The sequence below is a fragment of the Hyalangium sp. genome, from assembly GCF_045802625.1.
Lineage (GTDB): Bacteria > Myxococcota > Myxococcia > Myxococcales > Myxococcaceae > Hyalangium.
In genome coordinates, this window is the sequence record NZ_JBJMQP010000118.1 from 111,113 (window position 1) to 168,055 (window position 56,943).

The window sequence follows — 56,943 nt, forward strand, 5'->3', positions numbered from 1 at the left end:
GCTCCAAGAACGTGGCGGATGACGTGCACATCTCGCTGCTGGAGCAGCTGGGCGCCACGGACCTCAACGGCACCACCAGCTTTGATCGCACCAACTACTTCGAGACCGTGCCCAGCAACCACCTGGAGACCGCGCTCTGGCTGGAGAGCGACCGGATGGGCTTCCTGCTGGACACCCTCACCCCGGAGAAGCTCGAGACGCAGCGCGAGGTGGTGAAGAACGAGCGCCGCCAGGGCACCGAGGCGGCTCCCTACGGCCTGGCCCAGGAGAAGTTCTGGCAGGCCCTGTTCCCGCTGCCTCACCCGTACCACGGGGAGGTCATCGGCTCGATGGAGGACCTGAACGCGGCCAACGTGGCCGACGTGAAGGACTTCTTCCGCAAGTGGTACGCGCCCTCCAACGCCACGCTCGCGGTCGTCGGAGACTTCGACGTGGCGAAGACCAAGGCCCTGATCGAGAAGTACTTCGGCTCCCTGCCCAGCGGCCCCAAGCCGGAGAAGCCCCAGGTGGCGCCGGTGAAGCTCACGGGCGAGAAGGTGATCCGCCATGACGAGAAGGTGGCCACGCTGCCCATGCTCAGCCTGGGCTGGCTCAGCCCGCCCTACCTGACGGAGGGGGATGCCACCGCGGACGTGCTGGCCACGGTGCTGGCCACCGGCAAGGCCAGCCGCCTCTACAAGCGCCTGGTGCTGGACAAGCAGATCGCCCAGAGCGTGGAGGCCAGCCAGCAGAGCCTGGGCGCCCAGTCCGCCTTCACCATCGAGGTGGTGGCCCGGCCCGGCGTCTCCACCGAGGCGCTGCAAAAAGAGGTGGATGCCGTGCTGGAGGACATCCGCAAGAACGGCATCACCCAGGAGGAGCTCAACCGCGCTCGCACCCGCTATGACACGCGGATGCTCTCCGGGCTGGAGTCGGTGGGCGGCTTCAGCGGCAAGGCGGACGTGCTCCAGAACTACAACCAGTTCGTCGGCGAGCCGAGCTACCTGGCGCAGGATCTCGCGCGCTACCAGGCGGTGTCCGTGGAGGACGTGAAGCGCTACGCCAACGAGAACCTGCGTCCGGACGGGCGCGTGGTGCTGCACGCCGTGCCGGCGCCGCAGGCCGCCCCCGCCTCCCCGAAGGAGAACAAGTGATGCGCCGCCTCTTCCTCGCTGTCTCCCTGCTGGCGCTGGCCTCGTGCGCCACCACCTCTCAGCCTGAGACGAAGCCCGAATCTGCTCCCGCTCCCCAAGCCGAGGCGCCCAAGGCCGAGGCACCCAAGGCCGAAGCGCCCAAGGCCGAGGACGCCGAGGCCTTCCGCGCGAAGATGCCGGCGCCGGGCAAGGCGCCCGAGCTGGTGCTGCCCGTCTTCGAGCAGGTGAAGCTGGACAACGGCTTGACCGTGCTGGTGAACGCGCGCCACGAGCTGCCGCTCGTCTTCCTGGGCGTGGCCTTCGCCGAAGGCGGCTCGCAAGACCCCGCGAGCCAGGGCGGCCTGGCGGACCTCACCTACAAGATGCTGCTCGAGGGCGCGGGTGGAAAGGACACCATCGCCCTGGACAACGCCTTCGCGGATCTGGGCGTGTCGCCCTCCGTGACGGTGAGCCCGGACGGGGCCGTGGTGGGCGTGCGCGTGCTGACGCGCAACGCGGACAAGGCCCTGGCGCTGCTGTCGGACGTGGCGCGCAGGCCCACCTTCGCGCAGAAGGACTTCGACCGGCGCAAGAAGCAGCAGCTGGCGGACCTGGTGCGGCGGCTGGGCACTCCCAGCTTCCTGGCGAACCAGGCGTACCTCCAGGCCGTCTTTGGCGCGAGCCACCCGTACGGACACCCGGTGTCGGGCACGCCTGCCACCGTGGACAAGATCACGCTGCAGGACGCGAAGCGCTTCTACCAGAAGAACGTGGGCCCCAAGACCGCGGCGCTCGTGGTGGTGGGGGATGTCACCAAGGAGCAGGCCGTGGCGTGGGCGAAGAAGTACTTCGGGGACTGGAAGGGCGAGGCGATGCCGGCACCGCCGCCCCCCGCGCCCCCCGCGCCGCCGAGGGACTCGCTGTTCGTGGTGTACAAGCCCGGCCTGGAGCAGTCGTACATCATGGTGGGCCGGCCCGGCATCTCCGCGAACCACCCGGATCAAGAGGCGCTGGAGCTGGCCACCACGGTGTTCGGCGGCTTCTTCGGCAGCCGGTTGAACATGAACCTGCGCGAGGCCAAGGGCTACACCTATGGCGCCGGGGCCAGCTCGGATCCGCGCCTGGGCGTGGGACCGCTCACCGCCTACTCGCAGGTGCGCGCGGACGTGACGGGCCCCGCGCTGGGCGAGTTCATCCACGAGCTGAACGACATCAAGACCCGGCCCATCACCTCGAAGGAGCTGGAGGCGGCTCGCGAGGGCCTCATCCGCTCGTACCCCGGCATCTTCGAGACGGTGGAGTGGGTGGGCGCCAACGCCGCCACGCTCTTCTTCAAGCGGCTGCCGATGGATGAGTTCGCCCACCAGATCGCCGGGCTGGAGAAGGCCACCCCCGCCGAGGTGCAGCGCGTGGCCGAGGCGTACTTCAACCCCAGCTCGATGCAGATCATCGTCGTGGGGGATCCGGACATCCTCCAGAAGCAGGTGGGCACGCTGAACCTGGGCAAGCTCATCGCCGTGGATGTGGCCGGAGCGGGGACGCCCGCTCCAAGCAAGGCCGAGAAGAAGTAGGCCCGCGCACCGAGGTGGTTCCAGGCGCCGGAGCTCCCCACGGGGCTCCGGCGCTCTGCGTTCATGGCTGCTCGCTGTGCGGGCGGCTAGCTCTTCTCTTCCTCGGCCTCCTCGCGGCCACGCTGCTCGCGCTCCAGCTCGTCCGCCTCGTCGATGGGGCTGCGGATGTCCGGCACGTCACCTCCCACCGGGCCATCGCTGTCGAGGGCGAACTTCTGCTCGCGGGTGTCATGCTTGGACTGGTCCGCGTAGAGGGGCTTGGTGTCATCGGCCTCGAGTCCGCGCTCGACACGGTCCTTGGCGAACGGGGGCTTGTGGGAGGCCTCCTTGCCACCCTTGAGAGGGTCATACTTCCGGCTGCTCATGGTCGGTCTCCTCGTTCCGGGCGCGGAGGGCCCGCGCCTCCCGAGGTTCAATCTCGGGGCGATGGCATCGCGCACCAAGCTGCCTCGAAGGAAGCGTGCCCCTGCTCGCCCGGATGGGAGGTAGCCACCGGACAAGCTTCCGCTCCGTCACACGGCGCGCTGCTCTTCAACCGCCAGGAGCGTAAGCCGCTCCGCCGAGCCTCACGCCTCGATGGCGTCGAAGCTGCGCGGCCGCAGCAGGCGCAGCGAGAGCATCAGCGCCAGGAAGAACACCGCGGCCGAGACGGTGATGAAGCGCACTCCCACGCGGTCCGCCAGCGCGCCCTGCATCCACACGCCCAGCGCGTACCCCGCGTTGAGCACCATGCCGTAGAGGCTGCTCATCCGCGCTCGCAGCTCCCGAGGCGCCCGCGACTGGCAGATGGTGTGGATGCCCGTCAGGCAGATCATGTAGCTGGCACCCAGAAAGAAGATGCCCCCCGCGGCCGTCACCAGCGTGGGCGACAGCCAGTACAGCGCGGCGATAGGGCCAAGGGCGAGCATCACGCCCTCCTGCACGCGCTTGCGCCCGAAGGCGTCGATCAGCATGCCCACGCCCACCGCGGCCACCACCGCCCCCGCACCCTGCGAAGTCACCAGCAGCGACGCGGCCGAGGCCCCCTGCCCGAACACGCGGATGGCGAACACCGGCACCAGGCCGATGAAGGGCGCCACCAGCACCGCGACCACCAGCGTGCTCGACAGCATCAGCCGGATGCCCGCGTCCTGGCGTGCCACCTCCACGCCTCGGGCGATGTCCGCCCACAGCGCCTTCCACAAGCCCTTGAGCTCGAACGCACGCGAGTCCTTGGCGGTGCGCAGCCTCGACAGCGCGGCCAGCACCGCCACGAAGGACAGCGTGTTGATGAGCAGCGCCCACGCAATTCCACCCACGGCCAGCACCAGCGTGGCGAGCAGCGGTCCGATGACGCGCCCCAGGTTGAACTGGGCGGAGCTCAAGCTCAGCGCGCTGTGGAGATCCTCCGGGGGCACGAGCTCGGCGAGCAGCGCGGAGAAGGCCGGGCCGCTGAGCATGTTGAAGCAGCCGTTGAGGAACGCGGTGACGGCCACCAGCGGCACGCTCAGGTGGTGGGTGAAGGCGAGCACCGTGAGCATCGTCGCCAGCAGCATCTGCCCCAGCGTGGCCACCGCCACATAGGTCCGCCGATCAAAGCGGTCCGCCAGCGCTCCGCCCAGCGGCGAGAGCACCAACCCCGGCAGGTACGAGAGCGCCGCCACACCGCCCGTCCACTCGGCCTTGCCCGTCACCTCGGTGACGTAGACGCCGAGCGCCACCGTCTCCATCCAGGTGCCGATGTTGGACACCAGCGAGCCGGTCCAGACCGGGAGGTAGCCGGGATGTCCAAAGGCCCGGAGCGAGGAGATGCGCGAGAGGCGAAGTGCGGGCACGGCCATTCCTTGTAACGCAAGCCTCGGACACGCGCTCGGTGGGCCGAGTTCCCACTCTTGGAGCTCCAATGAACTGAAGCCCCAGGTTGGATCAGCCAGCCTTCAGCATTCTGTTCTCAACAGTGTGTCGTGTGCCGAGCCGCGCGCTACGGCGAGCCCTGCTGTGAGGAGACGGGCGCCCGGCCGCGCGGTGAAATGGCGCCGTCCTCGGAGATCTGCGCACCCGTCTGCGGGAAGTCCTCGGCCGTGAGCTTGCGCACCAGGGAGATGACGCCGTTCTTTGGATCCGGCTCCGGCAGGCCCTGGCCCAGCTGCCGCGTGGGGAGGATGCGGCCGGAGAGGAACTGGCCGGCGCGATCCAGCTCCACCTCGAGCACCATGCCCAACCCTTGAGCGCCCGTCAGGGTGAAGCGCCCGTAGGTGGCGAAGTTGCCCATGGAGTAGGCGATCAGCCGGCCCTTGTAGAACTCCATGGCCCGCGCCACGTGCGGACCGTGGCCGAGGACCAGGTTCGCTCCCGCGTCGATGACGGCGTGGGTGAAGGCGCGCAGGTCTCCGCGGTTCTCGCCGATGAACATCTCCTTGCCGGGGGGTACGTGCACGGCCTTGGCGCCCTCGGCGCCGCCGTGGAACGAGACGATGACCAAGTCATGCTTGGCCGCCACCGAGCGCACCAGCTCCTTGGCCGTGGGGATGTCGTTGACGTAGTTGCACGAGGCGGAGGTGTGGAACGCGATCAGGCCGATGCGCAGCCCGTTGCGCTCCAGCGTGGCCACGGTGCCCGCGGGTCCGCTCCAGGCGATACCGAGCTTGTCCAGGGTGGACTCGGTCTGCCGCCGGCACTCCTCGCCGAAGTCGCCCGAGTGGTTGTTGGCGGTGGAGACCACGTCCACGCCCGCGTCCTTGAGCGCCTGGCCGAAGGCGGTGGGCGAGCGGAACGCGTAGCAGTTCTTGGGCGAGCGGCACTTCGTCGTCTCGCCACCGTCGCACAGCGGGCCCTCGAGGTTCACGAAGGTCATGTCCGCGTCCTCCAGCAACGGGCGCACGGCGGAGATGACCCCGTCGGGGCCGTTGGGAGGCAGGTGTCCCTCGGGAACGGTGGTGCCGAGCATCACGTCTCCGGTGGCGCGGATGCGAAGCTTCGTGCTCTCGGGAGGCGCCGCGCGCTGCGAGGGCTCGGGAGCTACGGCGGGCGCGGCCTGGGCAGCGGACGTGGGAGGCACAGCGGCAGGCGCAGCAGGGGGCGCGGCGGGAGAAGCAGCCTGCGGTATAGCGGCGAGCATCAACAGCAGGAGAACGGACGAAGGCATGGCGCGCGCATATTACGGTTCTCGTGCTGCTCCGAAGAGAAACCGCTGGTTCGAGCCGAGCGCTCGCTCACTGCCCAAGCAGGTTCAAGCGCCTCCTCCCTGACTGGAGCCCTGAGGAGCCTGGGGCTCAAGCTCGCTCGGAGCGGGGAGGATCCATCAGCGCTGCCACTTCCGGCGCGTATCCCCCCGGGCCCTCGCCATGGACGATGAGCGGCGCGAGCACCTTCAGCCCGCGATCGCTGTCCCTCAGCGCATGCACGAGGAAGCGCGTGGCGGGCGAACCCGCCCTCGCGTGGATCAGGCGCAGCGCCCGAGGGAACAAGCGAGCCGAGGTGAGCAGCCCGAGCACCTCCGTCAGCCGAGAGGCCGGGTACACCAGGCTCACGCCGCCGCCGGGTGCCAGCGCGTGCCGGGCCGCGGAGACCACCGCGGGCGCATCACACGCCAGCTCCTGCTTGGACAGGGCGCGCTCCGGGTCCGGGCTGATCACTCCGGCGCTCCGAGGACGGAAGGGGGGATTCGAGACGACGAGGGCATAGCCCCCGGCCGGGAGCAGCGTCCGGGCCTCGCGGAGATCTCCAAGCAAGGGCCTGATCCGGCCTTGCAGCCCGTTGAGCGCCACGCCTCGCACCAGCCGCGCGTGCACCGTGGGTTGGAGCTCCAGCGCATCAATGGGGCCTCGGCCGAACTGGCGCGCGAGCAGGAAGGACACCACGCCGCTGCCCGCGCCGAGCTCCAGCACGGCTCCCTCCGAGGCTCCCTCCGAAGCAGCGAACGCCGCCAGCAGCACGGCATCCAGGTTGAAGCGGTAGCCGCCTCGGCGCTGCAGCACGCGCACGCCCGACGTCCCGATGGAGTCGAGCGTCTCCTCCGGTGGAGAGAGGCTCACCGCTTCGCCGCCAGGCGCTCCGCCATCTGGATGACGTGTGTCTCCACGCAGGTCTGATCCAGCACGTTGATCTCCGCCAGACCCGTGGGGCTCGTCACGTTCACCTCGGTGAGGTAGTCGCCGAGCACGTCGATGCCCACCACCAGCAGCCCCCGCTCGAGCAGCTTGGGCTTCAAGCGCGCGCAGATCTGCTTCTCCCGCTCCGTCAGCGTTGTCTTCACCGGCTTGCCGCCGGCGGCCATGTTGCCCCGGTGATCATCATCCGAGGGCACTCGCAGCACCGCGCCCCGGGGCTCGCCGTCCACCAGGATGATGCGCTTGTCCCCCTGGCGGCTCTGCGGCACGTACGCCTGGGCCATGATGGCCTGGCGGCCCAGGTTCGTGAGCATCTCCAGCATGGAGCGCATGTTCCGGTCTCCCTGGGCGCAGAAGACGATGCCCTGGCCCCCGAACCCGTCGATGGGCTTGAGGATCGTCCCGGCCGGGTGCCTTCGGATGAAGTCCATTAGGACGGACTTCTCCCCGGAGACACACGTCTCCGGCATCAGCTCCGGGAAGTTCAACGTGTAGAGCTTCTCGTTGGCGTCCCGGATGCCCTGCGGGCTGTTGATGTAGACCGGAGGCCGGCCCGAACACAGCTCCACCAGCTGGGTGGCGTGCAGAAACTCCGCGTCCACCGGCGGATCCTTCCGCATGAAGAGCACGTCCAGGCTGGAGATGCTCCGCACCGACTCGTCGAGCACCTCGAAGTGGCGCCCGGCCTCCCGCCGCACGGTGACGGTGCGCATGCGGGCCTCGGTGGCCGTCCCGGAGAAGCGCAGCCAGCTCTGCTCGAAGTAGCGCACGGTGTGCCCGCGCTTCTGCGCCTCCAGCATCATCTGGAACGTGGAGTCATGGTCCACCCGCACGTGCTCGAGCGGGTCCATCAAGAAGCCGAAGGTGAGCGGAGCCATCTCAGTGGGCCTCGGGGATGTCGTTGAGCGAGAAGCGGTGCAGCGCAGTCTTACCCGCTTCGATGGGCACGGACAGCACTCGCTGCTTCTTGTCAGGGCCCACGATGCGCAGCAGGTTGGTCCCCACCGGCATCGGCGTATTGAACAGCGGAGTCTTTCCCAGCAAGCGCTTGCCCAGGAACACCTGGGCCTCCGGGTTGATGACGAGCGTCATCTTCCCCTGCGCGGTGCGGCTCCCCTTCGAGGGCTTCTCTGCTCCCTCCTTGGTGCTCGGGCTCTCCTTGGCTCCGGGCTGGGCGGCCTTGCCGTCCTGCGCTCCCGGGGCCTCCGCCACACCCGGGGCCGCGGGGCCCGCGTCCGAGGCGTCGCTGGTGGGTTTGACGGGCTGGCCCGGCTCGGGGAACACCTTGAGCCGCGGGTCCGCGTACGTCTTCACGACGGGCTCCGGCTGCACCTCGTCGTTCAGCCGCTTCGTCAGCGTCAACGCCAGGTAGCCGCCGCCCAGCACGATGCTCGTCAACACCCCGATCCACAGCACCGTGTTCAGCGTCTTGCCGCCGCCGGGGCTCGAGTCTCGCATCGTCTGGGGTGCCACCCGGGTGGCGGGGACGCGGACGTCCTCTTCCGTGAGCGACGGATCCAGCTTCACGTTGGAGGTCTCATCCTCCTCCAAGGTGGGTGACCTCCGCGGCGGGGCCTTGGGCGCGGGGGCCTTGGGTACCTTCTCCTCGTAGGGCTCGGTTCTGTGTCTCTTCGGGTGGAGCGAGGCGAAGATGTCCTCGGCCGCCGCGTTGGCCGAGGCGTCAGCGCTCTCCAGCAGCGTGCGCGTGGCCGTCATCTTCTTCTCGAAGAGCTGGCGCATCACCGCCGCGCGGCGATCCGCGTCCCACAGCTCCCGGCCCGCGGTCTGCTCCAGCGCTCGCGACAGATCCTTGGCGGTCTGGAACCGCCGCTCAGGATCTCTCTCGAGCGCCCGGAGGATGACCGCCGCCAGCCCCTCGAACATGCCCATCGACGGGTGCCGCGGCGCGGGAATGGGCGCCTCGAGGATGTTCACCATCTCGTCGCGCTCGGTCTTCCCCGCGAAGAGCCGCTCCCCGGTGGCCAGCTCCCAGAGCACCACCCCCACCGAGAACACATCGCTGCGGCCGTCGAGCTTCTCGCCTCGCACCTGCTCCGGAGACATGTACCCGGAGGTGCCCTTCACCGTCCCCGCACGCGTGCGCTCCAGGCTGTTGCGCGCCTTGGCGATGCCGAAGTCCAGCAGCTTCACCACTCCGTCGTACGTCACCATGATGTTCTTCTGGGCGACGTCGCGGTGGATGATGGGGCTGGGCCGGCCCGAGGGGTCCGTGAACGTGTGCGCGTAGTGCAGCGCCTGGCAGACGTCGCGCACCGCCGACACGCTGTACTCCAGGGGGATGGGCTCCTGGCGGCGCCGGTACGCGGCGGTGAGCTGATCCAGGTTCTGCCCGGCGATGAACTCCATGGCCAGGAACAGGCCGTCGTCCTCCTCGCCCAGCTCGAACACCTGCGCGATGTTCGGGTGGTTGAAGGCGGCGGTGATGCGCGCCTCGTCCAGGAACATGCGCACGAACTGCTCGTTGCCGCGCACGTCCGGGAGGATGCGCTTGAGGGCCACGTACTTGCGGAAGCCTCCCGGCCCCGCGGTGAAGCCGAGGAACAGCTCGGCCATGCCTCCCACGGAGAGCTGGGTGATGATCTGGTACTTGCCGATCTGCTCGCTCTGGGGGTCATCCGACCCGACCGGCGCCCATTTTCCCGATGCGGCCATGGGCTCGAAGGATAGCCCGGACCCGCTGCGCGACAGGCACTTCCGTGCACCGCGGGGGCCCGCTGCGGCACCGCCTGCCTGCCCCAGCTCCGGGAGCCCTCACCCCCAGTGGAGTCGTGTAGGCCGCCCCACCCTGTGGGAGTCCTGTGGACGACAGACAGACCCCTGTGGAGAAACCGTCACGGGCAGGGGCCCCTGTGGGCCGCTGGGGAAAAACGCCAACTTGTCCACATGACGCAATCCAGAGATTCTCTTGGGATTGCAGGGGCTTACTGACTTTTCCCCAAGTCTGCGCGACCGGCTGTCACTACTGCTAGATCTCCTCTCTCTATAACCTATGGAAGAAGAAGCAGGGCCTGGGGACGGAAGGTGTGCACGGGCCGGGATTTCGGCAAGGGGGGCCGGAATTCTGATCCGCGAATGGAGCTTCCGGGCCCGGTCCGGGGGTAGAGTGCGCGCCCCGTGCATACCCCGCTGCTGCTCCTGCTCTGTCTCGGTGCCGCTTCGCCCTCGGGCGAGGAGCGCTCGCTCGCGCGGGCCGAGCGCCTCTTCGACGCGCTGGAGTTCGATGCGGCCGCCACGGCCTTCGACGCCGCGCTGCGGGAGCCGGCCACGCGGGAGGAGCGCCTCCGGGAGTGGAAGGGACTGGCGCTGTCCAAGGCCTTCATGGGCCAGGGCAAGCAGGCCCAGGCGTACTTCGAGGAGCTGCTGGCCATTGATCCGGACGCCGACGTGAGCCGCTCGATGGGGCCGAAGATCCGCAAGCCCTTCGATGCCGCGCGCCGGAAGATGCAGGGCACGCCGCGAGCGGTGCTGAAGGTGACGCGGCGCGAGGATGGGCAGGTGGAGGCGGAGCTGGAGCATGCGCTGGCGCGGGTGACGAAGGTGGCCGTCTACGTGCGGCAGCCGGGAGACGCCTCGTTCCAGGTGACGCAGGGCGAGGCGCCCGGGCCGGTGGTGGCGAAGGCCCCCGCGGAGCGAGCGGTGGAGGCGTACGCGGAGGCGCTCGACGAGGCCCAGGGTGTGCTCGTCCTGCAAGGCAGCGCCACGGCTCCGCAGCGCTTCGAGGCCACGAAGGAGCCTCCCCCGGCGGTGAAGGCGGCCAAGGAGCCGGTGCGCGAGGAGGTGGCTGTCGAGGAGCGCCACCGGCCGGTGTGGCCCTTCGTGGTGGGCGGAGCCGGGCTGGTGGTGGCCGCTGGCGTGGTGGCGGGCATCGTCCTCTCCCAGCCGCCGGAGCTGAAGCTGCCGCCCGCGGACCGCACGGGGCGGCTGCCATGAGCCCCGCCCGGTTCGCGGTGGTGCTGCTGGGGGTGCTCGTGTGGGCCGCGTGCGAGAAGACCGAGCCCCTGGTGCCGCCGGACCTGTGCGCCACCGTGGCGTGCTCCACCGGGCAGACGTGCGTGGAGGGCCGGTGCCTGGCCACCACGTGCCGAGGCATTGCCTGTGGCCTGGGCCAGGTCTGCGAGCGCGAGGCCTGCGTGGAGGCAGCGTGCCTGGGCGTCACCTGCGCGGACGGCCAGCGCTGCCGGGGAGGGACGTGCACCCGGGTGAGCTGCTCGCAGGGCTCGTCGTGCTACCCCACGGAGCGGTGCACGGACTCGGCCTGCGTGTTCGACACCTGCATTGGCATCAAGTGCCCTCAAGGCACGGTCTGCCGGGCGGATGGGGCGTGCCGCAGCGTGGCGTGCACGGGCGACTACAACTGCGAGCAGACCGAGCGCTGTGGCCCGGACGGGCGCTGTGTGCCCACCTCGGGCTGCGCGGCGGTGCGCTGTCCGGCCCAGCAGGTGTGCCGGGAGGGAGCGTGCCAGGCCCTGGCGTGCTCCGCGGACAAGGACTGCATGGCGGGCGAGCTCTGCCGCTTCGGCACGTGCCTGGCCTCCACGGATCCGTGCGCGGCGGTGAGCTCGTGCCCCTCGGGACAGGTGTGCCGGGAGGGAGCGTGCGTGCAGCAGGCGTGCGGAGCGGGCAAGCCGTGTCAGGGGCTCGAGGGTTGCCGCGCGGGCGTGTGCGAAGGGCCGTTGCGAGCCGAGGCCCAGGGCCTGGCGCCTGCGGCGGGCCAGCTCGGCACCAAGGGACCTGGGAGCATCGGCGGAGGCGTGGGCGGAGCGCCGCTCCAAGGCCCCACGCACACGCTCCAGCCTGGAGCGTTCTGACCCGATACCTCTCCTCGACGGGAGCCAACCTCGTCGCCGCGCAGTGGGCCCCGGAGCGGGCCTCAGTGCGGCGGGCGCAGGTGCTGCAGCAGTTTCGGTAGCTCTTGCAGCAGTTTCGCGTCGAGCTGCTCCAGCGCGTGACGGATGGCCTCCAGGTGCTCGTTGGAGCCGCCCTTGCGGGCCAGCCGGTGCAGCACGCGCAGTTGCTGGTTGCGCACCACGAGCCGCGCCAGCACTTCCTCCAACTGCTCGCCTAACTGGGGAGGCGGTGGAGGTTCAGTGCCGAGCCGCTCGCGGAGCTGCTCGATCAAGGTCGTGAGCTGCCGGGACTCGTTGTAACCCGCCGCGCGCTGCATGGTGAATCCACCACCTCCAGAGGGTCACCGCTCAGGCGTCCTGCCGCTTCCAGTTCAGCCCGGTGAGCATCAGCCGCGAGTGCGGATCATCCATCTCCACGCTCACCGTGCAGCCCGCTACCTCCAGACACATAGCATAGGTGTAGCCGTGGGTCTGGCCCGCGCGCTCCTGCCCCGTGAGAGCGGCCACGCGGAACAGCTCGGCCAGCACCTGCTGCCGCACGTACGCGGGCAGCGTGTTCATGGTTGGCTGCAAGGCCCGCGGAATGAGCACCGTGAAGGCTCGGGGCTGTGTGTCCGCTTCCGTGAAATCCGTGGCATTGACGTGGTCCATGACCCATGGCGATGCCAGAACCGTACCCAGTCAAGGCCTAGCGATTCCGAGCACTTGGCTGCCCGCCTGGCAAGGGCCAGGGCCTGAAGCTGTAGAAAGGACAGTCCGAAGCGCCAGCCGAGGGAGTCAGATCAGGGGATGCGGCAGCAGATGGCGTAGGCGGTGGGCGCCACGGCGGTGTGCGTGCGGCAGACATAGCCGGGCACGCTGCCAGCAGGGGTGGACCCATCGACGGCGGTGACGCCCGTGGGCCCGAAGGTGGTGCCCGCGCCCACGGCACTGGCTTCCAAATCCGTGCAGCCGCCCCCGGTGAGGATCTCGTTGGTGGCACACCAGGCCGTGGAGACCGACGCGGAGGTGTTGCCGGTGGCGGTCTTATAGGTGCACGTCAGCGTGTGGGTGTGGTTGGAGCGCGCGGCGGTGTTGGCGCTGCCGGTTCCGGCGAAGTTCACCGAGAGATCTTTGGCAGCATTGAGGGTGAGGCCGTTGCCGTAGGTGTTCGGCGCGTTGTTCAGCTTCGTCTTGTCGGCGGCGGCCATGAAGCCATCCACGGTGGGAGTGGCCACGGGGTGGGTATGGGAGGCGTCCGCGAAGGTGGAGGCGGCGCGGCCCTGGAGCTTGTTGCTGTCATCCGCCAGCGGAACCAGGCTGTGCGTGTGGTTGACGTCCGCGAAGGTGGAGGCGGCGCGGCCCTCGAGGCGGTTGCTGTCATCGGCGCGCAGGGCGTACGGCACGGAGACGACGGGCAGGCGCGGGGTGAGCTCGGACTGGCCCACGATGGAGACACCCAGGTAGAGCGCCTGGCCGTTGAGGACGCCCGCGGGCAGGGGAGCCGAGGCGCCGAGCACCACCGCGTAGTACCCGTTGGTCACCGGGGTGCCCAGGTGGCTCTCCTCCCAGAGCGGGGCGCCGCCGGTGGCCGTGGCATAGAGATCGAAGCGCAGATCCTGGGCCGCCGTCTCCGGCGAGCCATCCGCGCGCACCAGGCGTCCCTGGAAGGTCATCTGCCGGGGCAGGTCCACCGCCCGAGCGGAGGGCGCGAGCAGGACGGCACTGGCCACGGCGAGCACGAGGAGCAGGCGGGGCAGAGGCATGGTGATTCCAGAGCAGGAGAGGTGATCCATGTTGAATCCTCGGGCCACGAGGAGTGGCTGGCCAACAGGCGTGCGAGGGGAGCGTACGGAAGGGGCCTCGCGTGCGGCGGCGCCGAGGACTATACGCCTCCGGGCGAGGTTCACCGATGGGATGCGCGAAAACAGCGGCTGGGGCAGTGTGGGTCCCTCTCGTGGTGGGCCTGGCGGTGGCGGTGCTCGGGGCGGGCTGCCACAACGAACAGACGCTGGTGGACACTCAGGGCCGGCTGCGCCTGTCGGCCGAGCAGGTGACGTTCCCCAGCACCTACGTGGGGACAACTCGCGAGCAGACGGTGCGAGTCCTCAATGCGGGCCGCTCGGCGCTGCGGATCAGCTGGACACCCGTGGACGCGCCCTTCACGGTGGAGGGGCTGCCGGATCGGCTCGGCACGGACGAGGCGGAGCTGCGGGTGCGCTTTGCTCCCATGGCGCCGGGCTCGTACTCGGCCACGTTGACGGGCACGGCCTCGGGGGGCGGCACGGTGACGCTGACGCTGACGGGCGAGGGGCTCGCCATCCCCGCCTGCCCCACGCCGACGGCCTGCCACAGCTTCACCTTTGATGTGGCGACGGAGCAGTGCGTGGAGGCGCAGCTGCCGGACGGCATGGCGTGCGACCCGGGCAACGAGTGCGTGGTGGGCGCCACGTGCCAGGCGGGCCGGTGCAAGGGCCAGGAGCGGGTGTGCGACGACGGCAATGCCTGCACCACGGACGTGTGCAACCCGCTGGACGGGTGCCAGGCCGTGCCGGCGCCGCCGTGCCCGGGAGACGGGGTGTGCCAGGTGGGCGTGTGCGATCCAGTGAAGGGCTGCGGGCTGGCGAAGGCCCCGGACGGCACCTTCTGCGGCCCTCGGCGCGGGTGCGATGTGGCGGACGTGTGCGTGGACGCGAAGTGCGTCGCGAGGGATCTGCCGGACGGCTTCCAGTGCGAGCCCGCCACGCCGTGCCAGGGCGAGGGCCGCTGCGATGGCTCGGTCTGCGCGCGCCCGCCGCCCACGGTGCTGGCGCCCAACTGGACGCTGGACGCGCAGAAACAGTCGGTGGACCTGCACGACATGATGGTGTGGCCGGATGGGAACGTGACGCTCTCGGGCTTCTTCGCGAGCCCGGTGCTGGACGCGACGAGCGACACGCCGCGGGTGTCTCAGGGCACGGCCCGGCGCTGCATGCTGTGGAACGCGCGCCTGCTGTGCATGGACTCTCCGCAGCAGGGGCAGGTGTCGCTGGTGGAGCGGACCACGGGCGTGGCCCGGTGGAGCTTCACGCTGGCGGCGGCCCGGCCGGATCTGGCGGCGATGACGAACCAGACGCTCTTCATGGCGCGGCTGGCGGTGATGGCCTCGGACCGGCTGGCGGCGCTCTTCGAGGCGTACCCCGTGAACGAGCCGAGCAACACGCTGTGCCGGGTGTACTTCCTGGTGGTGCTGGACGCGAAGGGAGGGCTGGTGTCGGCGGGGCAGCTCACGGATCCGCTGCTGGCGCAGTGCAACCACCCGCACCCGTTCGGGCTGGTGTCGGATGTGGCGGGAGATCTGTACCTGACCTTCTCGCCGACGGTGAACGCGGGGGCGCCGCTGCAGGCGGGCTCGCCCACGCTGGTGATGGCGTACTCGTCGGATGGGGTGGAGCGGTGGCGGAAGACGCTGCCCATGCATGGCGGTGAGCTGGGGACGGTGCGAGGGCTGCTGTTGCCCGAGCGCGCCAGCCAGGCGCTGCGGACGCAGGACGGGGCGGAGGTGGGCGCGCTGCCGGTGCTGGGGCGGGTGGTGGCGACGCGGGAGGTGATGGTGCCGAGCCCCGCGGGCACCACGGTGAACCCGGATGCGACCGTGGTCAGCTCTCCCGAGCTGAAAGGGTACACGGTGCCAGAGCTCACGCCGGCGTGGACCTACCGGCTGGGGGAGGGACAGAGCTTCGTGTCGAAGGAGCTGCGGCTGGCGGAGACGCGGCCCGGAGCGGACGCCGAGGGCATCGAGACGCTGGTGCTGGGCTTCGTGGCGGACAACTTCACGCCGACGCTGGTGGGGGTGCGAGCGAAGGATGGCTCGGAGGCGTTCCGGTGTGCGCTCTCCTACTCGCCGCGCACGATGCCGCAGCTCTTCGAGCTGGGCCCGGAGAGCCTGGTGCTGATGGACGGGGCGAGCACCTGCGGCGAGTGTGATTTGCCCTTCGCCAACAGCCGTGCGCGCTTCCAGCGCTTCCCGCTGCCGGGGCTACAGCCCGCGGAGCAACCCTGGCCGGGGACGTTCGGAGGCCCGGGCCACGGCCACCACGAGCTCCCGGTGCGCAGCTCGCCGTGATGGCCAGAGATTCCAAATCGAGCAGTGCGCTAAGGAGATAGCGCTCAACGAGTCTCTGACCATCGTGGGTTCTGGGTACGACGAGACTGCCGAGGAATGCGAGAACCAATGCTTCATCCATGTTCCGGCAGCATCCGAGCAGGCGCCGCTCCAGACAACGTTGCGGGGCCTGTCCATCCTGCCCTACTCTACGGGTCATGCTGCCCGTTCGACGGCACGTCCGCTATCCCGTGACTCCACTCCCCAGGCCCGCGCACAGCCGGGGCTCGTGGCGCCCTCCCAGGCAGGTCGATCCCTTGTGGGTCCAGTTCGTGCGCGCCTTCTTGTTCTACATGCTGTTTCTGATCAACGACTCGGGCCACCAGCGCGCACCCGCCATCAAGCTCGCCCCGACCACCGTCGAGAAGCAGAAGAAGCCAGAGCGCACCGAGCGGCTGGTGACCGCGGGGGTGCTGCGGGACTCGCCCAAGGACACGCGCCTGCTCTCGTTGGCGGGCAAGGTGGATGTGAGCAATCGCTACCTGTCCTCCGTGCTCGTGACGGTGGACTCCGAGGATGAGCAGGACGGAGGCGTGTGCAGCGGCGCCATCATCGGCCCCCGGCTCGTGCTGACCGCGGGCCACTGCGTGTGTCCGCGGCGGCGAGTGCCCTTCGAGACGAGCGGAACCCCGTTCATCATCGATCGCGTTGCCTGCGCGAAGAAGGCTCGGGTGACGACCTCCTTCTACGAGCCGCGCTCGGTGCTGGGAGAGGACACGTACTCGCTCCGCAACTCCCACGAGGGCACGGTGCTCCCCCATCCGGCGCTGCAAGTCCTCATCGACGCGCAGGAGCAGGTGGTCTCCAGCAGCGCGGACCTGGCGCTCATCATCCTGAAGGAGCCCCTCGAGAAGAAGTTCAAGCCGGTGCCCCTGGCGGACCGGCAGCTTCGGCCCAACGAGTCCATCGTCATCCTGGGCTCGGGCTACGACGAGCTGACCCGCGTGTATGACGGAGAGCGGCGCTCCAGCCGCAACCAGGTGAAGGAGCCGCTGCCCGAGGGCGGTGGCAGGCTGCGCATCGAGCAGCCCGGAGGCCACCACTACCGGGGCGACAGCGGAGGGCCGTGCCTGCGCGAGAGCGTCGAGGGAACCGAGCTGGTGGGCATCTCCAGCCGGAACCTGGGAGAGGGCGCCTCCATCACGAGCACCTACGCGTACCGGGACTGGCTGCGCGCGGAGCTCAAGCGCGTGGACGCCCCGCCACTGCCCGAGCGTCTGGAGTAGCCCGAAGTAACCTCCCGGCGGGCCCGTGCGTATCCCAGGCATGGACCGACGACGAAAGTGGTGGTGGGCAGGCTTGATAGTGGTTCCCCTGGTCGCGCTCGCCGCGGGCACGGGAGACAAGCCCGCGAGCGCTCCCAAGCCGGCACAGGGCTCCGAGAAGACCTCGGAGGCCTCGGCGCCGCAGAAGGCTCCGAGCCCCTCGGAGAAGGTGGTGAAGACGGACGAGGAGTGGCGCCAGCAGCTCACGCCCGAGCAGTTCCACATCCTGCGGGAGCAGGGCACCGAGCGCGCCTTCACCGGCAAGTACTGGAACAACCACGAGAAGGGCGTCTACCGCTGCGCCGCGTGCGGCCAGGTGCTCTTCTCCTCGGACACCAAGTTCGAGTCCGGCACGGGCTGGCCCAGCTTCTGGCAGCCCGTGTCCCCCGCCGCCGTGGAGCTGCACGAGGACAACAGCTTCTTCATGACGCGCACGGAGGTGCTGTGCAGCCGCTGCGGCGGGCACCTGGGCCACGTCTTCCCGGACGGCCCGGAGCCCACGGGTCTGCGCTACTGCATGAACTCGGGGGCGCTCACCTTCGAGAAGAAGCCGTAGGCGCCTCGCGGCTCAGGTGGCCAGGCCGCGATCTCTCGCCGCTCGAATCAGCGGCGTCGCGTCCCGGTTGAGCCGCTTGGACAAGTCACTCTTCGTCCCCTCCACGGTCTTATGCACCGACAGGTAGTTGTCGTAGGTGCGAGACACGATGAGCATGCCGGAGATGATGACGCGCTGGAGGCTGTTCTGCAGGTCCGAGCCCTCGATGATGACGTGGGCCACCTCGCAGTAGTTGCGCGCGGCCTTGAGCAAATGGGTGAGGTTGTTGCGCTCCTCGGCGTTGGGCACCTTCACCTTGGAGTCGATGGAGCCCACATAGAGCAACATCGCGCCGTTGAGGCGCTTGTGGGCCGAGGCCAGGGTGTCCTCCATGGCCTCGATGTCTTCCTTGGTGGGTGGACGCAACCACCGGGAGAAGATGACCCGGTCAATGATGTCCACCTTGAATGCTGTATTCACGCCATTCACGCCGTTCACGACGCCTCACTCCTCCGGGAAGGTTAGGAGCCCGGCTCCACCCGCCGAGCCTCGGCGGGCGGCTGCTACATGACATGTTTCATCCTGCACGAGCGCTCAAGCCCGAGGAAGCGCTCTGGCCCCCGAGGGCTCAACTCTGGACGAAGCTCGCGGTTGGATCGTTGAGCTTCAAGCACTTGAGCTCAGCGACACCCGCGCCGGTGTCTCCTCGGCACGCTCGGGCTTGGGTGGGTGGATGAAGGGGCGGATCTGCTCGCGCAGCTTCTCGATGGCCGCGCCGCGCGAGGCGCCGTACACGTAGCGATCCGGCCGCAGCAGCACGGTGTCGGCCTGGTACTGGGTGAACCAGGCGCTCAGCTTGCCCTCCACGTCCACCACGGCTCCAGGCCCCGCCTCGCTGGCCCGGCCGGCGGGCAGCACGCGCAGCACCCCGCCCCCCAGCTCCCGGGCGAGCGCCTCGGCCGACTGCCGCACGGGCTCGGACACGTCCGCCGCGCAGAGCGCCACGAAGCGGTTGCCCAGCACGTCATCCAGCGGCAGCGTGCCCCGGTCCGCCACGGCCACCCGCGGCTGAGGGAAGTACGTGCCCTCGGCGGCGCTGCCCTTGCGCCGGCCGTTGGAGATGAAGCCCTGGGAGATGAGCAGCTTGGGCTTGGCCTTGAACTCGCGGATGAAGCTGCGGGCGCCGGCGAGGTGGCGGTAGCTGAAGCGCAGCAGCGCGTTGCGCACCGCCGCCACGAGCTTCGAGCGCGACAGGAACACCCGGCCCATCATCAGCGTGGCCTTGATCATGCTCACCACGTGCGGCTGGCGCTCGCGCTCGTAGGTGTCCAGCAGCTCCTCTCCCGCGGCGCCGCGCCGCACCTGGGCCAGCTTCCAGGTGAGGTTGGCGGCGTCGCGCACGCCGGAGCACAGGCCCTGGCCCATAAAGGGCGGCATCAGGTGGGCCGCGTCCCCCAGCAGGAAGACGCGCCCATCCCTCCAGCGCGCCGCCACCTTGCTGTGGAAGGTGAAGACCGCGGCGCGGGTCACCTTCACCTTCGCCGGATCAATGAAGCGGCTCAGCAGCTGATCGACGAACTCCTTCGTGTCGACGACGTCCGAGCGCTCGTGCTCCTGCACGAGGAAGTCCATGCGGAGCTCATTGAGCGGGCCGCGGGTGGCGAAGCCGGGCCGCTCCGGGTCGCACACGTAGTAGCTGAAGTCCGGCTCGGGGGTGGGCGTGGTGCCGGCCAGGGTGATCCACGGCTCGCCGTAGGAGATGCCCTCCATCTCCACGCCCATCAGCTGACGCACCGAGCTGTGCCCGCCATCGCACCCCAGCAGGTAGCGGGTGCGCACGGAGAGGCTGCGGCCGGTGCGGCGATCCTTCACCTGGAGGGTGAGGCCCTCGGCGTCCTGGAGGTAGGAGACCACCTCGTGGCCCATCTTCAGCTCCACGTGCGGGAAGCGCCGCAGGCCCTGGCGCAGCACGGACTCCAGCTGGGGCTGGTGGAAGAAGGACAGGGCCGGGTGCCCGGTGCCGAGGTTGACATCCTTGAAGGCCGCCGTGCCCAGCACCTGCTTCTTGCCGTCCACGTAGTCCATGCTCTGGCAGGGCCAGAGCGCCACGGCCAGCTCTCCCACCAGGCCGGCGGCCTGGAAGTTGCGCTGGGTCTCGTCGTCACACGAGAAGGCTCGCGGTTGGTGGTGCTCGTGCAGCTCGCGCTCGAGCACGAGCGTCCGCAGCCCATACAGCCCCAGGAAGTTGGCGGCCATGCCACCCACCGGGCCACATCCCACGACGACGGCGTCGACAATCTCAGAGGACATCATGGTTCTCGTGGGACAGTGCCCACCTCATCGGCTGGGGAACACTTGGGAGTCTAGCGGAACCCATCCGAGACGAAATCTCTTGTCCTGTTCGAGCCGCCAGCCCCCGGAGGGAGGAGGGGAGCCTCGGCGGGTGAAGAGGCTCGCACGGCGGGAGAGCAGGCGCCGCCGCGGGCGCGCTAGGTGACCAGGCCGCGATCTCTCGCCGCGCGGATCACCGGCAGCGCGTCCTTGTGGAGCCGCCGGGTCAGATCCGCCGCGGCGCTCTCGATGTTCTTATGCACCGACAGGTAGTTGTCGTAGGTGCGGGTGATGATGAGCATGCCGGAGATGACCACCCGCTGAAGGCTGTTCTGCAGCTCCGAGCCTTCGATGATGACGTGGGCCACCTCGCAGTGGTTGCGCGCGGCCTTGAGCAGCTGGGTGAGGTTGTTGCGCTCCTCGGCGTTGGGCACCTTCACGTGCGAGCCGATGGAGCCCACGTAGATGAGCAGCTGGCCATTGAGGCTCTTGTGGGCCGTGGCCATGACTTCCTCCATGGCCTCGATATCCGACTTGGCGGGCGGGCGCATCCACCGGGAGAAGAGGATCCGGTCGATGAGCTCCACCTTGAATGCCGTGTTCACGACGCCCTCAGTCCTCGAGGAAGGGAGGAGCCCGGTGCCGCCTACTCGGATGAGGCGGCGGGCCCTGCTTGACGCGCCGTATCATGCACGAACGGGCTGGGCGCTGAACAGGTCCACATCGCCCACGTAGCTGTCCCACTGGCGCAGGGTGGCGTCCACACACACCCGGAGCATGGAGAGGAAGCGGCGCAGCTCCAGCTCATGCTTCAGGTGCTGGGCGAGCAGCTCCAGGTTACCCTGCCAGTGGCCGTCATCCCCGCTGTCGAACTCGATGTGCGAGCCCAGGAAGTGGGTGGCCTTCTGCGGCTCCTTCACACCCCACGAGGCCACGCACGCGTTGAGCTTGTCCATGAAGAGCTGGCCCAGGTGGCCGCTGACGCCCTCGGCGGTGAGCGGCGCGGCCAGCAGCAGGATGGGGTCCTCGTAGAAGGCGATGGCGCTCTCCTGGGTGCACATGAACTCGCGCGTGGGCAGGTTGGGCTGGGCCAGCTCCTTCACGTACGGCACGTCCTCGCCCAGGTGCGCCAGGTCCTTCTCGATGATGATCTCGTGGTTGATCTCCCCCTTGAGGTGGGAGATGAAGTGCGTGCGCAGCTCGGTGGTGGGCGAGTGGCCCACGCACCGGCCCAGCAGGCGCGTGGTGTAGCGGACGAACAGGTGCATCTGCGTGAGCGCGTACACGTACTGCTCGCGGGTGAGCGTGCCGGAGTCCACGGCCTGGAAGAAGCTCGTCTGGCCCACCTTGTCCAGGAACAGGTGGTGGATGGTGTCGAGCACCTCCGTCACCAGGAAGGACGGCAGCAGGGGCTGGCCCGCCTCGCGAGCCTCCTCGGAGGCGCGGTGCAGCAGCAAGTCGAGGCGCTGGGACTTGGCGCGGTAGGCGTGCGCGCCGCTCACGTCGAGCCGAGGCACCCCCGCCAGCGGGACGAGCTGGTACTGGCGCGCCAGCGGCGTGTCGTCATCCACCATCAGGAAGGCGCCCAGGGTCCGGCCCCAGCTCCGGGCTTGGCGCAGGGCGGCGTACAGGAGCACGGCCAGGGTGCCCTTGGGCGCGTCCGGCGCCACGTGCACGCGGGTGAGGAAGGCCGCCTTCTCCAGCGCGGAGGGCGCCAGGCGCGTGCGGCTCTGGAAGTCACTGCCCTCGGCGTGCAGCACGGTGGCGAAGGCCACGGAGCGGTTCGAGCCGTGCTCCACCAGCGCCACGTCATAGCCCTGGGCGCCGGTGAGGCTCTCGGAGCCCAGGAACTCGGAGACGCGAGCGGCCAGGGTGGAGGACAGCGGCGCCAGGTGCGTGGGCTGGGCCTGCGGCACCCGATCAATCACCACGCTCAGCGAGGAGGTGATCTTCTGGGTGGTCACCTGGACTCGCGGCTTGTGCTGCCAGAGGGAGGCGGTCTTGGAGGCAAGGGCGGTCATGGGAGACGCTCCGGGGGAAGGGCTGGATACGGTGGAGGAGGTGCTGCGCGGCGGCAGGCCGAGAGCTGCATCAGCTCCTGCACATCTGTAAGCAGGGTGGATCCGGGAAGCTCATTATCGACAGGATCCGCGTAGGGTTTTCAACGGAGACGGGCTTTTCTACGCTCCGTGGGCCCCCGCGCTGCACAATGGACGCCGCATAAGTCCCACCTGAGCCGTGCACGTAGGAAGGTGTCACCCCGCGGGTGGGGAGGAGGCGAAGCTCATGGCGCTCGTTTTTCCCGTGAAGCCGGTGACGGTAGGGCCCATCGTCGGGCACACCACGGACACGACGGTGCGGCTGTGGGGCCGGGGCGAGGCTGCTCCGCCGCCGGGCGGGCAGCGGTGCTACGGCGTGGCGCAGCTGCTGGAGGCGGGCTCCACCACGCCCGCGCAGGCGAGCTACTTCAAGCTGCTGCCCGAGGATGACTACACCGGCAGCGTGGACTTCTCCGGTCTCGAGCCGGGCAAGCCCTACGCGTACCGGATGGGCTACTTCTACGCGGACGTGGAGCCGAACCTGCTGCTGCCGCCGGTGGGGCTGGAGCTGCAAGGCGCCAGCGCCAGTGTGTTCCGCACCGCGAGCCCGCCGGGCAGCGCGGAGCTGTCCTTCGTGTTTGGCTCGTGTCGGCACCCCGTGCCGGGCCTCGAGAGGCTGGTCAACGTGGGGCTGCCGGAGCGAGGCGATCGCGTCTTCCGCACCATCCTGGATCAAGTGGAGGGCGGCAGGCCCACGGACCTGCTGCTGATGGTGGGAGATCAGATCTACTCGGACATCCCCACCCAGAATCGGACGTTCACGGAGTACTGCGCCAACTACCGGAGCTCCTTCGCCCAGCCGAACCTGCGCGGCCTCATGTCCCGGCTGCCCACGTACATGGTGCTGGACGACCATGAGATCGCCAACAACTGGTCCATGGATCAGGTCTATGATCCGGCGCTACCGATTGATCAGCGCGCGGCCAACCGGAGCCTCTTCGAGGCAGCCCTGAGCGCGTACCGCTGCTACCAGGTGGTGCACGGGCCGGCGCTGGAGCGCACGGACGAGCCGGGGCGCACCAACGCCATCACCCGCTACTGGTACACCTTCCAGAAAGGCCCGGCGCGCTTCTTCGTGATGGACCTGCGCACCGAGCGCTTCCACCGGGCCCGGCCCCCCGAGATGATCAGCGGCGTGCAGCTGGAGGCGCTCCACGAGTGGCTGAAGGCGGACCTGGGCGGGCTGAAGTTCGTGGTGTCCTCGGTGCCCCTCTTCCCGGACATGAAGCTGGCGAACTGGGCGGCCTTCGAGCGCGATGACAAGTGGGCGGGCTTCCAGCTCCAGCGGCAGAAGCTGCTGGACTTCATGCGGGACGCGGGCGTGCGCCGCACGGTGTTCCTCTCGGGGGACGTGCACTGCTCGCTGTGGTCGGAGCTGAAGAGCACCTCGCGGCCGGACTTCCGGCTGTACTCCATCATCTCCTCGGCCTTCAGCGCCCCGGCCTTCTCTCCGCCGGGGTTCTTCTTCGAGACGAAGGGCATTCTCGACGGGCAGACGGACTACGTGCTCACCCGCCATGATGGCTACACGGCGGTGAGCAACTTCATCCGGCTGAGCTGGAGCGAGCCCACGCTCCAGGTGGAGATCTTCGATCGCAAGGGCCAGCGCCTGCACGAGGTGTCGCTGAACCTGGACGGGTGAGGCGAGTGGGGCGGGCTACTTCTTGCTGAAGACGACCTGCGCGCCGCCCGAGGTGGACACGTCGCGCTGGTTGGGGGCGCTGTCCACGTGGACGGTGCTACCGCCGGACAGCTCCGCCTCGATGCGCTCGGAGGGGTTGGCCTCCACCCCGGCGCCGCCGCTGGCATCCACGTCGAGCGACTTGAGGCTCAGCTCCTTGCCGTGCACCTGGGAGCCGCCGCTGGCATCCACGTTGAGCGTGTCCGCGCGGCCCTTGAGCGTCACCTCGCCGCCGCCGCTGATCTCCACCTTCACCTTCTTCGCATCCAGGTTGCGCACGGAGACGTCACTGCCGCCACTGGAGTCCACGGAGAAGGTGTCCGCGGCCGTGGCCTCGGCGTCCACATCGGCGCCGCCGCTGGCCCCTACGCTGGTGAGCTTGGGGGTGGAGATGGTGAGGTGGAGCCCCTTGCTGGAGGAGCCCCACCAGGAGCCCTTCTCCACTCGGAAGACCAGCTTGCCGTCCACCACCTCGGTACGAACCTGGCTCACCTGCTTCTCGTCACCGGAGATGCGCACGGACTTGGGGCCGATGGTCACCTTGGCCTTCATGCCGTGGCTCACCTCCACGCCGTTGAAGTCAGGCACGTCCCGGGTCTCCTCGCGGGTGGCGCCCTCGGCGAAGGCGCACAGGGACAAGAGGAGCGTGGGGACGACGAGGGCGGTTCGCAGGGTCTGCATGGCAGGGCTCTCCCGGGAAGGGTGGAGGCTGGGGCCTCGGAACATTCGGCTCTACGCACGAGCCCGAGAGCCATTGCAGGCCCGAGGAGGCGCGCAGGCTAGCCCGGGTCGAGCTGGTCCAGCGCGAGCTTCAGGGCCGTCGTCTCGCCGGGTTTGATCTCCACCGGCACGTGCAGGTTCCGGCCATCCGCGCTGACCAGCTTCAGCGAGTGCTTGCCCGACGGGAGGCTGATCTTGAAGAGGGGCGTGTCTCCCAGGTAGCGCCGGCCCAGGTACACCTTGGCGTATGGATTGGTGACCAGCGTGAGCGCTCCAGCGCCGGCTGGCGCCGAGGCGGGCTCGTCATCGCTCGAGCCATCCTCTCCCTCGCCGCCGGCCGAGGTCTTCGAGTCCCGGCGCGTGCGCTTGGTGGGGGAGTGGGGCTTCTTCTCCGGCGCGGAGGGCTCCTCCTCCGGCTCGCTCGGGGCGACGGCCTGGGGCTTGTCGGTGGGAGCGCTCCCGGTCACCGCTGGCGGGGTAGCAATGGGGTCCGGCGCGGTGGTGGCCAAAGGAGGGGTAGGCGCGGCCATCGCGGCGGGGGCTGGAGGCGCGGGAGACGGGGCCGGCGCCGTGCCTCCGGACGGTGTGGGCCCCGTGGAAGCAACGGCCGCCGTTCCGGGCTTGGAGGCGGGAGCCTGCGCCGGGGCGGGGGACGCGGGCTGGGCGCGCTTGGCCGGCTGTTTCAGCGGCTCCAGGCGGCTCAGATCCGTTGAAGGAGGCGGGGTGTTCAGCCCGAGCAGCCCGCTGAAGCGGCCCCCATCCAACCCGAGCGCCACCGCCGCGCCGAGCAGGCCCAGCAGCAGCATCGCCACGGCCAGCACCACCAGCAGCCCGCCCGATCTTCTCTTGGAGGGGATAGTGAGGGTCGGAGCGGTGAGGATCGTGAGGGGATCCTCCTCGTCGGGGAGGACAGTCTCGTTGGTGTCTTCCCGGGGCTCCTCAGGGACCGCGACACGGATCGGATTGGTCTGCAGGTCGATCTGAGAGTCTTCCTCCTCCTGCAGCCCTTCCTCCTCCTGCAGCTCTTCCTCCTCGGGAGGAGGCGTTGTCGGAGTGCGCCGCCGGGCAGGGCGCGCGTTGGGGTTGCCGGAGATGGAGGGGAGGCGCTCGCTCGAGAGCGTCGGGCGGTTGCGCGGCGAGGAGGTCCTCACCGCGGGCCGGGACTCTTCCTGAGGGGCTTCCTCGTCGGGCTTCGCCACGAAGCCGTGGCCGTCGAGGTGGGGAATCGTCCCCATGGTGTGGAGATCCATCCGCGGTGGGCGTGACGGAGGAGGCAGGCGCTCCAGGGTGGTGCGCACCGCGGGCTGGGACTCGTCGTCCCCGTCAGCTCCATCGGCGGACGGCTCCTCGAGAGGCGCGGCGCGGGTGCTGTTCTCGTCCGTCCAGGCGGGAGGAGGCGGGGGCACCGGCACATCGCCGGGCAGCGCACGCGAGCTCGTCTCCTGCGGGGGAGGCGGGGGCACCGGCAGATCGCTTGAAGTCGTGGTGCTCAGGCGCTTCTGGGGGATCGGCTCGAACACCGGGCGGCGGATGGAGGACGGCTCGGGCGGAGCGGCGGTCGAGCCCCCGGAGGTCATGCCCCGCCGCGAGGGAGAGCCCCGGGGCGGCGTCGGAGGTTTCGTCTGCAGCGGCTCCTGCGCGGGAGGCGGGGGCGGCGCGGGAGTCTTCACCGGGAGCCCCGCCGGCGAGGGCGCGGGGGACCGGGCGGGGCTGAGCGGCGCGGCGGTGATCTGCGGCAGGTCCCCATCGGTCACTGGCTCTTCGGCCAGCTGCGCGGGGGGCGCCAGGATGGCCGCGACGTTGATCTGGCCGGTGGACTCGCCGCTCAGGGCGCGCCCGGCCACCAGCAGCTGCCGGTTCTGCTCGCGGCGCTCGGAGAACAGGCGGCTGATCAGCTCTCCACTCTGCTCGGGGTGCCAGATGAGCGGACCCACGGCGCGCTCCAGGGCCCGAGCGAACTCCAGCGTGGTCGAGTACCGGTCCTCCCGCTTGCGCCCCAGCGCCTTGAGCACGATGGCGTCCAGCTCCGGGGGGATGGCCTTGTTGGCGCGCGAGGGGGGCGGCACCTGGCCTTGCAGCACCGCGCTCGCGCCGGCCTCGGGCGTCTTGGCGTGGAACAGGCGCAGGCCGGTGAGGCACTCGTGCAGCACCACGCCCAGGCTGAACAAGTCGCTGCGAGCATCCAGCGGCTCGCCCAGGATCTGCTCCGGGGACATGTAGCCGCTGGTGCCCTTCACCATGCCCACCTGGGTGCGGCTCTTGCGCGCCAGGTTCTTGGCGATGCCGAAGTCCAGCAGCTTGGTGACGCCCTCGTACGTCACCATGATGTTCTTTTCGGCCACGTCCCGGTGGATGACGGACGCGGGCCGGCCGAGCGGGTCCGTGAAGGTGTGCGCGTAGTGCAGCGCCAGCGCCGTGTCGCGCACGGCCTCCAGGCTGAAGCCCATGGGGATGGGCTCGTTGACGGCGCGGCAGGACTTGGCCACCTCCACCAGCGTGGCGCCGGGGACGAACTCCATGGCCAGGAACAGCTCGCCGTCGGCCACGTCCAAGTCGAATACCTGGGCGATGTGCGGGTGGTTGAAGGCGGCCGTCACCCGGGCCTCGTCCAGGAACATCTGGACGAACTCCTCCTCGCCGGCGATGTCCGGGAGGATCTGCTTGAGCACCACCAGCTTGCGGAAGCCCGCCAGGCCACGCTGCGACGCGAGGAAGATCTCCGCCATCCCGCCCGTGGACAGGCGGCAGAGCACCTCGTATTTGCCCAGCTTCCGGCCGCTGAAGGCGTCCGGGGCGAGCGGCAGCGTGGACCCACCCATTTGAGAAAAACGAGTCTACACCGCGAAACCCCAATGATCGAAAGGGCGGCGCGGGAATTTTACAAGGTGGGAGATCCTGGCTTGTGTTGCGAAGGGGTGTCGCAGGGGCCGTGGCTCAGAAGGGGATTTCGCCCACGAGCCGCCGGATGTCCGTACTCCGTGGCGCATCCTTCCAGGTGCAGGGTTGCGCATCGGAGCATGGAGGCCCCATGCACACGCACGCCCCCTTGCTGGCCATGGCGCTGGCCTGCCTCGCCATCGCTTGTAGTGAAAACGCAGCCCTCCCACCGCGGGAGGCCCATGCCCCTCCGTTCGAGTTCAAGCTCTATCTGGACCAAGGCGGCCAGGTGATACCCGGCACGGATGTCCTGATCGTGCGCCGCCCCGAGCACTTGGAGCACGTCTACGAGCTCTCGCTCAAGGAGAACAAGGAGAAGCCAGGACATGCGCAGGCCTGGACGATCTTCAGCAACCTGGAGGGGCAATTCCGGGGAGCGGGGTCCTACGTCGCCCAACAGGTCTACTCCCTGCGGTGCACGGCGGTGGAGCTGCCAGATTGCGTGCCCAAGTGGAGCTTCATCGAAGAATTGCTCGGCCCTGTTGAGGGGCCGGGGTCCCGGAGGTTGAGGCAAGCGCTGGCCGACTCCTTCAAGGAGACCGCGCGTCGCGAGGGGATGAAGAGCACCCTGGTGATGGCGGTCGTCAACGTGCTGCTGACCGAGGGGATGATGACGTCGACCCTGGGCAAGGCGGCCACGGCCGAGTCGAGCGCAGCGGCGGCGGAGCACCGGGCGGTGGTGGAGGCACCCGCCGTCCAGGCACAGCGGTGGGCCGCTGGGGAGGGGCGCGCAGCGGCGGTGGGGGCCGAGCAACTGGCCGTGCAGTCAGGAAGCCTGGGGCTGGCTGTGGAGGTCTCCGCCATGGAGGCGCGGCTGGTGGAGGCCGAGGCGCAGGAGATAGGTGCACGGCAGACGGGGGGAGTGGAGAAGCTGGCAGGGCAGAGGCCCTCCCTGGAGAATCCGCTCCCAGGCGGTGAGGCGGACGAGGCGCTGTGGCGCGACTACGTGTCCTACTGGGATCAGCGCTACGCGGAGCTGAACAACCCGGCCGGGCCGGCGGAGGGCGTGAAGCCGCCGCTGACATGGCCTGGGTACCAGGCGTTTCGCACTCGCTTCAAGAAGGCGATGGAGTTCCAGGTCAAGGTGTCCGCCCTGTTGCGAGGCGAGGTGAAGCTGCCACAGGGAGAGCGGAAGGTGCTGCGCGGGATGAAGCAGCCTCGCACCGACGCGAACGTCGGGTTGAATCACGAGGGCAGCACCTCGGTGACCTACGCCGACGATCTCGCCGTGGACGAGGCCACGCTGAAGAGCAGTGAGCCACGCGTGGAGTCCGTCAGCACCAAGCAGCGGGACTTCATGAAGATGAGCGAGGATGATGCTCGGCGACAAGTGACGACCGATGCAGAGGAAGCCCTGGCGAAGTACGGAGGCGAGGTGGAGGTGCGTCGGCGAGGGCATCCGCTCTTCGAGCGCCGCGTGACCGTCTCTCGCGTGCACCTCGTATATGATGAGGCACTCGTTCCCAAAGGCTCAGCCTTCAGAGAACGAATGCTCAACGCCGCGAAGAGGAAGGGGGTTGAACTCCATTTCCATCATGCACCCTGACGAGTGGAGCAAGGAGGATAGCCTCATGTTCGATATCCTCTTCCCTGGCAGTGCCTTGGACCGGGGCTTCGAAGGATTGGAGGAGATGCTCGAGATCATCGAGTCCACAGGGGAAGAGTTCCGGCCCAAGCGGATGTCCCTCACCCGGCGGAAGCTGAAGTACTCGCGCCAGAAACTGCGCGAGCGCCTCCATGAGGCCACGTCCGGTAAGAGCACCTCGATTCATCTTCTGTGTGATCGGTTCTCGTTGACTTATTACGCGGTGGACTTCTTCGAAGGCCATGAGAATGTCCGCTCCTCCGTTAGTCTCAGCGTCTATCCATTCTCCGTCTTCAGCGAGCCGGGCAAGGGAGAGGAACGAGCCCGTCACCTCGTGAACCTCGCCCGCGCCTTCGCCTCCCGCTTCCCTGTCACCTACGGCTTCGCCCACAGTGGCACGGATGCCCTGATGGACAGGGATGACGAGCAGAAGCGCGAGTTCGTCCCCAAGAGCATCGAGAGAGTCCACTGGCTCAACCTCTACGGGCCTCGCCTGGTGGAGCAGATCGGCCGCCAGCGCATGCTCTCCACCCCCGCCTTCCTCCTGGAAGAACTGCCCGGCGGCGCCGTGCTCTGGCTCACCCGCCCCACTCCCGCGGACTTCGCCTCCGAGGAGGCCCGCCTCGCCCAGGCCCGCGCCCTCGTCCACCTGCGCCCCGACCTGAAGCTGGAAGACACCCTGGCCACCCTGCGCCACCGCAGCCTCGCCTTCGTCCCCGTCGAGCCTCACTTCGATCCCGACATCGCCGACCTGCTCACCCTCACCCTTCAGCGCTCCGGTCTGCACAAGAAGCATTGGGACATCGAGCGGCTCAATCAGTACCGCCCCCCGCCTCCCTCCGAGTGGCTCTCCGCTCACCAGGCGCCGCCTCCCGATGTCCCCCATGTCTCCGAGGCCATCCGCCTCTACGAGCACCAGTACGCCGAGCAGCTCGCCGCGCTGCTGCATACGGAGGTGCCTTCCGTGATGGATGGCTCCCCCGAGTCCCTCCCCGAGATTGACTACTTCCTGTGGTGGCGGGGCTGGGGTCCGCAGCTGCCCGAAGCCGAGCGGGAGCTGCTCATTACTTCCCTGGGCGCCTACCTGGGCATGGTCCTGGTGCACAAAGCAGGGGGGCGCTGGGTGCCGCGGCGCCACCTGGAAGAGGCGGCCGTCATTGTCGGCGACAGGGCGTGGTTGCCTTTCCTGCGCGCCCGCCACCATGTCCAGAGCCGCCAGGCCGCGCTCGACTTCTCCCTGACCCAGCTCTACCGCCAAGCCCGCCACCTCTCGGCTGGAGCGAGCCGTAGCCTGTAGACTCCCCCCGTGAGCACTCCCCCCCGACTGTCGCGCCTGCTCCCGCTGTTCCTCTTCTGGCCGCTGCTCGCCTGTGAGTCCACACCCGGCGGCGTGCATGTAGTGGTGGAGGGGGCGCTGGCGCCGGGCCCGGACTTCGATCGGCTCTCCGTCGTCGCCTTCCAGGGCGGCACCACCACCCCGCTGGCCGTCGCCACGCTGGAGGGCCCGGAGCTGCACCTGCCCGCCACCTTCAACTTCGAGTCTGGCCCGGCCACCCCCGCCGGCACGCTCGTGTCCGTGCGCGCCACCGCCGAGCTCTCGGGCGTGGTGCGCTCCACCGCCTCGGGCGAGGCCACCCTCACCGAGAAGGGCGGCGCCAACCTGACGCTGACGCTGCCTCCCCTCCCCCCGCCGCCGGATGCCGGCACCGCCGTGGAGGCCTGTGACAACGGCCTGGACGACGACGGCGACGGGCTGAGCGACTGCGCGGACCCCGAGTGCGACGCCAAGAGCTGCCAGCCCGGCGGGCTCACCTGTGGCGGCGGCGTGTGCGGCTGCGCCGGGCGGACGGTGGGCTCGCCCGTGGTGCGCTCCGGCTTCTCGCGCCGCTCCCAGCCCACGGCGCTGGTGCCCGGCACAGGCCCCCTGGCTGGCACGCTCGTGGTGGCCGGCGGCCGTGACGCTCAGGGACGCCCGAGCGCAGCGCTGGATCTCTTCTTCACGGAGACGGGGAGGCTCTCCTCCCAGGCCCTCACCGTGCCCCGCGCGGAGGCCAGCGGCGTGACGCTCGAGGACGGCGGCGTGGTGGTGCTGGGCGGAGTGACCACCGGCGACGTGCCCGAGCCCAGCCTCGAGTGGATCGCCCAGGACGGGGGCATGGCTCGTACGTCCTTCTCTCCCATGCTCACCGCCCGAGGCGCCGCGGCCGGCCCGCTGGCCGGGGACGCGGTGCTGGCCGGCGGAAGAATGGCCCCCGCCCAGGACGGAGGCGTCGAGCAGCGCAACTTCGCGGTGCGTGTCCAGGCCGCCACCGGCAGCCAGCAGGTGCTGGGCTCCCTGGCCCTGGCCTGCCCCGCGGGAGGCGCGCCCCTGGGGCCCTTCTTCCTGCTGGCCGGTGGGTGCTCGGGCTCGGGCGCCACCTCGCGCACGGACCTGATCGGCCCCACGGGCACACTGGGCGTGGGGCCCAGCCTCCCCGTGGCCCTGGAGGCCCCCGCCGTGGTGGGCCTGAAGGCTGGCCGCGCGCTGGTGTTCGGCGGCCTCGAGCAGCAGGGAGCCTCGCTGGTCCCCTCGGCCCGAGCCTTCCTCTTCGAGGCCTCGGGCTCGGTGGTGCGCGTGCGCGAGCTGCTGCCCATGGACACCCCCCGCTCCAGCCCGCGCGCCGTCCTCGCGGGCAACGGCTGGGTCTACGTCGAGGACGCCAATGGCGCCCCCGCCGCCTGGTTTGATCCGGCCTCCGAGCGCTTCACCCCCGCCACCCCGCTCCCCTCACGCCGCAACCACTCGCTGGCCGCGGGCCCGGGCGCGCAGGTGTACCTCGCCGGAGGCTCCGGCTCGGATGGAGGCCTGGAGGACACCACCCTGGTGCTGGAGCTGCGCTGCCCCTAGCACCCCGCGCTCGCTCGGCTGCCTGTCTTTTCAGAAGTGTTGGTTATTCCAGTTCTTTCACAGACTGGCGGGCATGGCTTTTTCCAGGGGCCTGAACCAGAATTTCCAGAACAGACAGCATGTTCTGTTTGACAGGATTTCCCTGATCACACCTCAGAGCCGGGAGGATCGATTGTGGACGCTCCAAGCGAGCCTACGGACTGGAATCTCCAGGGGATTTTTCAGAAGGACACAGGGCGCGATGATCAGGACCCGCTCGCCTCTGGGACAGCAGGTGCGCCCCACGGAAGCACTGTTCACCCTGTGCCCAGGGAATTTCCTTTGAGGAAGTCCAGCAGGACCGTGGTATGAAATTGTTCTGCTATTTACGTAATGAGTTTTCCCCGCGACGGAGCGCCCATGCAGTTGGATAACCGGATGTCGACCCGCGAGGCGATCCTGGGCTACCGGATGGGAACGACCCTGTCTGCCGTTGCCTCCTTCGGCGACGCGCATGACTCGCAGGGGCGGCTGGTTCAACTGTCGCTGGAGCACCTGACGCTGCACCTGGCCTCGTGCGCGGAGCTGCGCCCGGGCCAGCTCGCCTCCGTGGTGCTGGGGCTGGGCGAGCGGTGGACGACGTCGCTGCAGGCCGAGGTGGCCGAGGTGTCCGCCGGGGGGCCCGAGGCTCAGCCGGAGCTGCGCCTGCGCTTCGTGGCCCCGCCGCTGGAGGCGGGCCGGAAGATCGTCTCCGCGCTGGAGGCGCTGCGCGAGAGCGGCCACCTGGTGACGCCCGAGGGGCGCCCCGTCTGGAAGGAGACCATCCGCAACCAGGACCGGATCCTCCGCATCTGCGAGGCGCTGTCGGCGCGCAGCACCCGGGGCGTGTCCCGGGCGGAGGATGGCACCCGGGTGGAGGTGCGCGCGGCGCACTTCGACAAGTACGAGGGCGTGATTGGCTGGAAGGCCGAGGGCGAGCTGCCGCAGACGCCCTTCGCCATGGAGGCGTTCGGCTACAGCTCGGTGCTGTACTTCCAGGTGGACAAGGCCTGGCAGGACGGCGGCCTGTGGATGATGCCGCTGCCGGTGGAGATGACGCGCTTCCGCCACCGCTGGCTGCGGCGCGCGCCCACCACCACCGAGTGTGAGCTCTCCTTCGAGCACCCGCTGTGGCCCCAGGTCCGGGTGCACCGGAAGATGCTGGACGTGTCCTACGAGGGCCTGTCCTTCATGACGGAGCTGAGCGAGGACCTGCTCTACCCGGGGATGCGGGTGCCGGTGCTGGAGGTGGAGATGCCGGGCCGCGCGCCGGTGAAGCTCTTCGGCGAGGTGCGTAACATCTCCAGCACCCCCAAGGGTCACCGCTGCGGCATGTGGCTCAGCCCCCTCAACGCCCAGGAGGGGCAGGCCTGGCGGGCGCTGGTGGAAGAGCAGATGCACCCGAAGACCCGCGTGGCCGGCGACTGGAACAGCGGGGTGTGGGAGCTCTTCGAGAAGTCCGGCTACTTCCGCCTGTCCGGCAAGGATCCGACGAAGTTCGAGGCCTTCAAGCGCGAGTTCCACGACACGCAGAACAAGCTCCAGGGGCAGAACCGGCTGGGCCTGCGCGTGGTGCGGCCCATGGAGGGCGGCGTGGAGGCCACGCTGTCCGTGGTGAAGCCGTACGCGGGCAGCTGGCTGGCGCATCAGCTGGCGCGGCAGCAGCCTCCGGGGGCCAACGGCCGGCGGGCCGCCTCGGCGCGCGAGGCCCTGCGCGACATCTACCTGCGCGCGTACGAGCCCACGCAGCTGGATCCCGAGGTGAAGTGGTTCTTCTCGTACGCCGAGGCGCACGTGCGCTGGACGCGCTTCACCAAGTTCGACTTCGCCCAGTGGTACGAGCACACCGGCCAGGCGGCGCTGATCCCCTTCCAGCTCATGGAGGGCGACACCGAGCACGAGTGGGCGCCCCTCCCCGAGGGCATCGAGGTGGCCGAGCCCACCGCCCAGGAGCTGGAGCAGCTCTTCCAGCGGCTGGAGAAGACCAAGCCGGTGGCGTACCGCGAGGCGTTGGACCTGGTGCCCGAGCGCTTCGGGCTGACCTCCACCAAGGCGCTGTGGAGCCAGGCGAACCTCTCGCGCGAGCGCGAGGCCTTCGTGGCACGCCACCACGGCAAGGCGGTGGCCATCGGCGTCGTCGAGGCAGCCAACCCGGGCCTCAACCTGTTCCACGTGCTGGATGGCGTGCGCATCGTCCCGCTGCTGGAGGAGGACTCGCGGCCCGAGGTGCAGGACGGGATGCTCGGGCTGCTCACCCGCGCGGCCGAGTGGTACCGGGCACGCAACCGCCGCGTCTTCGTGCACTACGTGGAGACCAAGAGCGTGGAGTACGCCGAGCGCGCCGTGCTGGCGGACCTGGGCGAGGGGCTCATCTGGATCATCTCCTCCGCCCTGCTGCCCGAGTTCCTCGAGCACCTGTGCGAGTCCACCACGCCGCGCAACGAGGGCTGAGCCGCCCCGGGCCGCGCTATTCCCAGCCCGCGGGTGACGGCTGGCGGCTCCTCCTGCCTCCAGGGGCGAGCCGAAGGGCCCGAGGGGATCAGGCCCATTCCTAGCTTGAAGGGTGGACGGGTCATTGAACCCCCAACGCCGGAGTCCACCACATGAAGTTGAGCATTTCCCGAGCCGCTCGTCGTGCCGCTGTGCTTGTGCCTGCCCTCAGCCTGATGCTCGCCCCCTTGGCCGCGAACGCCGCGCGCACGAGGGATCCCGATCGTGAGCGTCAGGAGGGCCAGCGGTTCGAGGAGCAGGGGGTGGGAGGCCGGGCAGGCATCATCGATGAGATCAACATGGGTCCCACGGGCATGGATGTCACCAAGCAGCGGGCCCCCAAGCCGAACCTGGAAGGCAACCAGGTGCTGTCGGGCCGCGTCATCGAAATGGATGGCAACACGCTCTACGTGGAGCGCAATGGCGTGGTGGTCCCGCTGGACATGAGCGCGCTGCGCGTCACCAAGCAGCCGAGGGTGGGCCAGGAGATCATCGCCACGTATGCGGTGGATCAGACGCGCAACATCGCCTTGTCGCTGGCGGGCGAGGTCGCGGACAAGTGAGCCTGCCGCTGCTGGCCTGAGGCAGAGGGTACCCCCTGTCTCTCTCCCTGGGTTGGAGCGCTCGTCAGGGCAGGCAGGCGTGTCTCAGGCTCGGGCTCACTGGGGCGGCGCCGCGCGGACCTCGTTGAGCAGGCTCAGGTCCACCATCCCGGAGATGTCGTCGCTGGAGAGGTAACCCAGCGCCTGGGCGTTCTGGGCCGCCTGGGCCAGCGCGGCCGGCTCCGGATCGAGGCTCGGCTCCAGCCGGGAGAAGGCAGCCTTGAGCACGGCGGGCGCCAACGGCTTGCTGGTGAGCTTGCCGAAGGCGGCGTTCACGGCCGAGGCGAACCCGTCTGGATCGCTGCGCCAGCGCTCGGTGAGCCGGACGTGGACGCGCAGCAGGGCGGCAAGCTGGGGCCGGCGCGTCTCCAGGGCCTTCTTCGTCGTGACGATGACCGTGGTGGAGAAGCGCCGCTGCGGCCACAGGTCCCGCTCATCCACCAGAATCTGACCGCCCCCTTCGGCCACCATGCGCGCGCCCCAGGGCTCGGGCACCCAGGCCCCTTCGATTCCTCCCTGGAGGTACTGCCCGAGGATGTCCGGGTTGCTCATGGGCACCACCTGCACGTCACTCCCGGGCTCGCTGGCGGCCGTGAGGCCCTGCTGCTTGAGCCAGTGCCGCAGGGCGATGTCCTGCGTGTTGCCAAGCTGGGGGCTGGCCACCTTCTTCCCCTTGAGCTCGGCGGCGGACCTGGCCGAGTGCGTCACCAGCACCGCGCCCCCGTTCACCGCGCCGGCGATGACGCGCAGCTCCTTGCCCGCCTTGAGGTACGTGTTGATGGCGGGGCCGGTGCCCACATAGGAGACGTCCAGCGAGCCGGCCGCCAGCGCCTCCATGGCCGCGGGCCCCGCGTTGAACTGCTTCACCTCCAGCTGGCCGATGCCGGGCTCCTTGGCGAAGGCCCCCTCCACATGGCCCACCAGCGCCTGCGCGTGGGTGATGTTGGGGAAGAAGCCCAGGCGGAGCGGAGCGCTGGCGTCACCGCTCGCGCCGCCTCCGGACTTCTTGCAGCCGAGGCCGGTGGCGGCGAGCAGGACGAGCAGCCCCAGCAGGGACCGAGAGCGAGACGAGTGCATGAGCGCGGTAATGGGCCTGCCCGGCTTGGGTGGCAACGCACCCCCGCGTGTGCCGTCCGCCACCGCACGCTCGGCGCGCGAGACGTCCTCCACTTCACAGGGAGGGCAGCAGGCCCCAGCGCCGCCGCACGCGCGTCTCCACCGTCTGGAACAGGACGCGGTCCACGAGGATGCCGATGGCGATGATGGCCACCATCACCGCCATCACCAGCGGCACGTCCATCAGCTCGCGGCCCAGGGTGAGCAGCTGGCCCAGGCCGCCGGAGACGAAGAGCAGCTCGCCGGCCAGCAGCGCGCGCCACGCGAAGCTCCAGCCCAGCTTGAGCCCGGTGACGATGCCAGGCAGCGCCGCGGGGATGAGCACTCCGAACGAGAAGCGCGGGCCGCGCACCCCCAGCGTGTCGGCCACGCGGAGGATCTGCGGATCAATGCCGTTGACGCCGTCCTCGGTGGCGATGGCGATGGAGAGCACGCTGCCCATCACCACCACGAAGAGGATGGCCGAGTCATTGAGGCCAAACCACAACAGCGCCAGCGGCAGCCAGCAGATGGAGGGCAGCGCCTGCAGCCCCATCACCACCGGCTTCACCGCGTTGCGGAAGAAGAAGAGCCGCGCGTTGGCCATGCCCAGCGGAATGCCGATGGCCACCGAGATGAGGTACGCGCGCCCCAGCCTCCCCAGCGAGCGCAGCACCGCCGAGCCCAGCCGCCCGTCGGCCACCAGGCCCCCAAGGCTCTTGGCCACGGTGCTCGGGCCCGGGAACAGGTGCGGAGACCAGAGCCCCAGCCGCGCCAGCCCCTCCCACACGGCCAGGAGCAGCACCAGCACGCCCAGCTTCTGCGCCCATCGCTTCATGTCCGCACCTCCCTCAGTGGGTCAGCCCCACGCCTTCCCCGGTCCCCGCGCCGGGGAGCTGAGGCGCGCTCTCGGGTGTCTCCACCTCCCGCATCAGCACGCGCAGGTAGCGCGCCATCTCGTCCAGCCGCGCGTCCTCCGCCGAGCGGGGCATGGGCAGGTGGATCTCCAGGTCCTTCACAATCCGGCCCGGCCGGGGCGCCATCACCACCACGCGGGTGCCCAGCATCAACGCCTCGTGCACGTCGTGGGTGACGAACACCACCGTCTTCGAGGTGCGCAGCCAGATGGACTGCAGCAGCTCCTGCATGTGCACGCGCGTCTGCGCATCCAGCGAGCCGAAGGGCTCGTCCATGAGCAGCACCGCTGGATTCACCGCGAGCGCCCGGGCCAGGCTGGCGCGCATCTTCATGCCGCCCGAGAGCTGGTGGGGCAGCGAGTTCTCGAAGCCGGTGAGGTGCACGCGGCGGATGAACTCGCGGGCGCGCGGCTCGCGCTGGGCGCGGGGTACGCCTCGGGCGGCCAGGGCGAACTTGAGGTTGCCCAGCACCGTCATCCACGGAAAGAGCGCGGCCTCCTGGAACATCAGCAGCCGGTCCGGCCCCGGTCCGTTGATGTGCTTGCCTTCAATCGCCACCGTCCCGCCGGTGGGCTTCACGTGGCCGGCCAGCGCATAGAGCAGCGTGGACTTGCCACAGCCCGAGGGCCCAAGCAGGCAGACGAACTCGCCCGAGCGGATGTTGAGGTTCACGTTCTTCAGCGCGACGACCTTGTTGCCGTAGCGGTGGCCCAGCGCCGCCACGGAGATCTTCGCGCGGTGCGCGTTCACCTGGGCGGGGCGGAACAGGCGCAGCGAACTCTTCCATCGGGCTATCAGGCCTCGGAACATTGGCGCAAAGGTAGGCAGTCTCCCCACGCATGGCCCGGCTGGCTGCTTGCTTGAGGGGCTCGTCCGCCTGGACGCCTGTCCCCAGGGTTGTAGCGTGGAGCCGGGAAGATTCGGCGCCGCCTCCGTTGAAGGGGCATGACAGGGGGCAGCCAAACGCTGGGAGAGCCTGGCTTGAAGGCCAAGTGGACTGGGGGAAGCGGGCGGCTGCTGGCCGTGGGGTTGCCAGTGGTGGGCCTGATGGTGGCGGCGGCCATCCTGGGCCTGCGCGGCGCGCGCCGAGGCTCGGGCGAGCTGGATGGGTCCTGGCTCTCGTCCGAGCCCACGCGCACCCTCGAGGCCCGGTTGAGCCACCCGGGCGCGGATCGCCACCGTCCCTACCACGCCGTGGCCCGAGGGCAGGGGGGCCCCGCGCCGGGCGTGCCGCTGGAGGTGCTCGCGCGCATGGAGGCCCAGGGAGATTTGCGCGGGCTGGCGGCCGCGTACCTGCTTCAGGGCGCGCCGGAGCTGGCCGCCAGCTACCTGGAGCGAGCGGGGGATTCGCCCGAGGTGGCCAATGATCGGGCCGTGCTCGCTCTGGCGAAGGGGGATGCGGCGGGGGCGCTCTCGCTGCTGGACAAGGCGCTCCAGCAACAGCCGCGCTCAGCGCGGGCGCTGTGGAACCGCGGGCTGGCGCTGCGCGAGCTGGAGCTGTGGGCCCTGTCGGCCGAGGCCTTCGAGGCCGTGGCGGCGCAGGGCGAGCCGGGCTGGGCGGACGAGGCGCGGGCGCGGGGACAGGCCATGCGCGAGCGGCTGCGCACCGAGCGGCAAGGCTGGGAGGCCGCGGATCGGGCGGGCCGGGCGCTCGTCCTGGAGCGGGGCAGCGTGCCCGCCGAGGAGCTTCGGGCCCGGCCGGACATCTATCGGCTGTATCTGTATGACGCCATTCGCGCCGCGCCGGATCCACAGCGGCTCCAGGAGCTGTGGCCCGTGGCCGAGGCGCTGGACGAGGCCTTTGGTGGCAGCGCGCTGCGAGATGCCATCCGCTGGGCCGAGGCCCGGGACTTCCAACGCCGGGCCCCCCTGGCCGCGCTCTACCTGGACGTCTTCCAGAGGCACCCCGTACCGGGAGGCCTGCCCGCGTACCTCGAGAAGCTGCGCGCCGCCGGAGAGGTGGATCTGCTCATGGGCACCCTCTTGCTCGCCCGCGAGGTGGGAAAGGACGTGGAGGGCTACGCGCGGCTCGCGGCGCAGACGAAGGATCCGTGGTTCCTGCTGCTCGCCGAGGATGAGCGCGCCAAGGCGGTCCTCGCCCGAGGGGAGCTGTTCCAGGCCGAGCAGATCCTGCTCGCCGCGGTGGGGCAGTGCCGGGGGGGCTCGCAGGCCTACCGCTGCGGCACGCTCCTGGATAGGCTGAGCGAGCTCTACCGCCAGCTCTGGTGGCTCCCCGAGGCGGCGCGGGCCGCACGCGAGGCTCGAGTCCTCTACCGGCGCTGCGGCCACTGGGGACGGGAGATCGACACCCTGCAGCACCTGGGGCAGCTGGCCCGGCTCCAGGGCCAAGGCGCGCTGGGGCGGGCGATGCTCGATGAGACGCTGGCGAGGACCCCGGACAGCTGCGCCACCCGCCAGTTCGTGCGCGCCAACGACGCGCTGTCGCTCCTGGAGGAGATGCGGCTAGAGGAGGCCCGTGAAGCCATCGGCGAGGCGCTCCCGTGCAGCAAGCTCCCGCTGGCCACGGAGGCGATGACGCTGGCGGAGCTCGCGCGCCTGCGCCCGGATCTCTCGCAGGACCAGCACCTGCTGGAGGGGCTGGAGGCTCAACGCGGCTCGGGCGAGCTCGACCCGGGCCGGCGGGTCATCTTCTCGCACATCGAGGGGCGCTTCGTCATCGAGCGGGACAGGGCGCGAGGCGAGGAGCTGCTGCGGCGCACCATTACCCAGGCGGAGCAGCTGCCCCCCACCAACGCCGAGGCCCGCGAGGCCCGGGCCTACAGCTACGCCTCGCTCCTGTTCGCGGCGGGCAAGGCCGGCGAGTGGCCACAGGTGGTGTCGCTCCTCGGCGAGGAGGTGGGAGGCACCTTGCCCTCGCGGTGCCTGCTGGCGGTCACCGTGGATCGCGAGCGCACGCTGGCCCTCGCCTTCGGCCCGGATGGGCGGATGGCCACGTATTACGACGCCGGCCGCGGCCAGCCGCTGGGAGACGAGGCGCAGGGTGTTGTCCCCGAGTCCCTCACGGCGTCCCTGCGCGCGTGCGAGCAGGTGAGCGTGCTGGCGCGTCCGCCCCTCCACGGCCGCGCGGGGTTGCTGCCGGATGACATCGCCTGGCGCTATCTGGTCCTGCCCGCCGCGCGGACGGAGCCGGCCCCGGTGCCCGCGATGCACCTGGTGGTGAAGGACGTGGAGGCGCCGCCCGGGCTCGAGCTGCCACGCCTGGGTGCCTGGGAGCCGGTGGGAGCGGACATCACCGTGCTCTCGGGCGCGGACGCCACGCCGGGCCGGGTGCTCGAGGCCATGAGCCGGGCGACGGAGATCGAGATCCACGCCCACGGGCTGATCAGCCCGGCGATCTCGGACGCCTCGCTGCTGGTGCTCTCCCCGGATGCGAGCGGCCGGTACGCGCTCACCACGGGCGAGGTGCGAGCCCATCGGCTTCAGGGGCGCCCGCTGGTCACCCTGGCCGCGTGCCGGGCCGCGTACACGGCCTTCCAGGTTCACGAGCCGTTCAGCCTGCCCGCGGCCTTCATCGAGGCGGGGGCGCGCACGGTGCTGGCGGCCACCGTGGACATCCCCGACGCGGAGGCGGGGCCCTTCTTCCTCGCGGTTCAGGATCGCATCCGCGCGGGCCAGAGCGCGGCGGTCGCGCTCCGGGACGTGCGCATGGAGTGGTTGCGGAGAGATCCAAAGAGCTGGGCGCGCTCCGTGCTCGCCTTCGAGTGAGGCTGTCGTAGCACCTTGAGGTCCACACCCCCAGGAGAGACACCATGAAGAGAATGTTGTGCATCATCGCGGCGCTGGGACTGGCCGTGGCGGGATGCGAGACGCTGAAGCCAAAGCCCGAGCCCTCCTCGGGAGGGGATTGCTCCACGCCGGGAGGGACGGTGCCCACCGCGCCGCCGCTCCAGAGCATTCCGGACACCGGCACCGTGCCGGCCCTGGGCAAGCCCACCCACATCATCGTGGGCTTCTGCAAGCCTCGGGGCACGTACACGGCCGCGGGCGTGGACACCGGGACGCGGCGCTTCACCTTCGTGATCAAGGGCGGCAGGGGGACGCAGGAGGCGGCCTTCGCCCGCTTCTACGAGGCCGGGGTCCCCGTCACCGTGTACACCGGGGACGTGAGGCTGCTCAGCCACGAGGGGGCCTCCACGCCTCCGACAGGAGGAGCGGCTCCCGCTCCGCCTCCCCCAGCCGATGCCAGCGGTGGCTCCGGCGGTGACTCCGGCGGTGACTCGGGGAGCGATCTCATCTACCGCGCCTGTATCTCGGATCCGCCCCCAGGTGGCCCGGGCCCTACCGGCGTGCCCCCCGACGCTCCGGACCCCGTGATCTTCGAGAAGCTGGCCTGGCGCACCGCCTTCGCCGTGGGCGCGGTGGCGCAGACGGTTCCGCCGGCCTCGACGCTGCCCCCGCCGCGCTGAGGCTCACGGGGCTCGTCTGAGAGCACCGGTCCGGGCGCGGTGAGGGCCCGGACCGGGCAGTGAGCTCAGGCGGTGGGCGGTGAAGCGCGGGCGGAGCGCTCGGCGCGCAGGTGACGCCGGGCCTTGAGCGCCATCCAGACGCTCAGCCCGAACAGCACCAGGCTCATCGCCCCGAAGGAGCTCCCGACAATCAGCGGTCCCCGGCGGTGGTCGTGGAAGAGCAGGAAGCTCTTGTTCCCACCCCCAAGCGGGTTGGCGTGAAAGAGGTTCACCACGCGTGCGGTGCGCTCGGCCTGGGCCTCGTCCTCCAGCCACCGGGTGCTGAGGGGGAAGTCGCCGCGCGTCGTCTTCAGCACGGGCTTGTAGAGGTTGGCGGCGTCCGCCTTGCTGCTGCGGTTGCGCTCCACCGTGGCGCCGAGGAGCTCCGGGAGGGTGAAGACGCCCACGCGCTCGTGGCTCAGCAGGCTGAGCTCATCCAGGGTGCAGCCGCCGCCCGGATCACACCGCAGCTCCACGCGCGCCTTCACGTTGAGCATCACCAGGCTGAAGACGAGGAACGGCAGGCCCAGCAGCACGAAGGCCACGGCGCCGATGGCCGCGCTACGTCCACGAGAGGAAGGGGCCGCCGTGTTCCCCAGGGACTCCGGGGCAGTGGATCCGGTCACGGCCCCGTCATAGACCCGCGCGCCCAGGGCGGCACCAGGAATCCGCAAGTGGGCACCGGCGGGCCTCGCGCCCCGCCCGACTGTTCACCCCTAGGCCCTTGCCGCCGCGAGCCGCTGCAACCGGTAGCCCCACGCGCCATCTAGGCCAGAGTTCAGCGCAGCGGGGGCCGCTCGCCGAGGACCGCCGCACCGGAGATCCGCCATGAAGGCCGTCGCCGTCTTCCCGAAGTCCCGTGAGGTGCGCGTCATCGAGGACGCCCCCGAGCCGCGGCTGAGCTCGCCCACGCAGGTGCGCGTGCGCACGCTGGAGGTGGGCGTGTGCGGCACGGACAAGGAGATCGCCGACTTCCGCTACGGCACGCCTCCAGAGGGCTCGGACTTCCTCATCGTCGGCCACGAGGCGCTGGGCGAGGTGGTGGAGGTGGGCTCGGCAGTCCAGGGCCTCAAGCCGGGAGATCTCGTGGTGCCGCGGGTGCGCAGGCCGTGTCCGCACGAGCGGTGCCCGGCCTGCCGGCACGGCTACCCGGACTTCTGCATCACGGGGGGCTACACGGAGCGCGGCATCCAGAAGGCGCACGGCTTCTGCGCGCAGTTCTTCGTGGAGGACGTGGCGTACCTGCACCGGGTGCCGGCCCCGCTGCGGCACGTGGCGGTGCTCACCGAGCCGCTCACCATCGCGGAGAAGGCGCTGCGCGAGGTGGAGCACCTGAAGGAGCGGCTGCCGTGGGAGCCGAAGCCCGGGCGCGCGGTGGTGCTGGGCTCGGGCCCGGTGGGCCTGCTGGGGGCCATGGTGCTGCTGCGCGCGGGTTACAGCACCACGGTGTACTCGCGCTCGCCCAAGCCCAACGTGAAGGCGGAGGTGGCCGAGGCGCTGGGCGCGCCGTACCTCTCCTCGCAGCAGGTGCCGGTGGAGGAGCTGCGCAAGCGCGCCGGCCCGGTGGACGTGGTGTACGAGGCGGCGGGGGCCTCCAAGGCCGCGTTCGAGGTGCTGAAGGTGCTGGGGCCCAACGGCATCTTCATCTTCACCGGCGTGCCCGGGCGCAAGGAGCCGCTGGAGCTGGAGGGCGCGGCGCTGCTCAAGCAGATGGTGCTGCACAACCAGGTGGTGCTGGGCACGGTGAACGCGGCGGACATGGACTTCGACGCGGCGCTGGAGGACCTGGAGCGCTTCCACGCCCGCTGGCCGGGCAGGCTGGAGCGGATGATCACCGCGCGCCACCCGCCCGAGGAGTTCATCCAGGTGGTGTCTGACAAGGCAGGCGGCATCAAGCACGTCATCACCTTTGGGTGAGGGAGGCGCACCGTGGGCGGAGGACAACACGAACCCGGAGACAGCTTCGCCACGCAGCAGGCGCCCGAACCGGGCCCGAGGCAGGGCTGGCCCTCGGGAGGCTCGGTGCCCATCCAGGAGCACGGCGTCATCGGAGATCTGCGCACGGTGGCGCTGGTGGGCTCGGATGGCACGCTGGACTGGCTGTGCTTCCCCCACTTCGACAGCCCGAGCGTCTTCGCGGCGCTGTTGGATCCGGAGAAAGGAGGGTACTTCCGCATCTCCCCGGAGCCGGACGGGGCGGTGCGCAAGCAGTTCTACTGGCCCGACACGAACGTGCTGGTGACGCGCTTCTACACGCCGGATGGGGTGGGAGAGATCATCGACTTCATGCCCCTGGTGGGGGCGGGCGAGCACGTGCACCCCCGGCCGCGCGAGGTGCTGCGGCGGGTGCGGGTGGTGCGAGGCTCGATGGCGTTCCGGATGGAGTGCCTGCCGGCGTTCAACTACGGGAGGGACCCGCACACCACGAAGCTGATTCCGCACGGGGTGAACTTCTGCTCGAAGCGGCTGAACCTGACGCTGTCGACGAAGGTGAAGCTGGAGGAGCACGCTCGGGGCGTGAGCGCGCGCTTCGAGCTGCACGCGGGCCAGTCCGCGGTGTTCGCGCTGAGCGAGGGCGCGCCCGACACGTGCGCGGACACGGTGCACAGCCACGAGTCCTCGGAGGCGCTCTTCCGGGACACGGTGAACTACTGGCGCCGCTGGCTGCGCAAGTGCACGTACACGGGGCGGTGGCGGGAGATGGTGTACCGCTCGGCGCTGGCGCTGAAGCTGATGACGTTCGAGCCCACGGGGGCCATCGTCGCGGCGCCCACGTGCAGCCTGCCCGAGTCTCCCGGCGGCGTGCGCAACTGGGACTACCGCTACGTGTGGCTGCGAGACGCGGCCTTCACCGTGTACGCGTTCCTGCGCGTGGGCTTCAAGGACGAGGCCGGAGCCTTCATGCGGTGGCTGGAGGCGCGCTGCGCGGAGCTGCCGGAGGACGCGCCGCTGTCTCTCATGTACTCCATCGACGGGGGCCGGGTGCCGCCGGAGGAGGTGCTGGGCCACCTGAGCGGCTACGGGGGCGCGCAGCCGGTGCGGATTGGCAACGCGGCGGCGGATCAGCTTCAGCTCGACATCTACGGCGAGCTGATGGACTCGGTGTACCTGTACAACAAGTATGGAGCCCCCATCAGCTACGACTTCTGGAGGCACCTGCGGCGGCTGGTGGACTGGGTGTGCGACCACTGGCAGGAGCGGGACGAGGGCATCTGGGAGGTGCGTGGAGGCCGGCGGCACTTCGTGTACTCGAAGCTGATGTGCTGGGTGGCGGTGGACCGGGCCATCCGGCTGGCGGACAAGCGCAGCTTCCCGGCGGACCGGACGCGCTGGCTGGCGGTGCGAGACACCATCTTCGAGGAGATCATGCAGAAGGGCTGGAGCGCCGATCGCAAGGCGTTCATCCAGGCCTATGGGCACGAGGCCCTGGACGCGGCCAACCTGCTCATGCCGCTGGTGTTCTTCCTGTCGCCCGTGGATCCGCGGATGTTGTCCACGCTGGATGCGATGCACCGGCCGCCGGAGAAGGGAGGCCTGGTGTCAGACGGCCTGGTGTTCCGCTACGACGCGGACGCGACGCTGGACGGGATTGCCGGGCGAGAGGGGACGTTCAACCTCTGCAGCTTCTGGCTGGTGGAGGCGATGACGCGGGCGAGCGTGTCGGCACCCCGGTACCTGGAGGAGGCGCGGCTGACGTTCGAGCGGATGCTGGGCTACGCCAACCACGTGGGGCTGTACGCGGAGCAGACGGGCATGTCGGGCGAGGCGCTGGGCAACTTCCCGCAGGCGCTCACGCACCTGTCGCTGATCAGCGCCGCGTACAACCTGGACCGCACGCTCGGGCGGCGGCAGTAGGCACCGGGCCCGCCGTCACCCTACCTGGAGCTGCGTGTTCACCAGCTGGCGCAGCATCTTGGCGTCGAAGGGCTTCTCCACCCGGACGTTGTCGATCCTCCCGAGGAAGTCGCGCGCCCCGGCCGTGAACGCTCCGCCCGTGACGAAGATGAGGTGCCGGAGCCGCTCGGGCATCCGCCGGCTCAGCTCGGCGTGGAACTCCATGCCCGTCATCTCCGGCATCATCAAGTCACACAGGATGAGATCCCACGGCTGGCCCTGCTCAATCCACTCCAGCGCCGCCTGGGGCTTGGTGAAGATCGTCAGGTCATGCTCCGAGCCCAGCGTCCGCCGGAGCGCGTTGAGCACCAGTTGTTCGTCGTCCACCGCCAGGATACGAGCGCGTCGCTTTCCGGCCTCCACCGCGCGTGTCACGTCCACCACCTCGCCCTCCCGCGCCTGCGGCGTGAGTACCACCCGGAACGTCGTCCCCCGGCCCAGCTCGCTGTCGAACTGCAGCTCTCCGCCCAGGCTGGTGATGATGCCGTGGCAGATGGACAGCCCCAGCCCCGTGCCCTCACCCAGCGCCTTGGTGGTGAAGAAGGGCTCGAGCACGCGCGGGCGGATCTCCTCGGCAATCCCCGCGCCGGTGTCGCTCACCTCGGCCACCACCCGCCCTTGCGCATCCACCCGCGTGGAGACGCGGATCTCGTGGCGGTCCGCCGCGCCCTCGGGGATGGCGTGCGCCGCGTTGATCAGCAGGTTGAGGAACACCTGCCCCAGCCGTGCCTCGTTGGCCCACACCGCGGGCACCGGCTGGTACGCCCTCACCAGCCGAGCGCGGTGGCGGATCTCGTTCCACGCCAGCGTCACCGCCGAGTCCATGGCCCGGCTCAGCTCCACCCGCTCCATGCGCGCGTCGTCCGGGCGCGAGAACGTCTTCAAGTCCCGGACGATGAGCCGCACCCGCTCGGCGCCATCTCGAGCCTCGCTCAGCGCCCGAGGCAGCTCGGTGCCCTCCGGCGGCTTCCCCGAGGTCACCGCCGCTTCAATCTCCTGCCGCGCGTAGTCCAGGTTGGCGATGACGTACGCCAGCGGGTTGTTGATCTCGTGCGCCACCCCGGCCGCCAGCGTGCCCACCGAGGCCATGCGGTCGGCCTGCGCCAGCCGCGAGCGCATCTCCTCGCGCTCGCTCATGTCCATCACCGTGCCCAGGATGCGGATCGGCTCCCCGGCCGCGTTGCGGAGGATGGCGCCGCGGTCCAGCACGCGCGCGTAGGTGCCGTTGGCGCGCCGCAGGCGGTACTCGTCCGACCACTGCGACTTGCCTCCACGAACGGCGCGGCGGAAGCCCTCGGCCACGCGCTCGCGATCATCCGGGTGCACCAGCGAGTACCACCACGAGGAATCCTCGCTGACCTCGGGCTGCGGGTAGCCGAGCACGTCCGTGACGCGCTCGTTCCACGAGACTCGGCCCGCCACCAGATCCCAATCCCAGACAATGTCGTTGGTGGCGTGCTGGATGACCGAGAAGCGCTCGCTGGTGGAGCGCAGCTCCTCGATGAGCCGTGTCTGCTGCAGGTTCATGCGCCGCAGCTCGAGCTGGCTCATCACCTGCCGGGCCAGCGCCTCCAGGTTTCGGGTCTGCTGGGACGAGAGCTGGCGGGGGACCAGATCCGCGACACACAGCATGCCCAGCGTGATGCCCTCGGGAGTGATCAGCGGTACGCCCGCATAGAAGCGGAGGTACGGCGACTGCGCGACCAGCGGGTGCTCGCAGAGCTGCGTGTCGAGCAGGGTGTACGGGACGGTGTGGGGCTCGGGCCGCACCACGGAGCGCCCGCAGAAGGCCGTGTCCCGAGGCACCTCTTGGACGTTCACGCCCGTGCGGGACTTGAACCAGATGCGATGCTCGTCCACCAACGAGATCAGCGCGATGGGGGCCTTGCACAGCTGCGCCGCCAGCTGGGTGATGTCGTCGAAGGAAGGCTCGGGTGGCGTGTCGAGCACCGCGTAGCTGCGCAGGGCCACCAGCCGGGCCTGCTCGTTCTCGGGGAGCATGAAGAGCCCAGCGCCCGCGCCGGCCGAGGAGGGCGCGCGGGGCGGATCCGTCCGCGAGTCCGTCGGGGGAGGAGGGAGCTGCGCAGGAGACGTCGCCCTTTGAAGGTTCATGACGGTTTCCTATCCAACTCCAATTTATGAAAAACTGGAGATAAATGGAAGCACGGAAGCTCCGGGAGTACGGGTGTTCAGCACTGGGAGCGGGGCGCCTGCCCGCGCAAGTCGTTCCGGAGGGCGGGTCGGGTGAAGGTATACATGTGAGGTTTCCTGGAGGCACCGCCCACTGATGTCCGCGCTCAAGCCAGCCTTCTTCGAGTTCGCCGTCCGGGCCGACGCGGTCTGGGACCGGTGGAGCCGCCGCGTGAGGCGCCAGTTGGGGCTGGCCCGGCCGCTGCGCATCCAACCCTTCCGAGGCTATGGCACGCCGGAGCGGGCGCTGGTGCAGGCGCGAGTGCTGGAGGACCGGGAGGTGCGGCCCGCGCACCGGCGGCACACGCTGGTGGGCAGCGCGATCGCCTCGTACAAGCGCTACGCGACGCGAGAGATTCCGGGGGCGCGCGTGGCGGTGCGCTGGGGCGCTCAGCGCTGGGAGGGCACCACCGACGAGGAGGGCTTCCTGGAGCTGTGGGTGACGCCTCCGGAGGGCGTGAAGCCGGGGTGGAACCCGGTGGAGCTGGAGCTGCTGGCGCCCGAGCCGGAGGGCGTGGCGATCGTCTCCGCGCAGGTGCTGGTGGCCGGCCCGCGCGCCGAGCTGGGGGTGATCAGCGACATTGATGACACGGTGATCGCCACGGGGGTGACCAACCCGCTCAAGCGCGCCTGGGCGCTGTTCCTCACCGAGCACCGCACGCGGCTGCCGTTCGAGGGCGTGGATGCGTTCTACGCGGCGCTGAACGAGGGCCTGCACGGCCAGGCGGACAACCCCATCTTCTACGTGTCCAGCAGCCCATGGAACCTGTACGAGCACCTGGACGAGTTCCTCGCGCTGCACCGGATTCCGGCCGGGCCGCTGCTGCTGAGGGACTGGGGGCTATCCCGGCAGGGCTTCGCGCCGGGAGGCGGCCACGGCCACAAGCTGGAGAAGATCCGCGGGGTGCTGGGGACGCTCGAGCAGCTGCCCTTCATCCTCATTGGAGACAGCGGCCAGGAGGACGCGGAGCACTACCGGACGATCGTCCGCGAGTTCCCGGGGAGGGTCCGCTGCGTGTACATCCGCAACGTGTCCTCGCGGGCGAGCCGGCGGGAGGAGCTGGCGCGCATCGCGGCGGACGTGAGGGCGGCGGGCAGCGAGCTGGTAGTGGTGGATGACACGGTGACGGCGGCCCGGCACGCGGCGGTGCAGGGGTGGATCCGCTGGGAGGACGTGCCGCGCGTGGAGGAGCACCAGCGCGAGGACGCCCAGGCGCGCACGGTGCTGGACTCGCTGGGGCGCGGGGGCGGCTGAGCGCGCCCGGCCTCAGCGGCAGTCGGAGTCTCGCTGATCCGCCTCGCCGTCCCCGTCGTTGTCCGCGCCGTCCTGGCAGCGGCCCACTTCGTTGGGGGCATACTCGCTGATGTGGAGCGTGTAGCGGATGGGCTCCTCGGTTTCGGCATTGGCCATACCATCCACCACGATCAGCACCGACTGCCCCTGGGTGAGCGTCAGCTTCGCCGCGGCCTGCTTGCCTCCCACCTTGCCCACCGCGCACGCCAGCTCCGTGCCCCGGCACCCCGTGAGGATATAGAGCGCGTTGCTCCAGCCGCTGCCCGCCGTGTCGAAGACGAACGTCCCGCTCTTCGGCGCGGTCCACAGGTGGGCCCGGTCCTGCTGCAGCGGCATGCCACACGTGCCCTGGAAGCCGTCTCCCGAGTCCACCGTCTCGCCGAACGTCGTGACGGGCAGCGCGCTGCCCAGGTCCTGGTTCGCGCACCCGCTCCCGCCGCAGCGCGGATCTCCCTGGCAGTCCGTGTCCGCGCAGTCCACCCAGCGATCGCCGTCGTTGTCCCGCCCGTCGAAGCAGGAGCCGGCCTCGCTCTCGCGCAGCTCGTCGATGTGCAGCTCGAAGTAGCCCGAGTTGAAGGCGCCGGTGCTCGGCGAGTCCACCACCACCAGCACCGTCTGGCCCGCCTCCAGCGAGACGGTGACGCGCGCCCCGCCGCCGTAGCTGATGCCCTCGGTGGCGCACGCCAGCTCCTCTCCGCCGCACCCGCCGCGCCGCACCACCAGCATCGAGCGGAAGGCCGAGCGCGCCGTGTCGAGGACGAAGGTGCCGCGCTTGGGTGCCGTCCACAGGAAGCCCCGGTCCGGCGCCGAGGCGCCTCCGCACGAGGCATGGTGATCATCATTGCTGAAGGCAGTGGTGCCCTTCACCGTCACCGGCAGCGTGCTGCCCAGGTCCTGGTCCACGCACACGGACTGCGAGGTGTAGCAGACCCCCGACACGCCGCTGGCGCCACAGCTCTCCGGAGCGGTGCAGGTGCCGCACTGCAGCGTGCCGCCGCACCCATCCGGCACAGGGCCGCAGTTCTTCTCCAGCAGCCCACAGCTATAGGGACGGCAGACCCGGGCCCCACAGACGTTGGGGGTGCCGCCACCGCCGCATGTCTCCTCCCCCGAGCACTCGCCGCAGTTCAGTGTGCCGCCGCATCCATCCGGCACGGCACCGCAGTTCTTCCCCAGCGAGGCGCACGTGGCCCGTACGCACGCGGCGCCTTCACAGACGTTGGGGACCGCGCCCCCACCGCAAGCCTGGCCCTCGGGGCAGGTGCCACACTCGAGCGTGCCGCCGCATCCATCGGACACCGTGCCGCAGTTCTTCCCCAGCGAGGCGCAGGTGGCGGGCTGGCAGGACGCCTTGCCGCACACGTTGGGAGCACCGCCGCCCCCGCAGGCCTCGCCCTCGGGACAGGCGCCGCACTCGAGCATGCCTCCGCACCCGTCCTGCAGGGTGCCGCAGTTCTTCCCCAGCGCGGAGCAGGTGGTGGGCGTGCACACGGGCAGGCCACACACGTTGGCGAGCCCTCCTCCTCCGCAAGTCTGTGGAGCGGTGCAGGTGCCGCACTGCAGCGTGCCTCCGCACCCATCGGAGGCGGCGCCGCAGTTCTTCCCCAGCGAGCCACACGTCCCGGGCTGGCAGGGCGCCGGAGCGCACACGTTGGGCGTGCCGCCGCCCCCACACACCCGGCCCTCGGGGCAGTCACCGCAGTGCAGCGTGCCGCCGCAGCCGTCGATGGTGATGCCGCAGTCCATCCCCTGGGACTCGCACGTCATCGGCTGGCACAGCGAGCGCTGTCTGCCCGCGGACTCATCTCCGGGCATGACGGTGGTGTTGCAGGCCGACAACCACAGGCCCACGAGGCACAGCCCCCAACCCAGTCCTCCCCCTCGCCGCATGCTCCCGCACCTTCCCCGGCCGGCAACCTGGGAGTGCCCCCGGCTTGAGGGAAGGGGGCCCGCTCGGACGGGGCCCGATTTCCAACATCCCCCAGCCCGGCGAGGCCGCTTCTAACTGTCGTCCCTCTGGCACACCTTGTGCGCGGGCCCCCGCCGCCGTGCTGGGGACCGAGGGGGGAGGATGAGACGGCCTTGGACGTTCGCGCGCCGCGTCGGGGCGGGGCTCGTGGCCTCCTGGGGAGTGGCGATCGCCATTCTCGTCACCTCCCTGTTCGCCGTGCGAGCCGTCAACGTGGGCAACGAGAACGAGGACCGGGAGCTCGCGGTGGAGCTGCTCGAGATGGATCGCCTGAGCCGGGCCTTCACCGACAAGGTCGACAGCGAGCGGAACTTCGCCATCTCCCGGGATCCCCTCCTCGCGGAGCAGATGGAGGTGGAGCGCGATCACTTCCTGGCGACGGCCGAGCGGCTGCGGCTGCGGCTGGCGAAGGAGCCGGGCGCCGTGCTGCTGGAAGAGCTGTTGCGCGCCGAGCGCGAGCACGAGGACGCCCTGCAGCGGCTGTTGTCGTCTCAGCAGCGCTCCTCCAGCCGGCAGCAGGTGGACACGCTGCTGCGCACGGCGGCCGGGCGCGAGCGGGCCCAGGTGGAGATGGCGCTCGATCGGCTGGCGCGGTACTGCGACGATCGGATGGTGCGCAACATCGAGCAGGAGGTGCGCGAGGATCGGCAGGCGCTGGCCCTCATCTTCACCATGGCCGTGCTGGGGCTGCTGGGGATGATGAGCCTGGCGTGGGTGCTGGGCCGCAAGCTGCGCCCCCTGCATCGCGAGGCGATGGACTCCGAGCAGCGCTTCCGGGTGCTGGTGGAGGGAGTGCAGGACTACGCGCTCTACCTGCTGGACGCGCAGGGGCGGGTGGCGAGCTGGAACCCTGGCGCCGAGCGCATCAAGGGGTGGAAGGCGGAGGAGGTGATGGGACGCTCCCAGGCCCTGTTCTACACCCCGGAGGAGGCGGCGGCAGGCGAGCCGGAGCGGGAGCTGGTGCGCGCCGAGCGGGACGGGCGGCTGCGCATCGAGGGCGTGCGGGTGCGCAAGGACGGCACTCGCTTCTGGGCCGAGACCACCTACGCCGCGCTGCGAGACGAGGACGGGCGCCTGAAGGGCTTCGCGAAGGTGATGCGCGACATCACCGAGCGCCGGCGTGCCGAGCGCACCCAGCGCCTGTTCGCGGAGGCGGGCCGCATCTTCAACCAGCTCTTGGAGCCGCAGGTGATGGTGGCCGAGCTGGCGCGGCTGATGGTGCCCGAGCTGGCGGACGGGTGCGTGCTGTACATGCTGGCCTCGGAGGAGCGGCTGGTGCCGCGGGCGGTGACGCATGCCTCGGCGGAGAAGGAGCGGCTGATGTGGGAGCTGATCCAGCGCTATCCCGCCGCGCTGTCTGGAGCGGGCCGGGTGGCGCGGGTGGTGCGAACGGCGCGCTCGGAGCGCGCGGAGTGGTTGACGGCCGAGGCGCTGGAGCGGACGGCCCAGGACGAGGAGCACCTGCGGATGCTGCGGCGGCTGGAGGTGGGCTCGGTGCTCACCGTGCCGCTGTGCGTGGGCGAGCAGACCCTGGGGGCACTGGTGCTGCTGGTCAGCCAGCCGGAGCGCCGCTTCACGGCGACGGATCAGGTCTTCGTGGAGGAGCTGGCCGGGCGGGTGGCGCTGGCGTTGGACAACACGCGGCTCTTCCTGGAGGCGCAGCGGGCCCTGGAGCTGATCGGCGTGGCGTCGCATGATCTGGCCAACCCGCTCAACGCGATGCAGCTGCTGCTGACCCGGCTGCGGCGGATGGAGCCGGACCAGGAGCCCGAGCGGGTGCGCGAGGGGCTGGCGGCGGCGCTCCGGCACTCGCAGCGGCTGGGGCAGCTGCTGCACAACCTGTTGGACTTGTCCCGGCTGTCCTCGGGGAAGCTGGAGCTGGAGGTGTCGCGGGTGGATCTCACGGAGGTGGTGCGCGAGGTGGTGGAGCGCCACGCCGAGCAGGCCGCCGAGGCGGGCTGTTCCATCTCCTTCGAGGCGGGGCTGGGGCTTGAAGGGCAGTGGGACAGGCTCCGGCTGGAGCGGGTGGTGACGAACCTGCTGTCCAACGCGCTGAAGTTCGGGCGGGGCAAGCCCATCGAGGTGCGGCTGGCCCAGGTGGACGGGCGGGCGCGGCTGACGGTGAAGGACCACGGCGTGGGGATTCCGCCGGAGGCGCAGCGGCGCATCTTCGAGCGCTTCGAGCGGGAGAAGTCAGCGGTGCGGCATGCGGGCTTCGGGCTGGGGCTCTACATCGTGCGGCAGTTGGTGGAGGCGCACGGGGGGCTGATCCGGGTGGAGAGCACCCCGGGGGAGGGAGCGGCCTTCACGGTGGAGCTGCCGCGGGCGCCGCCAGCGGCTGTGGTGGAGCCGGGGCCAGGGCCCGAACCTCACTGACGCGGGATGCGAGCAGGAAGGTCAGGAGCGGGGAGCCTGGAGCTTGCGCAGGAACGAAGCAAAGGCCGTGCACTGACGTGCGAGCACCTCCAGATCGCACTCACGAGCGATGTCACGGCGGATCTCCGCTGCGTCACGGCTGCTGGCGTGCTCCTCACACCACTCCTTGAGGAGTTCCTTGGCCTGACGTTTGGCGAGCTTCTCCGGGGGCTTGGGCGAAGCGAGCGGCTTGCGCAGGGCAGACTTGAGGGCGGAAGGATCCGCGACGAGCCACGCCTCGAACTCCTGGATGGCGACGGAGACGATCGCCTTCACGGAGAGCCCCTCCAGCGCGGAGTCGAGCAGGCCCTGCCGCTCGTCATCTCCATCTGCGTCAACGAGGACGATGGCGAGGTCCGGCTGCTTCTTGGGGTCGGCCCACAAGAGGAGGGGGCGCAGGGTGTCGGGGCTATGGAGCGTGCTGCCTTTGACCAGCCTTCCGCGTCCAGTGCGGAGAGGCTCCTCGAAGCTCACATCCGAGGCATTCAAGCCACGGGACTTCACCAGGCACCGGCGCACGAGCAGGTGAGCGGAGCCCAGCTCTTCCTCAGTGAGCGCGGAGCCAGGAGCGGGCTGGAGGCTCTTGGAGCCCGCGAGTTCACCGGCACCTTCAGCGTAAACGACGACACGGAACATGCTCAGCGCCCCGGGACTCCACCCACGCTGCCAGAGAGCCAGATGCTGCCGAGCGACTCGCGATATTCCTTGTAGACCTGCTGCCAGTTGGTGGTGTCCGTCGGCGCCTCATTCACCTGGACGGAACCATCCTCGGAGGAGCGAGTGAGGAAGCGAACTTCCTCGGGGCGCACATACTCCAGCAACTCAGCGGAGTGGGTGGCGAGGACGACCTGGACGGGCTTCTTGCCAATCTCACCAGTCGTCATCTTCCGTAGGAACTGGATGAGTTCATCGAGCAGGTAGGGATGCAGAGCGCGCTCGGGCTCCTCGATGGTGAGGATGTCCGGCGAAGGATTCTGGTACTGGAGCACGAGGAATGCGAGCACCAACATGGTGCCGTCTGAAACCTGTGACGGAGCAAACCAGAGATCCGGGTTCCAACGATCCTGAAAGCGTAACCGGAGCTGTCCCTTGGAAGTGGGTTCAAGATCTACGTCGCTGAACATCGGAACCAGCCGACACAACTCTTTCGCCACGGCGGCTTGCTGCTGTCGGGAGAGGCTCGCGAAGACGTTGGTCAGGTTGTCACCAGTGGGGCTCAACTGCTGGGCAGAAGCCAGCACGTTCTCTTTGCGAAGTGCTTTGAGGTCGAGCGCCAGAGATTGCAGCGTGTGGCGCACATCCAAAGAATGGCCGCTGTTCGGGAAGCGTTGGTAAAATCCGGCACTGCCATCTGTGTAGGCCCATATGATCTGAAGTTCTTGGTCGGGGTTCAGCTTCCAGAAGTCTGAAGATTCGATCCCAGATCTTGGCTTCAACCCTTCCAGTACCGATGTCTTACCGGACGAATTGGGGCCCACCAGCACGGTGAGCGGCGCGAGCTTCAGCGTCACGCTCCGGAGGCAGCGGAAGTTCTTGAAGTGGACCGACTGAATCACGAGCCCACCTTATCAGCCCCCAGCCCGAGCGCCCGCTTTCAGACGTGCAGCGTGAGCTCGGGCGCTGGCGCCATGGACAGCGCTCGCAGGGGCGACTCGGGTGGCACCCGCTCCTGCTCCTCCATCCGCTCGAACTCCACGGGATCGTGCGCGCAGAAGATCGTCACTTCGGAGCTGTGGCGCATCGCCAGCCCGCGCAGCCGCTGCTGGTTGTAGTGCCGCAGGCGCGCGTCCTTCTGCATCAGCGTCTGGTAGAAGCGCAGGCCCGGCGGGCAGCGACGCCGCGCCACCTCCATCTCCCCATGGTGGAAGTACGCGTCTCCCGCGTGCAGCAGCCAGCCTCCACCCACCTGGAGCGCGATGCCCGCGTGCCCCAGCGTGTGTCCCAGCAGCGGCACGAAGAGCAGCTCCGGCGGCAGCCCGGACAGCTCGCGCACGCACTCGAAGCCATACCAGCGCTCGCCACCCCGGTTCATCGGGTACGTCACCCAGTTCATCTCGTGCATCCACTGGAGCGGCCGGAACCGCCTGCGGTCCAGCGCTGTCTTCTGCGCCACCGCCGCCTGGTACTCCGCGTCCAGCAGGTGCACCCGCGCCCAGGGGAAGTCATCCAGCCCGCCCGCGTGGTCGAAGTCCAGGTGCGTCAGGAGGATGTCCGTCACGTCCGTGGGCTTGAAGCCGAGCCGCTCCACCTGCCGGATGGCCGTCATCTCCTCGTTGAGCCGCGGCCGGCACAGCACGTCCAGGAACAGCGGGCTCAGCCGCGGCCGGGGGTCGCGCACGTCATTCAGCCCAAAGCCCGTGTCCACCAGCACCAGGCTCCGGTCCGTCTCCACCAGCAGGCAGTGGCACACCAGCGCCGCGGGGCCCGTCACTCCCTTTCGTCCGTCCATCACCCGGCGGCCGGGCGGGCACATCGTCGTGCAGTTGAGGTGGTGGATACGCAGCGGCATGGCTCGACTCCGGGGCGCGGGGCCTGGATGGCCCGGATCCGGAGCAAAGGTGCGCCATGAGGTGCGCGGGAGGAATCCGAGAGCAGGGGCTCACGGCGGCGTCTGGCCGCCCGAGCAGGCGCCTAGAGCCGCTCCAGGTGCTCGGCCGTCAGCTCGCTCCGCACGTTCCCGGTGTTCAGCGTGGAGGCGGGCTCGAAGAGCAGCACCTGCACCTCCTCGTCGGCCACCGGCCGGTGCTCCACGCCTCGGGGGACGATGAGGAACTCCCCGGGCTCCAGCTCCACCGTCCTGTCTCGCAGCTCCATCCGCAGCCGGCCCTTCACCACCAGGAAGAGCTCGTCCTCGCTCTCGTGGTGGTGCCACACGAAAGGCCCCAGGAGCTTGGCCAGCTTCACCTGCTGACCGTTCAGCTCTCCCACCACCTTGGGCGTCCAGTGTTCGGAGAAGCGCGAGAGCTTCTCCGCGAGGTTGATCTTCTCCACCCGCGCGGTGGGCGATAACGCGGAGCCCGCGGGCTCTTCCGCCGGTGTCTCGGCCTCGGCCGCTCGGCGCGAGTCCCACCGCGGGCGCCAGCAGCTCTGGTTCCGAGCGGCCGTGCCTACTCGCTGGGTGGGCGGTGCTTCGGTATCACTTCGCATCCCTGGCCCCCATCCGTGGGGCGCCGGGCCCCGTGTCACGCAGATGATGGCTCGAACCTAGGCACCCCCGAGCAGACGGGCAGCCCCATGTGTCGAGTGGTGGGCAGCGCTCTCGCCAAGCCCCCGAGCGGGAGCGGCGTAAGTCAGTCCGGGTAGAAGAGCGGCTCGCGTTGACGCACGAAGTCGCTGATCAGCAAGGCCACCTCGGGCTGCAAGTCCTGGAACTGGACGCCCACGCCCGGCATGAGGTCCGGGGTGTGATCGTTCGGCTCGCGCAGGAAGCGCACCACGCCGCTGGCCTTCAGCGGACGGCCGCCCGGCAGCGTGAAGTCCAGCTCCACCTGGGTGCCGCGTGGCACCGTCTCCACCGTGGCGACGAAGAGGCCGCCCGAGCTGATGTCCGGGGAGAAGCCGGTGAAGAAGTTCGAGTCGCTGCCCAGGCCGATGTTCGTCCGCAGCCTGACGCGGGAGCGCTCTCGCGCCGGCGCGCTCCGGGCCTTGGGGGCCTTGGCGGTCGCGGCCGCGGTGGATGCGGCCCGAGGTGAGAAGGCGGGGCGGGCAGCCTCGGTGCGAGCCCGCTGGGCCTCACGGGCGCGGGCGGCCTCCTGCTCGCGGCGGGCGCGGGCGGCGGCCTCGGCCAGCTC

The 56,943-nt window shown here is 69.9% G+C and carries 44 protein-coding genes and 1 pseudogene (2 of these 45 only partly in view); 19 read left to right on the plus strand and 26 right to left on the minus strand.

The annotated features are described in order from the left end of the window. Positions 1–1,133: the 3' portion of a M16 family metallopeptidase gene (locus ACJ8AT_RS22455; RefSeq protein ID WP_407739847.1), read on the plus strand. Its footprint begins 262 nt before the window's first position; the window shows 1,133 of its 1,395 coding nt (coding positions 263–1,395); the start codon falls outside the window, past its left edge; its stop codon occupies positions 1,131–1,133. Beyond that, positions 1,133–2,683, plus strand: a complete 1,551-nt coding sequence (locus tag ACJ8AT_RS22460; protein ID WP_407739848.1) for an insulinase family protein — start codon at positions 1,133–1,135, stop codon at positions 2,681–2,683. Before ACJ8AT_RS22455 ends, ACJ8AT_RS22460 begins: the two co-directional genes overlap by 1 nt. Positions 2,684–2,769: 86 nt before the next feature. Here the strand turns inward: ACJ8AT_RS22460 and ACJ8AT_RS22465 are convergent, their stop codons facing one another. The 6 genes and pseudogenes from ACJ8AT_RS22465 to ACJ8AT_RS22490 all read right to left on the minus strand — a co-directional run bounded on the left by ACJ8AT_RS22465 (position 2,770) and on the right by ACJ8AT_RS22490 (position 9,444). Beyond that, entirely contained in the window at positions 2,770–3,048 is a 279-nt protein-coding gene (locus ACJ8AT_RS22465) for a hypothetical protein (RefSeq protein WP_407739849.1), read from the minus strand. Between the two features lie 201 nt (positions 3,049–3,249). Then, a complete protein-coding gene (locus ACJ8AT_RS22470; protein WP_407739850.1) occupies positions 3,250–4,497 on the minus strand; it encodes an MFS transporter in 1,248 nt (415 codons plus the stop codon). A 146-nt stretch (positions 4,498–4,643) separates the two neighbouring features. Beyond that, positions 4,644–5,696, minus strand: a pseudogene (locus ACJ8AT_RS22475) (CapA family protein); the annotation flags it as partial. Between the two features lie 238 nt (positions 5,697–5,934). Continuing rightward, on the minus strand, positions 5,935–6,696 hold the full coding sequence (locus ACJ8AT_RS22480; protein WP_407739851.1) for a tRNA1(Val) (adenine(37)-N6)-methyltransferase: 762 nt from the start codon (positions 6,694–6,696) through the stop codon (positions 5,935–5,937). Next, positions 6,693–7,649: a glutathione synthase gene (gshB, locus tag ACJ8AT_RS22485; protein ID WP_407739852.1), complete on the minus strand. Its 957-nt coding sequence runs from the start codon at positions 7,647–7,649 to the stop codon at positions 6,693–6,695. Before gshB ends, ACJ8AT_RS22480 begins: the two co-directional genes overlap by 4 nt. 1 nt (position 7,650) lies before the next feature. Next, positions 7,651–9,444, minus strand: a complete 1,794-nt coding sequence (locus tag ACJ8AT_RS22490; protein WP_407739853.1) for a serine/threonine-protein kinase — start codon at positions 9,442–9,444, stop codon at positions 7,651–7,653. A gap of 462 nt (positions 9,445–9,906) precedes the next feature. On the opposite strand from ACJ8AT_RS22490, the gene ACJ8AT_RS22495 reads away from it, so the two are divergent. Both ACJ8AT_RS22495 and ACJ8AT_RS22500 read left to right on the plus strand, forming a co-directional pair. Further along, positions 9,907–10,722: a hypothetical protein gene (locus ACJ8AT_RS22495; RefSeq protein WP_407739854.1), complete on the plus strand. Its 816-nt coding sequence runs from the start codon at positions 9,907–9,909 to the stop codon at positions 10,720–10,722. Next, positions 10,719–11,600, plus strand: coding sequence for a hypothetical protein (locus ACJ8AT_RS22500; protein WP_407739855.1), 882 nt, complete (start codon positions 10,719–10,721; stop codon positions 11,598–11,600). The genes ACJ8AT_RS22495 and ACJ8AT_RS22500 overlap by 4 nt, the downstream gene beginning before the upstream one ends. 62 nt (positions 11,601–11,662) lie before the next feature. Here the strand turns inward: ACJ8AT_RS22500 and ACJ8AT_RS22505 are convergent, their stop codons facing one another. From ACJ8AT_RS22505 to ACJ8AT_RS22515, 3 genes are all read right to left on the minus strand, one after another. Further along, positions 11,663–11,956 carry a hypothetical protein gene (locus ACJ8AT_RS22505; protein WP_407739856.1) on the minus strand — a complete coding sequence of 98 codons (294 nt, stop codon included), beginning with the start codon at positions 11,954–11,956 and terminating at the stop codon, positions 11,663–11,665. A 31-nt stretch (positions 11,957–11,987) separates the two neighbouring features. After that, positions 11,988–12,290, minus strand: coding sequence for a hypothetical protein (locus ACJ8AT_RS22510; protein ID WP_407739857.1), 303 nt, complete (start codon positions 12,288–12,290; stop codon positions 11,988–11,990). Between the two features lie 131 nt (positions 12,291–12,421). After that, positions 12,422–13,384: a hypothetical protein gene (locus ACJ8AT_RS22515; RefSeq protein WP_407739858.1), complete on the minus strand. Its 963-nt coding sequence runs from the start codon at positions 13,382–13,384 to the stop codon at positions 12,422–12,424. A gap of 176 nt (positions 13,385–13,560) precedes the next feature. Here ACJ8AT_RS22515 and ACJ8AT_RS22520 point away from each other — a divergent pair, with 176 nt between their 5' ends. From ACJ8AT_RS22520 to msrB, 3 genes are all read left to right on the plus strand, one after another. Further along, positions 13,561–15,723: a tenascin-X gene (locus tag ACJ8AT_RS22520; protein WP_407739859.1), complete on the plus strand. Its 2,163-nt coding sequence runs from the start codon at positions 13,561–13,563 to the stop codon at positions 15,721–15,723. Between the two features lie 311 nt (positions 15,724–16,034). Then, positions 16,035–16,988, plus strand: a complete 954-nt coding sequence (locus tag ACJ8AT_RS22525; RefSeq protein WP_407739860.1) for a trypsin-like serine protease — start codon at positions 16,035–16,037, stop codon at positions 16,986–16,988. 40 nt (positions 16,989–17,028) lie between these two features. Continuing rightward, complete coding sequence (gene msrB, locus ACJ8AT_RS22530; RefSeq protein ID WP_407739861.1) at positions 17,029–17,583, plus strand: peptide-methionine (R)-S-oxide reductase MsrB; 555 nt, start codon at positions 17,029–17,031, stop codon at positions 17,581–17,583. Positions 17,584–17,595: 12 nt separating this feature from the next. Here the strand turns inward: msrB and ACJ8AT_RS22535 are convergent, their stop codons facing one another. The 4 genes from ACJ8AT_RS22535 to ACJ8AT_RS22550 form a co-directional block, all read right to left on the minus strand. After that, positions 17,596–18,060 (minus strand): DofB protein, encoded by a 465-nt coding sequence (locus tag ACJ8AT_RS22535; protein ID WP_407739862.1) that lies wholly within the window; start codon positions 18,058–18,060, stop codon positions 17,596–17,598. Between the two features lie 168 nt (positions 18,061–18,228). Then, positions 18,229–19,875, minus strand: coding sequence for a bifunctional 3-(3-hydroxy-phenyl)propionate/3-hydroxycinnamic acid hydroxylase (locus ACJ8AT_RS22540; protein WP_407739863.1), 1,647 nt, complete (start codon positions 19,873–19,875; stop codon positions 18,229–18,231). 176 nt (positions 19,876–20,051) lie between these two features. Beyond that, complete coding sequence (locus ACJ8AT_RS22545) at positions 20,052–20,498, minus strand: DofB protein (protein WP_407739864.1); 447 nt, start codon at positions 20,496–20,498, stop codon at positions 20,052–20,054. A gap of 81 nt (positions 20,499–20,579) precedes the next feature. Further along, positions 20,580–21,914, minus strand: a complete 1,335-nt coding sequence (locus ACJ8AT_RS22550) for a hypothetical protein (protein ID WP_407739865.1) — start codon at positions 21,912–21,914, stop codon at positions 20,580–20,582. Between the two features lie 265 nt (positions 21,915–22,179). On the opposite strand from ACJ8AT_RS22550, the gene ACJ8AT_RS22555 reads away from it, so the two are divergent. Beyond that, complete coding sequence (locus ACJ8AT_RS22555; protein WP_407739866.1) at positions 22,180–23,634, plus strand: alkaline phosphatase D family protein; 1,455 nt, start codon at positions 22,180–22,182, stop codon at positions 23,632–23,634. A 15-nt stretch (positions 23,635–23,649) separates the two neighbouring features. Here the strand turns inward: ACJ8AT_RS22555 and ACJ8AT_RS22560 are convergent, their stop codons facing one another. Both ACJ8AT_RS22560 and ACJ8AT_RS22565 read right to left on the minus strand, forming a co-directional pair. Continuing rightward, complete coding sequence (locus ACJ8AT_RS22560) at positions 23,650–24,354, minus strand: head GIN domain-containing protein (protein ID WP_407739867.1); 705 nt, start codon at positions 24,352–24,354, stop codon at positions 23,650–23,652. Between the two features lie 98 nt (positions 24,355–24,452). Continuing rightward, entirely contained in the window at positions 24,453–27,212 is a 2,760-nt protein-coding gene (locus ACJ8AT_RS22565; protein ID WP_407739868.1) for a protein kinase domain-containing protein, read from the minus strand. A 209-nt stretch (positions 27,213–27,421) separates the two neighbouring features. Between ACJ8AT_RS22565 and ACJ8AT_RS22570 the strand changes: the two genes are divergently transcribed. The 5 genes from ACJ8AT_RS22570 (at position 27,422) to ACJ8AT_RS22590 (ending at position 34,873) form a co-directional block, all read left to right on the plus strand. After that, complete coding sequence (locus tag ACJ8AT_RS22570; protein WP_407739869.1) at positions 27,422–28,876, plus strand: hypothetical protein; 1,455 nt, start codon at positions 27,422–27,424, stop codon at positions 28,874–28,876. Positions 28,877–28,901: 25 nt separating this feature from the next. Beyond that, positions 28,902–30,212, plus strand: coding sequence for a hypothetical protein (locus tag ACJ8AT_RS22575; RefSeq protein ID WP_407739870.1), 1,311 nt, complete (start codon positions 28,902–28,904; stop codon positions 30,210–30,212). A 9-nt stretch (positions 30,213–30,221) separates the two neighbouring features. Continuing rightward, positions 30,222–31,802, plus strand: coding sequence for a hypothetical protein (locus ACJ8AT_RS22580; protein ID WP_407739871.1), 1,581 nt, complete (start codon positions 30,222–30,224; stop codon positions 31,800–31,802). Between the two features lie 399 nt (positions 31,803–32,201). Continuing rightward, a complete protein-coding gene (locus tag ACJ8AT_RS22585) occupies positions 32,202–34,271 on the plus strand; it encodes a PilZ domain-containing protein (protein WP_407739872.1) in 2,070 nt (689 codons plus the stop codon). 215 nt (positions 34,272–34,486) lie between these two features. Further along, positions 34,487–34,873: a hypothetical protein gene (locus ACJ8AT_RS22590; protein WP_407739873.1), complete on the plus strand. Its 387-nt coding sequence runs from the start codon at positions 34,487–34,489 to the stop codon at positions 34,871–34,873. A gap of 96 nt (positions 34,874–34,969) precedes the next feature. Here the strand turns inward: ACJ8AT_RS22590 and ACJ8AT_RS22595 are convergent, their stop codons facing one another. The 3 genes from ACJ8AT_RS22595 to ACJ8AT_RS22605 form a co-directional block, all read right to left on the minus strand. After that, entirely contained in the window at positions 34,970–35,989 is a 1,020-nt protein-coding gene (locus tag ACJ8AT_RS22595) for an ABC transporter substrate-binding protein (protein ID WP_407739874.1), read from the minus strand. Between the two features lie 94 nt (positions 35,990–36,083). Further along, positions 36,084–36,845, minus strand: a complete 762-nt coding sequence (locus tag ACJ8AT_RS22600; RefSeq protein ID WP_407739875.1) for an ABC transporter permease — start codon at positions 36,843–36,845, stop codon at positions 36,084–36,086. Between the two features lie 13 nt (positions 36,846–36,858). Further along, positions 36,859–37,734, minus strand: coding sequence for an ABC transporter ATP-binding protein (locus ACJ8AT_RS22605; protein ID WP_407739876.1), 876 nt, complete (start codon positions 37,732–37,734; stop codon positions 36,859–36,861). Positions 37,735–37,905: 171 nt separating this feature from the next. On the opposite strand from ACJ8AT_RS22605, the gene ACJ8AT_RS22610 reads away from it, so the two are divergent. Together ACJ8AT_RS22610 and ACJ8AT_RS22615 are read left to right on the plus strand one after the other, a co-directional pair. Then, positions 37,906–40,650 carry a CHAT domain-containing protein gene (locus ACJ8AT_RS22610; protein ID WP_407739877.1) on the plus strand — a complete coding sequence of 915 codons (2,745 nt, stop codon included), beginning with the start codon at positions 37,906–37,908 and terminating at the stop codon, positions 40,648–40,650. Positions 40,651–40,694: 44 nt separating this feature from the next. After that, complete coding sequence (locus tag ACJ8AT_RS22615; RefSeq protein ID WP_407739878.1) at positions 40,695–41,351, plus strand: hypothetical protein; 657 nt, start codon at positions 40,695–40,697, stop codon at positions 41,349–41,351. Between the two features lie 65 nt (positions 41,352–41,416). Here ACJ8AT_RS22615 and ACJ8AT_RS22620 read toward each other — a convergent pair whose 3' ends face one another. Further along, positions 41,417–42,016 (minus strand): hypothetical protein, encoded by a 600-nt coding sequence (locus ACJ8AT_RS22620; RefSeq protein WP_407739879.1) that lies wholly within the window; start codon positions 42,014–42,016, stop codon positions 41,417–41,419. A gap of 202 nt (positions 42,017–42,218) precedes the next feature. Between ACJ8AT_RS22620 and ACJ8AT_RS22625 the strand changes: the two genes are divergently transcribed. After that, entirely contained in the window at positions 42,219–43,307 is a 1,089-nt protein-coding gene (locus ACJ8AT_RS22625; protein ID WP_407739880.1) for a glucose 1-dehydrogenase, read from the plus strand. A gap of 105 nt (positions 43,308–43,412) precedes the next feature. Next, positions 43,413–45,245, plus strand: coding sequence for a glycoside hydrolase family 15 protein (locus tag ACJ8AT_RS22630; RefSeq protein ID WP_407739899.1), 1,833 nt, complete (start codon positions 43,413–43,415; stop codon positions 45,243–45,245). 15 nt (positions 45,246–45,260) lie between these two features. On the opposite strand, the gene ACJ8AT_RS22635 is transcribed toward ACJ8AT_RS22630, so the two are convergent. Beyond that, the gene (locus ACJ8AT_RS22635) at positions 45,261–47,396 is read right to left on the minus strand and encodes a PAS domain-containing protein (RefSeq protein ID WP_407739881.1); all 2,136 of its coding nucleotides are present in this window, start codon (positions 47,394–47,396) and stop codon (positions 45,261–45,263) included. 175 nt (positions 47,397–47,571) lie between these two features. Between ACJ8AT_RS22635 and ACJ8AT_RS22640 the strand changes: the two genes are divergently transcribed. After that, on the plus strand, positions 47,572–48,729 hold the full coding sequence (locus ACJ8AT_RS22640; protein ID WP_407739882.1) for an App1 family protein: 1,158 nt from the start codon (positions 47,572–47,574) through the stop codon (positions 48,727–48,729). A 12-nt stretch (positions 48,730–48,741) separates the two neighbouring features. On the opposite strand, the gene ACJ8AT_RS22645 is transcribed toward ACJ8AT_RS22640, so the two are convergent. Further along, complete coding sequence (locus ACJ8AT_RS22645; protein WP_407739884.1) at positions 48,742–50,658, minus strand: tryptophan synthase alpha chain; 1,917 nt, start codon at positions 50,656–50,658, stop codon at positions 48,742–48,744. A gap of 181 nt (positions 50,659–50,839) precedes the next feature. Here ACJ8AT_RS22645 and ACJ8AT_RS22650 point away from each other — a divergent pair, with 181 nt between their 5' ends. Next, positions 50,840–53,113, plus strand: coding sequence for an ATP-binding protein (locus ACJ8AT_RS22650; protein ID WP_407739885.1), 2,274 nt, complete (start codon positions 50,840–50,842; stop codon positions 53,111–53,113). A 21-nt stretch (positions 53,114–53,134) separates the two neighbouring features. On the opposite strand, the gene ACJ8AT_RS22655 is transcribed toward ACJ8AT_RS22650, so the two are convergent. From ACJ8AT_RS22655 to ACJ8AT_RS22675, 5 genes are all read right to left on the minus strand, one after another. Next, positions 53,135–53,788 carry a DUF4276 family protein gene (locus tag ACJ8AT_RS22655; protein WP_407739886.1) on the minus strand — a complete coding sequence of 218 codons (654 nt, stop codon included), beginning with the start codon at positions 53,786–53,788 and terminating at the stop codon, positions 53,135–53,137. Between the two features lie 2 nt (positions 53,789–53,790). After that, positions 53,791–54,708 (minus strand): AAA family ATPase, encoded by a 918-nt coding sequence (locus ACJ8AT_RS22660; RefSeq protein ID WP_407739887.1) that lies wholly within the window; start codon positions 54,706–54,708, stop codon positions 53,791–53,793. Positions 54,709–54,746: 38 nt separating this feature from the next. Further along, positions 54,747–55,655, minus strand: coding sequence for an MBL fold metallo-hydrolase (locus ACJ8AT_RS22665; RefSeq protein ID WP_407739900.1), 909 nt, complete (start codon positions 55,653–55,655; stop codon positions 54,747–54,749). Positions 55,656–55,783: 128 nt separating this feature from the next. Continuing rightward, positions 55,784–56,299 carry a cupin domain-containing protein gene (locus ACJ8AT_RS22670; protein ID WP_407739888.1) on the minus strand — a complete coding sequence of 172 codons (516 nt, stop codon included), beginning with the start codon at positions 56,297–56,299 and terminating at the stop codon, positions 55,784–55,786. A gap of 143 nt (positions 56,300–56,442) precedes the next feature. Further along, positions 56,443–56,943, minus strand: the 3' portion of a protein-coding gene (locus tag ACJ8AT_RS22675; RefSeq protein WP_407739889.1) for a TIGR02266 family protein. It continues 420 nt past the right edge of the window; the window shows 501 of its 921 coding nt (coding positions 421–921); its start codon lies off the right edge, out of view; it ends in the stop codon at positions 56,443–56,445.

Excerpts from the sequence above, each read along its gene's own strand:
- ACJ8AT_RS22460 (WP_407739848.1), top strand. The coding sequence starts at position 1,133 with ATGCGCCGCCTCTTCCTCGCTGTCTCCCTGCTGGCGCTGGCCTCGTGC.
- ACJ8AT_RS22465 (WP_407739849.1), bottom strand. The coding sequence starts at position 3,048 with ATGAGCAGCCGGAAGTATGACCCTCTCAAGGGTGGCAAGGAGGCCTCC.
- gshB (WP_407739852.1), bottom strand. The coding sequence starts at position 7,649 with ATGGCTCCGCTCACCTTCGGCTTCTTGATGGACCCGCTCGAGCACGTG.
- ACJ8AT_RS22490 (WP_407739853.1), bottom strand. The coding sequence starts at position 9,444 with ATGGCCGCATCGGGAAAATGGGCGCCGGTCGGGTCGGATGACCCCCAG.
- ACJ8AT_RS22500 (WP_407739855.1), top strand. The coding sequence starts at position 10,719 with ATGAGCCCCGCCCGGTTCGCGGTGGTGCTGCTGGGGGTGCTCGTGTGG.
- ACJ8AT_RS22505 (WP_407739856.1), bottom strand. The coding sequence starts at position 11,956 with ATGCAGCGCGCGGCGGGTTACAACGAGTCCCGGCAGCTCACGACCTTG.
- ACJ8AT_RS22510 (WP_407739857.1), bottom strand. The coding sequence starts at position 12,290 with ATGGACCACGTCAATGCCACGGATTTCACGGAAGCGGACACACAGCCC.
- ACJ8AT_RS22515 (WP_407739858.1), bottom strand. The coding sequence starts at position 13,384 with ATGCCTCTGCCCCGCCTGCTCCTCGTGCTCGCCGTGGCCAGTGCCGTC.
- msrB (WP_407739861.1), top strand. The coding sequence starts at position 17,029 with ATGGACCGACGACGAAAGTGGTGGTGGGCAGGCTTGATAGTGGTTCCC.
- ACJ8AT_RS22540 (WP_407739863.1), bottom strand. The coding sequence starts at position 19,875 with ATGATGTCCTCTGAGATTGTCGACGCCGTCGTCGTGGGATGTGGCCCG.
- ACJ8AT_RS22550 (WP_407739865.1), bottom strand. The coding sequence starts at position 21,914 with ATGACCGCCCTTGCCTCCAAGACCGCCTCCCTCTGGCAGCACAAGCCG.
- ACJ8AT_RS22555 (WP_407739866.1), top strand. The coding sequence starts at position 22,180 with ATGGCGCTCGTTTTTCCCGTGAAGCCGGTGACGGTAGGGCCCATCGTC.
- ACJ8AT_RS22560 (WP_407739867.1), bottom strand. The coding sequence starts at position 24,354 with ATGCAGACCCTGCGAACCGCCCTCGTCGTCCCCACGCTCCTCTTGTCC.
- ACJ8AT_RS22565 (WP_407739868.1), bottom strand. The coding sequence starts at position 27,212 with ATGGGTGGGTCCACGCTGCCGCTCGCCCCGGACGCCTTCAGCGGCCGG.
- ACJ8AT_RS22570 (WP_407739869.1), top strand. The coding sequence starts at position 27,422 with ATGCACACGCACGCCCCCTTGCTGGCCATGGCGCTGGCCTGCCTCGCC.
- ACJ8AT_RS22575 (WP_407739870.1), top strand. The coding sequence starts at position 28,902 with ATGTTCGATATCCTCTTCCCTGGCAGTGCCTTGGACCGGGGCTTCGAA.
- ACJ8AT_RS22585 (WP_407739872.1), top strand. The coding sequence starts at position 32,202 with ATGCAGTTGGATAACCGGATGTCGACCCGCGAGGCGATCCTGGGCTAC.
- ACJ8AT_RS22590 (WP_407739873.1), top strand. The coding sequence starts at position 34,487 with ATGCTCGCCCCCTTGGCCGCGAACGCCGCGCGCACGAGGGATCCCGAT.
- ACJ8AT_RS22595 (WP_407739874.1), bottom strand. The coding sequence starts at position 35,989 with ATGCACTCGTCTCGCTCTCGGTCCCTGCTGGGGCTGCTCGTCCTGCTC.
- ACJ8AT_RS22600 (WP_407739875.1), bottom strand. The coding sequence starts at position 36,845 with ATGAAGCGATGGGCGCAGAAGCTGGGCGTGCTGGTGCTGCTCCTGGCC.
- ACJ8AT_RS22605 (WP_407739876.1), bottom strand. The coding sequence starts at position 37,734 with ATGTTCCGAGGCCTGATAGCCCGATGGAAGAGTTCGCTGCGCCTGTTC.
- ACJ8AT_RS22615 (WP_407739878.1), top strand. The coding sequence starts at position 40,695 with ATGAAGAGAATGTTGTGCATCATCGCGGCGCTGGGACTGGCCGTGGCG.
- ACJ8AT_RS22625 (WP_407739880.1), top strand. The coding sequence starts at position 42,219 with ATGAAGGCCGTCGCCGTCTTCCCGAAGTCCCGTGAGGTGCGCGTCATC.
- ACJ8AT_RS22635 (WP_407739881.1), bottom strand. The coding sequence starts at position 47,396 with ATGAACCTTCAAAGGGCGACGTCTCCTGCGCAGCTCCCTCCTCCCCCG.
- ACJ8AT_RS22640 (WP_407739882.1), top strand. The coding sequence starts at position 47,572 with ATGTCCGCGCTCAAGCCAGCCTTCTTCGAGTTCGCCGTCCGGGCCGAC.
- ACJ8AT_RS22645 (WP_407739884.1), bottom strand. The coding sequence starts at position 50,658 with ATGCGGCGAGGGGGAGGACTGGGTTGGGGGCTGTGCCTCGTGGGCCTG.
- ACJ8AT_RS22650 (WP_407739885.1), top strand. The coding sequence starts at position 50,840 with ATGAGACGGCCTTGGACGTTCGCGCGCCGCGTCGGGGCGGGGCTCGTG.
- ACJ8AT_RS22655 (WP_407739886.1), bottom strand. The coding sequence starts at position 53,788 with ATGTTCCGTGTCGTCGTTTACGCTGAAGGTGCCGGTGAACTCGCGGGC.
- ACJ8AT_RS22670 (WP_407739888.1), bottom strand. The coding sequence starts at position 56,299 with ATGCGAAGTGATACCGAAGCACCGCCCACCCAGCGAGTAGGCACGGCC.